At 30.9% G+C, this 57,671-nt stretch carries 50 protein-coding genes and 1 pseudogene (1 of these 51 running past the window's edge); 23 read left to right on the top strand and 28 right to left on the bottom strand.

Annotated elements, in window-relative coordinates; genetic code table 11:
- From crcB to uvrA, 11 genes and pseudogenes are all read right to left on the bottom strand, one after another.
- Positions 1-124: the 5' portion of a fluoride efflux transporter CrcB gene (gene crcB / locus UEQ13_RS03045; protein WP_329804931.1), read on the bottom strand. 248 nt of this gene lie to the left of the window's left edge; only the first 124 of its 372 coding nucleotides appear in the window; it begins with the start codon at positions 122-124; its stop codon lies beyond the left edge, outside the window.
- Positions 121-2,109 (bottom strand): T9SS type B sorting domain-containing protein, encoded by a 1,989-nt coding sequence (locus tag UEQ13_RS03040; protein ID WP_329804930.1) that lies wholly within the window; start codon positions 2,107-2,109, stop codon positions 121-123. Before UEQ13_RS03040 ends, crcB begins: the two co-directional genes overlap by 4 nt.
- 16 nt (positions 2,110-2,125) lie before the next feature.
- Entirely contained in the window at positions 2,126-2,974 is an 849-nt protein-coding gene (locus tag UEQ13_RS03035) for an ABC transporter permease (RefSeq protein WP_329804929.1), read from the bottom strand.
- Positions 2,975-3,060: 86 nt separating this feature from the next.
- On the bottom strand, positions 3,061-3,957 hold the full coding sequence (locus UEQ13_RS03030; RefSeq protein ID WP_329804928.1) for an ABC transporter ATP-binding protein: 897 nt from the start codon (positions 3,955-3,957) through the stop codon (positions 3,061-3,063).
- Between the two features lie 58 nt (positions 3,958-4,015).
- Positions 4,016-4,471, bottom strand: coding sequence for a DMP19 family protein (locus UEQ13_RS03025; RefSeq protein ID WP_329804927.1), 456 nt, complete (start codon positions 4,469-4,471; stop codon positions 4,016-4,018).
- 86 nt (positions 4,472-4,557) lie between these two features.
- Positions 4,558-4,908, bottom strand: a pseudogene (locus UEQ13_RS03020) (DUF2200 domain-containing protein).
- A 612-nt stretch (positions 4,909-5,520) separates the two neighbouring features.
- The gene (locus UEQ13_RS03015) at positions 5,521-6,312 is read right to left on the bottom strand and encodes an NYN domain-containing protein (RefSeq protein ID WP_329804926.1); all 792 of its coding nucleotides are present in this window, start codon (positions 6,310-6,312) and stop codon (positions 5,521-5,523) included.
- Positions 6,313-6,377: 65 nt separating this feature from the next.
- Entirely contained in the window at positions 6,378-8,366 is a 1,989-nt protein-coding gene (uvrB, locus tag UEQ13_RS03010) for an excinuclease ABC subunit UvrB (protein WP_329804925.1), read from the bottom strand.
- Positions 8,367-8,516: 150 nt separating this feature from the next.
- Positions 8,517-9,728 (bottom strand): acyloxyacyl hydrolase, encoded by a 1,212-nt coding sequence (locus UEQ13_RS03005; RefSeq protein WP_329804923.1) that lies wholly within the window; start codon positions 9,726-9,728, stop codon positions 8,517-8,519.
- Positions 9,729-9,736: 8 nt separating this feature from the next.
- Entirely contained in the window at positions 9,737-9,880 is a 144-nt protein-coding gene (locus UEQ13_RS03000) for a hypothetical protein (RefSeq protein WP_329804922.1), read from the bottom strand.
- 21 nt (positions 9,881-9,901) lie between these two features.
- Positions 9,902-12,712: an excinuclease ABC subunit UvrA gene (uvrA, locus tag UEQ13_RS02995; RefSeq protein ID WP_329804921.1), complete on the bottom strand. Its 2,811-nt coding sequence runs from the start codon at positions 12,710-12,712 to the stop codon at positions 9,902-9,904.
- Positions 12,713-12,968: 256 nt separating this feature from the next.
- Here uvrA and UEQ13_RS02990 point away from each other — a divergent pair, with 256 nt between their 5' ends.
- Positions 12,969-13,556, top strand: a complete 588-nt coding sequence (locus UEQ13_RS02990) for an RNA polymerase sigma factor (RefSeq protein ID WP_329804920.1) — start codon at positions 12,969-12,971, stop codon at positions 13,554-13,556.
- A gap of 381 nt (positions 13,557-13,937) precedes the next feature.
- Here the strand turns inward: UEQ13_RS02990 and UEQ13_RS02985 are convergent, their stop codons facing one another.
- Positions 13,938-14,600: an endonuclease III domain-containing protein gene (locus UEQ13_RS02985; RefSeq protein WP_329804919.1), complete on the bottom strand. Its 663-nt coding sequence runs from the start codon at positions 14,598-14,600 to the stop codon at positions 13,938-13,940.
- Between the two features lie 80 nt (positions 14,601-14,680).
- On the opposite strand from UEQ13_RS02985, the gene bcp reads away from it, so the two are divergent.
- Positions 14,681-15,130 carry a thioredoxin-dependent thiol peroxidase gene (gene bcp / locus UEQ13_RS02980; RefSeq protein ID WP_329804918.1) on the top strand — a complete coding sequence of 150 codons (450 nt, stop codon included), beginning with the start codon at positions 14,681-14,683 and terminating at the stop codon, positions 15,128-15,130.
- A gap of 48 nt (positions 15,131-15,178) precedes the next feature.
- On the opposite strand, the gene UEQ13_RS02975 is transcribed toward bcp, so the two are convergent.
- The 6 genes from UEQ13_RS02975 to UEQ13_RS02950 all read right to left on the bottom strand — a co-directional run bounded on the left by UEQ13_RS02975 (position 15,179) and on the right by UEQ13_RS02950 (position 21,462).
- Positions 15,179-16,339, bottom strand: a complete 1,161-nt coding sequence (locus UEQ13_RS02975; RefSeq protein WP_329804917.1) for a hypothetical protein — start codon at positions 16,337-16,339, stop codon at positions 15,179-15,181.
- Positions 16,323-17,318, bottom strand: coding sequence for a DUF2157 domain-containing protein (locus tag UEQ13_RS02970; RefSeq protein ID WP_329804916.1), 996 nt, complete (start codon positions 17,316-17,318; stop codon positions 16,323-16,325). The genes UEQ13_RS02975 and UEQ13_RS02970 overlap by 17 nt, the downstream gene beginning before the upstream one ends.
- A gap of 101 nt (positions 17,319-17,419) precedes the next feature.
- On the bottom strand, positions 17,420-18,739 hold the full coding sequence (gene sufD / locus UEQ13_RS02965; protein ID WP_329804915.1) for a Fe-S cluster assembly protein SufD: 1,320 nt from the start codon (positions 18,737-18,739) through the stop codon (positions 17,420-17,422).
- A gap of 69 nt (positions 18,740-18,808) precedes the next feature.
- On the bottom strand, positions 18,809-19,558 hold the full coding sequence (gene sufC, locus UEQ13_RS02960) for a Fe-S cluster assembly ATPase SufC (protein WP_329804914.1): 750 nt from the start codon (positions 19,556-19,558) through the stop codon (positions 18,809-18,811).
- Positions 19,559-19,595: 37 nt separating this feature from the next.
- Positions 19,596-21,044: a Fe-S cluster assembly protein SufB gene (sufB, locus tag UEQ13_RS02955; protein ID WP_329804913.1), complete on the bottom strand. Its 1,449-nt coding sequence runs from the start codon at positions 21,042-21,044 to the stop codon at positions 19,596-19,598.
- An 88-nt stretch (positions 21,045-21,132) separates the two neighbouring features.
- Positions 21,133-21,462: a HesB/IscA family protein gene (locus UEQ13_RS02950; protein WP_329804912.1), complete on the bottom strand. Its 330-nt coding sequence runs from the start codon at positions 21,460-21,462 to the stop codon at positions 21,133-21,135.
- A gap of 221 nt (positions 21,463-21,683) precedes the next feature.
- Between UEQ13_RS02950 and UEQ13_RS02945 the strand changes: the two genes are divergently transcribed.
- The 9 genes from UEQ13_RS02945 to UEQ13_RS02905 all read left to right on the top strand — a co-directional run bounded on the left by UEQ13_RS02945 (position 21,684) and on the right by UEQ13_RS02905 (position 29,004).
- A complete protein-coding gene (locus UEQ13_RS02945; RefSeq protein WP_329804911.1) occupies positions 21,684-22,541 on the top strand; it encodes an MBL fold metallo-hydrolase in 858 nt (285 codons plus the stop codon).
- Positions 22,542-22,618: 77 nt separating this feature from the next.
- A complete protein-coding gene (locus tag UEQ13_RS02940) occupies positions 22,619-24,214 on the top strand; it encodes a S8 family peptidase (RefSeq protein ID WP_329804910.1) in 1,596 nt (531 codons plus the stop codon).
- A gap of 84 nt (positions 24,215-24,298) precedes the next feature.
- Complete coding sequence (locus tag UEQ13_RS02935; RefSeq protein WP_329804909.1) at positions 24,299-26,170, top strand: M1 family metallopeptidase; 1,872 nt, start codon at positions 24,299-24,301, stop codon at positions 26,168-26,170.
- A 59-nt stretch (positions 26,171-26,229) separates the two neighbouring features.
- Entirely contained in the window at positions 26,230-27,588 is a 1,359-nt protein-coding gene (rimK, locus tag UEQ13_RS02930; protein ID WP_329804908.1) for a 30S ribosomal protein S6--L-glutamate ligase, read from the top strand.
- A gap of 6 nt (positions 27,589-27,594) precedes the next feature.
- Positions 27,595-27,774 (top strand): GldL-related protein, encoded by a 180-nt coding sequence (locus tag UEQ13_RS02925; protein WP_329804907.1) that lies wholly within the window; start codon positions 27,595-27,597, stop codon positions 27,772-27,774.
- Positions 27,775-28,275, top strand: coding sequence for a DUF421 domain-containing protein (locus UEQ13_RS02920; protein WP_329804906.1), 501 nt, complete (start codon positions 27,775-27,777; stop codon positions 28,273-28,275).
- Entirely contained in the window at positions 28,275-28,460 is a 186-nt protein-coding gene (locus tag UEQ13_RS02915; protein ID WP_329804905.1) for a GldL-related protein, read from the top strand. The genes UEQ13_RS02920 and UEQ13_RS02915 overlap by 1 nt, the downstream gene beginning before the upstream one ends.
- Complete coding sequence (locus UEQ13_RS02910) at positions 28,460-28,642, top strand: DUF1272 domain-containing protein (RefSeq protein ID WP_329804904.1); 183 nt, start codon at positions 28,460-28,462, stop codon at positions 28,640-28,642. The genes UEQ13_RS02915 and UEQ13_RS02910 overlap by 1 nt, the downstream gene beginning before the upstream one ends.
- Positions 28,642-29,004 (top strand): DUF1304 domain-containing protein, encoded by a 363-nt coding sequence (locus UEQ13_RS02905; protein ID WP_329804903.1) that lies wholly within the window; start codon positions 28,642-28,644, stop codon positions 29,002-29,004. The genes UEQ13_RS02910 and UEQ13_RS02905 overlap by 1 nt, the downstream gene beginning before the upstream one ends.
- A gap of 154 nt (positions 29,005-29,158) precedes the next feature.
- On the opposite strand, the gene hutH is transcribed toward UEQ13_RS02905, so the two are convergent.
- Positions 29,159-30,646 carry a histidine ammonia-lyase gene (gene hutH, locus UEQ13_RS02900; RefSeq protein WP_329804902.1) on the bottom strand — a complete coding sequence of 496 codons (1,488 nt, stop codon included), beginning with the start codon at positions 30,644-30,646 and terminating at the stop codon, positions 29,159-29,161.
- Positions 30,647-30,912: 266 nt separating this feature from the next.
- Between hutH and UEQ13_RS02895 the strand changes: the two genes are divergently transcribed.
- Both UEQ13_RS02895 and gcvT read left to right on the top strand, forming a co-directional pair.
- Positions 30,913-34,998 (top strand): DUF7619 domain-containing protein, encoded by a 4,086-nt coding sequence (locus UEQ13_RS02895; protein WP_329804901.1) that lies wholly within the window; start codon positions 30,913-30,915, stop codon positions 34,996-34,998.
- Positions 34,999-35,049: 51 nt separating this feature from the next.
- Complete coding sequence (gene gcvT / locus UEQ13_RS02890) at positions 35,050-36,132, top strand: glycine cleavage system aminomethyltransferase GcvT (RefSeq protein WP_329804900.1); 1,083 nt, start codon at positions 35,050-35,052, stop codon at positions 36,130-36,132.
- 31 nt (positions 36,133-36,163) lie between these two features.
- On the opposite strand, the gene UEQ13_RS02885 is transcribed toward gcvT, so the two are convergent.
- The gene (locus tag UEQ13_RS02885) at positions 36,164-38,713 is read right to left on the bottom strand and encodes an ATP-dependent Clp protease ATP-binding subunit (RefSeq protein WP_329804899.1); all 2,550 of its coding nucleotides are present in this window, start codon (positions 38,711-38,713) and stop codon (positions 36,164-36,166) included.
- Between the two features lie 245 nt (positions 38,714-38,958).
- Here UEQ13_RS02885 and gyrA point away from each other — a divergent pair, with 245 nt between their 5' ends.
- Complete coding sequence (gene gyrA / locus UEQ13_RS02880; RefSeq protein WP_329804898.1) at positions 38,959-41,547, top strand: DNA gyrase subunit A; 2,589 nt, start codon at positions 38,959-38,961, stop codon at positions 41,545-41,547.
- Between the two features lie 57 nt (positions 41,548-41,604).
- Positions 41,605-42,693: a tetratricopeptide repeat protein gene (locus tag UEQ13_RS02875; protein ID WP_329804897.1), complete on the top strand. Its 1,089-nt coding sequence runs from the start codon at positions 41,605-41,607 to the stop codon at positions 42,691-42,693.
- A 54-nt stretch (positions 42,694-42,747) separates the two neighbouring features.
- Here UEQ13_RS02875 and UEQ13_RS02870 read toward each other — a convergent pair whose 3' ends face one another.
- The 6 genes from UEQ13_RS02870 to UEQ13_RS02845 all read right to left on the bottom strand — a co-directional run bounded on the left by UEQ13_RS02870 (position 42,748) and on the right by UEQ13_RS02845 (position 49,446).
- Positions 42,748-43,932, bottom strand: a complete 1,185-nt coding sequence (locus tag UEQ13_RS02870; protein WP_329804896.1) for a hypothetical protein — start codon at positions 43,930-43,932, stop codon at positions 42,748-42,750.
- A gap of 15 nt (positions 43,933-43,947) precedes the next feature.
- On the bottom strand, positions 43,948-46,119 hold the full coding sequence (locus UEQ13_RS02865; protein WP_329804895.1) for a YfbK domain-containing protein: 2,172 nt from the start codon (positions 46,117-46,119) through the stop codon (positions 43,948-43,950).
- 27 nt (positions 46,120-46,146) lie between these two features.
- Positions 46,147-47,148 carry a hypothetical protein gene (locus tag UEQ13_RS02860; RefSeq protein ID WP_329804894.1) on the bottom strand — a complete coding sequence of 334 codons (1,002 nt, stop codon included), beginning with the start codon at positions 47,146-47,148 and terminating at the stop codon, positions 46,147-46,149.
- A gap of 66 nt (positions 47,149-47,214) precedes the next feature.
- On the bottom strand, positions 47,215-47,751 hold the full coding sequence (locus tag UEQ13_RS02855) for an RNA polymerase sigma factor (RefSeq protein WP_329804893.1): 537 nt from the start codon (positions 47,749-47,751) through the stop codon (positions 47,215-47,217).
- A 139-nt stretch (positions 47,752-47,890) separates the two neighbouring features.
- Positions 47,891-48,517 (bottom strand): hypothetical protein, encoded by a 627-nt coding sequence (locus UEQ13_RS02850; RefSeq protein ID WP_329804892.1) that lies wholly within the window; start codon positions 48,515-48,517, stop codon positions 47,891-47,893.
- Between the two features lie 104 nt (positions 48,518-48,621).
- Complete coding sequence (locus UEQ13_RS02845; protein ID WP_329804891.1) at positions 48,622-49,446, bottom strand: DUF6929 family protein; 825 nt, start codon at positions 49,444-49,446, stop codon at positions 48,622-48,624.
- 167 nt (positions 49,447-49,613) lie between these two features.
- Between UEQ13_RS02845 and UEQ13_RS02840 the strand changes: the two genes are divergently transcribed.
- Positions 49,614-50,483 (top strand): PPK2 family polyphosphate kinase, encoded by an 870-nt coding sequence (locus tag UEQ13_RS02840; protein ID WP_329804890.1) that lies wholly within the window; start codon positions 49,614-49,616, stop codon positions 50,481-50,483.
- Between the two features lie 68 nt (positions 50,484-50,551).
- Here UEQ13_RS02840 and UEQ13_RS02835 read toward each other — a convergent pair whose 3' ends face one another.
- Both UEQ13_RS02835 and UEQ13_RS02830 read right to left on the bottom strand, forming a co-directional pair.
- Entirely contained in the window at positions 50,552-51,802 is a 1,251-nt protein-coding gene (locus tag UEQ13_RS02835; RefSeq protein WP_329804889.1) for a DUF3570 domain-containing protein, read from the bottom strand.
- Positions 51,803-52,218: 416 nt separating this feature from the next.
- The gene (locus UEQ13_RS02830; RefSeq protein WP_329804888.1) at positions 52,219-52,902 is read right to left on the bottom strand and encodes a S24 family peptidase; all 684 of its coding nucleotides are present in this window, start codon (positions 52,900-52,902) and stop codon (positions 52,219-52,221) included.
- 91 nt (positions 52,903-52,993) lie between these two features.
- On the opposite strand from UEQ13_RS02830, the gene UEQ13_RS02825 reads away from it, so the two are divergent.
- From UEQ13_RS02825 to UEQ13_RS02795, 7 genes are all read left to right on the top strand, one after another.
- On the top strand, positions 52,994-53,194 hold the full coding sequence (locus tag UEQ13_RS02825) for a hypothetical protein (protein WP_329804887.1): 201 nt from the start codon (positions 52,994-52,996) through the stop codon (positions 53,192-53,194).
- Between the two features lie 183 nt (positions 53,195-53,377).
- Positions 53,378-55,414, top strand: a complete 2,037-nt coding sequence (locus tag UEQ13_RS02820) for a hypothetical protein (protein WP_329804886.1) — start codon at positions 53,378-53,380, stop codon at positions 55,412-55,414.
- 10 nt (positions 55,415-55,424) lie between these two features.
- Entirely contained in the window at positions 55,425-56,309 is an 885-nt protein-coding gene (locus tag UEQ13_RS02815; RefSeq protein ID WP_329804885.1) for an ATP-binding protein, read from the top strand.
- Positions 56,310-56,936, top strand: a complete 627-nt coding sequence (locus UEQ13_RS02810; RefSeq protein ID WP_329804884.1) for a hypothetical protein — start codon at positions 56,310-56,312, stop codon at positions 56,934-56,936.
- Between the two features lie 11 nt (positions 56,937-56,947).
- On the top strand, positions 56,948-57,319 hold the full coding sequence (locus UEQ13_RS02805) for a hypothetical protein (RefSeq protein WP_329804883.1): 372 nt from the start codon (positions 56,948-56,950) through the stop codon (positions 57,317-57,319).
- Positions 57,309-57,476, top strand: a complete 168-nt coding sequence (locus UEQ13_RS02800) for a hypothetical protein (RefSeq protein ID WP_329804882.1) — start codon at positions 57,309-57,311, stop codon at positions 57,474-57,476. The genes UEQ13_RS02805 and UEQ13_RS02800 overlap by 11 nt, the downstream gene beginning before the upstream one ends.
- Positions 57,466-57,671, top strand: a 206-nt coding sequence (locus UEQ13_RS02795; RefSeq protein WP_329804881.1) for a hypothetical protein, incomplete at its 3' end; no start/stop codon positions are given. The genes UEQ13_RS02800 and UEQ13_RS02795, both read left to right, overlap by 11 nt.

The raw sequence follows: 57,671 nt of genomic DNA, 5'->3' as shown, positions 1-57,671 counted from the left end.
TTGCTATAAATGTTGCCCAAGGAAAATTTGAAGTATTATTTTTAGTAAAGAAATAACTCAATAAATATCTAGCAACGCTACCGAATCCGCCACCTAACAATACTAAAAGCAGGTTTTTAATCATCGTTTTAAACTAAAATGTCCTTTTACGGTTTTCCCGTTGGTTAATTCTAAAACAAACCAATAATCTGATGAGGAGAGTTGGTTTCCGTTAAAAGTTCCGTTCCAGCCGGTTCCTTCTCCATTAATTTGTGTTAACAATTTTCCGTATCTGTCAAAAATATATATATTACTTTTTTCTAAACCTTTTTTCTCTAAGTTTTTAATTTGCCAAGTATCGTTATAATTGTCTCCATTTGGTGTGAAGAACTTTGGATAGCTTAAAGCATAAAATGTTTCGAAAACTATTCCACAATTGTTTTTATCATTCACATAAACTGTATATTCTCCAGAATCTGATAAATTGAAAACAGGATAGTTTTGAAAAGTTATTCCGTCTAATGAATATTCGTAATTTCCATTTCCTGTTACAGAAATTGTTGCTACTAAATCTTCATTAAAATCGGTAACATCAATATTTGTAATTGTTGCAATTTGAGAATTTATAACCGTGAAGGTTTTTGTTTTAGAACAACCATCAGAGTTGGTAATCGTTACGGTGAAAGTTCCAGCATTTGAAACGGTAATAGTTTGCGAAGTTTGTATTGGCGAAGTGTTCCAACTGTAACTTGCATACCCACTTGGTGCGCTAATATTTGTTGGCGTGTTGTTACATATTCCAATTGTTTTATTTGCGAATATTTCAGGAAATATATTTGTTTTTAATGTAATTGGAATATTTCCGTAACAGTTTTGAATATTTGTAATACGTGCATAAATTACTTGTTGAAAAGCAACTGTAGTTGTGAAATTTGAAGGTAATGGAGTTGTTGACGTGGTAGAGTCAAAAAAAGCAACAGTAAAACTTGCAGGTAAATTACTAAAAATTTGTGTTTGAATAGTTGCTAAATCAAATGAAGCCTTTCCGTCAATATCTGTATCACAAACTTTAAAAGTATCTTTTATAATATTTAAATTTGGAGCGTATTCTATTTTAATTGAACCAGTTAAAGTACAGCTTGTAGTAATGTCAATTTCTACAGAGTACGTTCCTGCTGAAGTGACAATATAAGTAGGGCTATTTGTGCCTACAGGATTTCCATTTTTAAACCATTGGTAACCAGTTGCTCCGGTTTGTGTAGCATTTAAAGTTAAGTTTTCTAAACTGCATAGTGGATTTCCAGTAGCAATTAATCTATCCACACCTAAATCTTTTTCAGAAATAAAACTTCCTGCTCTTAAAAATATACCAGAATCGAAACGTCCATTTCCTTCATCTGCAATGACTAGTTTAATGTGATATAAAGTTCCTGGTGTTACTACAGATTGTGCCGTTAAAACTTTAGTTTGCCCGTCATAACTTGTTGGATAGTTACCGGTATTAAAAGTATCAAAATAGGCTTCATTTGCAGAAGGACAAATGGTTCCGCTTCCACGAACTGTGTTAACACGAACTGGAATTGTTGTATTTGGAATTAAAGCTAAATTTTGATACGTAGTGGCAGAAGCTTCTTTCAATAAAAAAGCAAAACCGTCTGTAAAATTGCATTGTCCAGCAGAAGGGCTTAGTAAATATTGTTCTGAAGAAAATATATATTCAAAACTAATATTGGCAGCATTTGGTACGAAATCAAATTCTAAAGTTGTGGCATTAAACGTATTTGATAGTCCTAATGCAGTGTTTAAATCGCCATCACCTGTCCAACCAGTATTGTTTCCATCATCTGAGAAATTGGAATTTGGTCCCACAGCAGAAGTTACTTTACCAGTAGAAAGAATAATTCCTTCTTGAAAGGGAAAAGCCGAACCATTCGCATTAAAATAGCCATAGCTTAATTCACCAGAACCAAAATTTCCGCCACTAGCTGAAAAGTTATTAATTGTAACACAACCACTATTTACAAGTTTTTCAACTAATTCTTGAGGGGTAAAAGTTTCATTTACAGTTATATTTTGTGAAAAACTAACTGAAAATGAAAAACTTAAAAGTATAAATATTATTTTTTTCATAGCATCTGCAAAGATACTATAAATCTCGTTTTTTAAGAATTTTATATGATAAAAACATAAAAATAAATGTCCAAACTAATACCACAATGATATTTGAAAAATGAACTGAATAATCTTTAGTGAAATTTGCTCCCATAGTATTTCCTACAGACTTAATAAAACTTAATCGTGTAAAGGGTTCTATTATTAAATTTGACATGGATTCTAAAGGGAAATATTGTTTTATTGTATCAAAAATTGTTTCATCACTATATTTATATCCAAAAATTTTATGTTTTAAAATTCCAATAAATACATTTTCAAAAATCCACCAAATGAATAAAAATCCTAAGGCAAAAGCAGAACGTTTGATCAATACACCTAAAAATAAACAAAACGAAAAGAATCCTATAAGTTTAACAAAATACGCAGCAAAGTATTCTAAATCAGATGTTATGATGCTAAATTCAGTATAGGATGAAAAATTTAATCCTAAAACTAAACTGGTTATAAATAAAAATAATGTTGAAATGAATGCGAAAAAAATTATGGTGTAAAATTTAGACAGAATAAATTCTTTTTTACTTAAACCATCAATTAAATTTTGTTTTAATGTACCATAACTATATTCATTGGCTATCATGGAAACAATTACTACAGCTAAAAATAATTTTAACCAAGAAGCAAAATAAGTGCTCATATGCCAAATGTATGGGAAATTAAAAATACCACTTTTAGCGGCTTCAAATTTAATTGGACCTAATTCAAATTCAATAGATCCTATTAAAGCAATTAATGTCAATGTTAAAAAATAGGTAATAGTTAAAATTCTACTAGCTCTATTTTGCCATGTTTTTTGTAATTCTATAGAAAGTAATCGTATCATTTTTTTAGTTTAAAAGTTTGTAATGTTTAAAAGTTTAAAAGGCGTCGTGAAATTTTTTTTTTTGACATTGCCCTTGAATTTTGAAATTAAGATTGTTTCGTTAATTCTAAAAATTGTTCTTCTAAACTGTGTTTACGTTTTACCAAATGGGTTAATGTGATATTTTGTTGGAATAAATACGTGTTTAATTCGGCAGGTTCTAAATTATCTTTTAAGTAGACCAATAATTTATTTTCCTCTTTTTCTATTTTTTCAATTTGAGAAAAGTGTTGTAAAGCCGATTTCAATTGCTCTAAATTTTCCGATTCTAATTCGAAGAATCCTTCATTAGCAGTAATTCCATCAACAGTTCCTTGGTACAATGTTATACCATTTCTAATTACAATAACATGCGAACATACTTTTTCTACTTCATCTAATAAGTGAGAAGCTAACAAAATTGTAGTTCCTTGATTGGCAATAATTCGGATTAAATCTCTAATTTGTCTGATTCCTTGCGGATCTAAACCGTTGGTTGGTTCGTCTAAAATTAGAATTTCTGGATCGTTTAATAGGGCAGAAGCGATGGCTAAACGTTGTTTCATACCTAAAGAAAATGTTTTGAATTTGCTGTCTTTTCTTTCTAAAAGACCAACTAATTCAAGTTTTTCAAAAACTTTAGTATAGGGAATATTTTTTATTTTGCAGACCAATTTTAAATTGTCTTCTGCAGTCATGTAGGGATAAAAGTTTGGTCGCTCAATAATTGCGCCTACTTTTTTTAAAGCATCGTGAGTCGAATATTTTCCATCAAACCATTCGAATTCTCCTGAAGTTTTGTTTACAACATTCAAAACAATTCCTAATGTTGTTGATTTTCCAGAACCGTTTGGTCCTAAAATCCCGTAAACATTTCCTTTTTTAATTTCAACTGAAACGTTGTTTACCGCATGAACTTTGCGGTATTTTTTATGTAGATTGGTGATTTTTAATATAGTTTCCAAAGTGATTTCGTATTAAATTTAATAGTAAGACGATGGAAATCAAAACTTGTTACACCAATTAGTTCATAAACTTCGTTTTATTTTTTCGGATGAATTCTACAACCAGATTGACTACATCTTCCTCTTCTTCTGTGAAGAAAATTTCATCTAAATCTTCCCAACCTGAGATGATTTTTTCGTCCATTTTTTCAATTACTTTTTTTCTATCTTCAGTATTTGTAGTGTATTTAACTGTAAATAATTGATAAGCTTTAGTAAGTAACGTAGCTGTTTTAGTCGCATTAATATCTTTATATGCTTGAATGATTTCAGCTGCAAAATCGCCACTTTCATTATTGAAAAAGTAGTGTAAACCACCTTCATTCATTGCCGCTTCAAAAATATCAACATAAACGAAAGTTAATTCAGATTTATTTAAATCCGTTTTTTCTTTTTTATCCCAAATGTGAGTCCCAACGGCTTCAATGATGGCAATATCGTCTTCTGATTTTAATATAGTTTCAATGTTTTGCATGATAGTGGTTTTATTTTTGGCAAAAGTAGCTTATTGGCGACGAATTTTTGAATTTTTCGAATTTTTTTTTAATTTCTAAACATTAATTATTCTCTTAAAATCTTTTCCATTTTTTTGCCTTTGGCTAATTCGTCAACCAATTTATCTAAATAACGAACTTGTTGTACGATTTTATCCTCAATGTCTTCCACACGATAGCCGCAAATTACACCAGTAATTTTAGATGCATTTGGATGTATTTGTGGAGCTTCTGTGAAAAAGGTTTCAAAGTCATTCTTCAAATCAATTTGTTGTTGTAGGGTTTGTTCGTTGTAACCTGTTAGTCAATAAATAATGGTGTTTAATTCTTCTACAGTACGACCTTTTTTTTCTACTTTTTGAATGTATAATGGGTAGACACTTGAAAAAAGTAGTCGATATATTCTGTTGTTGTCCATATTTTAATTGAATTAAACGAATTGCTAATCCAAACAAAGTTATGAAATTTTATTTTTCAATACACAACAAGATGTACGTTCCAAGGTGTTTAGATACTTGTGATTTTTTTTTAAAAATTTTAAAAAGGACACATATTTTGTGACTTTTTTTGATTTTATTTTTTTTAATCACAAAAAACGTGTCCTTTTTTTATTTTATTTTTTTTGACACAAGATTTGTAACATTTTTATTTTTTTAAATTTTTTGTTACACTTTTTGTAACAAATTTTTTATTTTGAAAATTTTGTTACCATTTTTGTAACATTTTTTTGATTTTAATTTTTTTGTTACAAGGTTTTAATTTGTAGATATAAAAAAAGCACGGATGGTTGTCCGTGCTTTCTTGCTTGAATATTTTATGCTGTGCAAAGTCTCCCGACTTTGAACCTTTTATTTTGTGTTTTTATTTTATAGCTCAAAGTCAGAAGACTTTGTGCATCGGGTGTTTGTTTGTTATAGCCCTCTTTAGGTCAGCACGAGCAAGATGCTCACGCTAGCGTGGGACAAACGTTGTGTATAGATTTATTTGGCACGGATTGCAAATCCGCGCTATCGGGGAGAGCTATCGACGGTTATTTTAATTTGACTAGTGGATGATTTAATCCATTTACAACATTTTTGACAATTTCGTATTTGTCAATACTCTCAAAAAGTTGCGTTAGATTTCTGAAACCATATGTTCTAGGGTCAAAACTAGGGTCGATTTTTCTTAAAGATGAACCAACATTAGCAATGTAAGCTTCGTCTTCTTCGTTAATTGAAATTTCAAAGGCTTTATCAATCATATTTAAATAAGATTCAACTTTTACTTTTAAAATTTTAGCTATTGGTTTATTATTGACTTTTTTCTCATCTTTAGATGAAGATTTTACTTTTTTTATGGATTGTTCTTTCCCCGCTTCTTCTGAGATAACAGATAATGTTTTCGGTGTTAGATTTTCACAGAATGTGAAAATTTCACAAGATTGAACAAATGCAATAGGAGTTTTTCTTTGACCTATCCCCATTACAAAAAGACCTTCTTCTCTGATTCGTTTTGCAAGTCCTGTATAATCACTATCACTGGAAACAATACAAAATCCGTCAATATTATTGCTGTGGAGTATGTCCATAGCATCAATTATTAACGAGCTATCTGTTGAATTTTTTCCTGTTGTATAAGAGAATTTTTGAATTGGATTAATTGAATATTGATTTATTAATTCCTTCCAGCTATTCATTTGAGGAATTGTCCAATCTCCATATATTCTTCGAATTGTAGCTTTTCCGTATTTTGAAACTTCTTCAAGAATTTCTTTAATTAATTTTGCTTGAGCATTGTCTCCATCTATTAGAACGGCAATATTAAATTTGTTTGTATCCATTAATGTTTCATTTCTATTTTATAATTACAACTGTAAACTAACACTTCCTAAAATATAAAAATTCCCTACAACTTCTCCTGCAATTCCTTAATCTCATCTCTGAACTTGGCGGCTTGCATGAAGTCTAATTCTTTAGCTGCTTTTTCCATAAGTTTGCGTTTGTCGCGTATTTTCTTTTCAATTTCGGGTTTGCTTAAATATTCGCTTTCGGGTTCAGCGGCTTTGTAGGCTTGGTTTTCGTAATATTGTGTAGAAACAGAATTGGCATTAAACGCGTTTCCTAAACTTTTATTTAAAGATTGCGGTACTTTTCCGTGTAAGGTATTGTAAGCCGTTTGTTTTTCGCGTCGGTAAATGGTTTCGTCAATGGTGTGTTGCATACTTGCCGTAATTTTATCGGCATACATAATAGCTTTTCCATTGATGTTTCTTGCCGCTCTACCAACTGTTTGTGTTAAAGAACGTTTACTACGCAAAAATCCTTCTTTGTCGGCATCCAAAATGGCTACTAGCGACACTTCGGGTAAATCTAAACCTTCACGTAATAAGTTGACACCAATTAACACATCAAAAACACCTTTACGTAAATCTTGCATGATTTCCACACGCTCCAAAGTATCTACATCCGAGTGAATATAACGACAACGGATAGAAACTTTGGTTAAGTATTTTGATAGTTCTTCCGCCATACGTTTGGTTAACGTCGTAACTAAAACACGTTCGTCGGCTTCGCAACGCAATTGGATTTCTTCAATTAAATCGTCAATTTGATTCGCACTTGGACGAATTTCTATAATTGGGTCTAGAAGTCCAGTTGGACGAATAATTTGCTCCACAAAAATTCCTTCCGATTTTTGCATTTCATAATCGGCTGGCGTTGCTGAAACATAAACCACCTGATTTTGCAAGGCTTCAAACTCTTCAAATTTTAAAGGTCGGTTGTCCATAGCAGCTGGTAATCGGAAACCGTATTCTACTAGATTTTCTTTTCTACTTCTGTCGCCTCCATACATTGCATGAACTTGCGAAATGGTTACGTGACTTTCATCGACAACCATTAAATAATCGTCTGGAAAATAATCTAATAAACAGAAAGGTCGCGTTCCAGGTTCACGACCATCAAGGTAACGGGAATAATTTTCAATTCCAGAACAATAGCCTAATTCACGAATCATTTCTAAGTCGAAATTAGTACGTTCTTCTAGTCGTTTGGCTTCTAAATGTTTTCCAATTTCTCGGAAATATTCCACTTGTTTCACCATGTCTTGTTGAATTTCCCAAATGGCTTTTTGTAGTACATCTTGAGAAGTCACAAACATATTCGCTGGATAAATGCTTAGCTTTTCGTATTTTTCTAACACTTGAGAAGTTCGGGCATCGAAAGCTTCAATTTCTTCAATTTTATCTCCGAAAAAGTGAATTCGGAACGGTTCATCGCCATAACTTGGGAAAATTTCCACGGTGTCGCCTTTGATTCTAAAGGTTCCTGGTGTGAATTCCATTTCTGTTCTGGCATATAAACTTTGTACTAAAAGATGTAATAATTTGGTTCGAGAAATGGCTTGACCGCTTTCGATATTAATTACATTTTTCTGAAATTCTACTGGATTTCCAATTCCATATAAACACGAAACGGAGGAAATCACAATGATATCTCTACGACCTGAAAGTAGGGCAGAAGTCGTACTTAAACGAAGTTTTTCTAATTCTTCGTTAATAGATAAATCTTTTTCTATATAAGTTCCAGTAACTGGAATAAAGGCTTCTGGTTGGTAATAATCGTAATAGGAAACAAAATATTGTACGGAATTATTCGGAAAAAATTGCTTGAATTCCGAATACAATTGCGCCGCTAAGGTTTTGTTATGTGCTAAAACTAAGGTTGGTTTTTGAACTTCTTGAACCACATTCGCAACAGTAAATGTTTTTCCTGAACCCGTAACTCCTAATAAAGTTTGGTATTTTTCGCCCGCGAGAATTCCTGCAGCTAATTTTTTAATTGCTTGAGGTTGATCGCCGGTTGGCTTATAATCGGATACTACTTGGAATTTCATTTATGTGTAGAAATGTTTGAAACGCGAAGTTAGTAAAACCCTTTCAGGTAACAAACGTTGTGGTGAGTTTTTACCGCAAAGCGCACAAGGATTTACGCAAAGTTCGCAAAGTTTTTTATTGTTCGGCAATTCCCGTAAAAAAAGGGGAAATTAAAAGCTATGAATATAACCCAAAGCCAATTCACTATAATCTGCTTGTCCTAAAACAGAAACAATGTGACCACCTAAATAGATATTATTTTTTGGTGCTTTGTTCGTATTGAAAAGGTAATATTTTAAACCTAATTTTCCTGAAACAAAACGTTTTAAGGTGTATTCCGTTCCTTCAGCTTTTCCGTTTTCATAAAGCCCAGTTTGTTTGTTTATTAAAGTGGCGTTTAACCTGTATTCGGTTTCAAAAAATGGTCGGTATAAAGTTAAACCCAATTCTGTTTCAATGGAAACGTGTTGCATTAAGAATTCGTAATTTAAAGCGATTCCCATACTACTTGAATTTAGAAATGGATTTTTTTGAAGTTCTGGATATTCTTCAGAAACTAAGTTGTTGCCTTCTTTGATATATTTATAGTTATTGGTATATTGTCTCATGTAAACACCTATACCCACTTTATGTATTTTGTTATATATTTTTCCATACATGAAATCGAATGAATACACATTTCTTCTAAAATTATAAAAGCGATATAAAGCATGTTCTCCAATTCCGGTTTGCAGGGAAAAGAAAGATTGCTTACTTTTTTTAATGTCTTTATTAGAAATTACTTTTTCAGTTGAAATTGTGTTTTTATTCAAACCGTTATAAGTAATGTTTAAACCAAGTGCGAGTGTATTGATTCCGTTATTTGGCCATTGAATATGACCGTTTGAGTAATGTAAGTAATTTAAATTTATTCTAGAATCTAATTGCGAATTTGCCCAAATTGTATAATATAATCCCATTCGGAAGGCATAAGTGAAATCGGTGGAAATGGCTTTGTTTTGCCAATTTTCAACAAAATCGTATTTTTTGGTATGGTAAGCAACACCAAGTCCGGCAAGAAATTTTAACTTTTCATTTTTTAAAATGATTGGCTTTTCAATGTAAGGAAGCAGTGAAATGCTATGTCCGATTTTTTCCACATTTCCATGATTGCTCACTTGAAGAATAAAACCAGTATATGGATTTCGTAATTGTTTGACCCAATTTAAAGAATCGTTATGTTGAATTCCGTAACCAAAACCAAAAGTTTGACTCGCTTTTAAATCGATAAAAGTATTATCTGCTGATGAAGTTTCACCGATTGAATATTCGGCGAAAAGTTGTTTTTTTTGAGCGAAAACACTTGTAATTCCCAATAAGAAAAAGAAGAAAATTTTATTCATTTTGGGACTTAATTGTTTGAACTGCTTTTGATTTTCCATTCCTCGATTTTTGATTTAACATCTTGATGAGAAATGATATTACTGTTTTTTATATCTTCTTCTGCTTTTAAAATATCTGAATTATATTCTTCAGCTAATTCTAACATATTCATGATTTTGGAGTTTTATCGAAATTACAATTTTTCTGCTAAATACTTACCTGTCAACGATTTTTTATTTTTTGCGACTTCTTCCGGCGTTCCGAAAGCGACTAATTGTCCGCCATTTTCTCCACCTTCTGGACCAATGTCAATAATATAATCGGCACATTTTATTAATTCTAAATTGTGTTCAATTACGATGATAGAATGCCCTTTTTCAATTAAGGCTTCGAATGATTTTAATAATTTTTTTATGTCGTGAAAATGCAATCCTGTGGTAGGTTCATCAAAAACGAACAACATTTTTTCTTTTGTCGCACCTTTAACTAAAAATGAAGCCAATTTAATACGTTGTGCTTCACCACCTGAAAGTGTTGAAGACGATTGTCCTAACTGAACATATCCTAAACCAACATCTTTTAGCGGTTGTAATTTTTGTGTGATTTTTGCTTGACCATTTGTTTCGAAGAAAGTTACTGCTTCATCGATGGTCATTTTTAATAAATCGTCGATGTTTTTGCCTTCGAAATTGACTTCTAACACTTCTTTTTTGAAGCGTTTTCCGTTACAGGTTTCGCATTCTAAATGCACATCGGCCATAAATTGCATTTCAATCGTAACTTCTCCATCACCTTTACAGGTTTCGCATCGACCGCCATCAACGTTGAATGAGAAATGTTTTGCTTGATAATTTCTTAATTTGGATGTGGTTTGTTTGGCGTATAATTCTCTAATATCGTCATACGCTTTGATATACGTAACAGGATTCGAACGTGAACTTCTTCCAATTGGATTTTGATCTACGTATTCGATGTTTTTAATGTGCGAAAAACTTCCCTCTAAATCAGTAAATTGTCCAGCTTTTTCTCCTAAACCAGTTAGCTTTTTTTGCATGGCTGGAAACAAAATTTTCTTCACCAACGTACTTTTTCCACTTCCAGAAACTCCTGTAATTACGGTTAAGCAATCTAAAGGAAACGTGACATTTATGTTTTTTAAATTGTTTTCACGAGCGCCAATCACATCAATATGATTTTTGAATTTTCTTCTTGTTTTTGGAACTGATATTTCTGCTGTTCCATTCAAATATTGCGCAGTTAACGAATCCGATTTTAGAATTTCTTCATAGGTTCCCTGTGCGACTAAATGGCCACCCAAAGTTCCAGCTTCAGGTCCGATATCTATAATCATATCGGCAGCTTTCATGATGTCTTCGTCGTGTTCTACGATGATAACGGTGTTGCCTAATTTCTTTAAATTCAGTAAAACTTCGATTAATTTTTCAGTGTCTTTTGGATGTAATCCGATACTTGGTTCATCTAAAATATACATGGAACCTACTAATGAACTTCCTAATGAAGTCGCCAAGTTAATACGTTGTGATTCGCCACCAGAAAGTGTAGCTGATTGTCGGTTTAAACTCAAATAATTCAATCCAACATTATCTAAAAAGTCTAATCTATTTTTAATTTCTAATAACAAACGTTTGGCAACTTTTAAATCATATTCTGATAATTCAATCGTATTAAAAAACGGAATTAACTTAATAATTGGTAAATCGACTAAGTCAGAAATGGTTTTTCCAGCGACTTTTATATTGTTGGTTTCTGGACGTAAACGTTTTCCATTACACGTATGACATTTTGTTTTTCCTCTGTAACGAGAAAGCATCACACGATTTTGTATTTTATAATTATTCGATTCTAAATCGGTAAAAAAGTCGTTTAAACCAGTGAAATATTTATTTCCTGTCCAAATTAGAGCTTTTTGCTCGTCCGATAATTCGAAATATGGTTTATGAATTGGGAAATCAAAATGATGTGAATTGTTTACCAATTGATCACGATACCAACCCATGCTTTCGCCACGCCAAGGAAAAATTGCATTTTCATAAACAGAAAGTGCGGTGTTGGGTACGACTAATTCGACATCAATTCCAATTACACTTCCGTAGCCTTCGCAAGTTGGACAAGCGCCGTATGGATTGTTGAAACTAAATAAATGTATATTTGGCTCTAAGAAATCTAATCCATCTAATTGGAAATTAGAATTAAATATTGAGCGGTGCGAATTGTCTGGTTCTTGTAAATATAATTCGCCTTTTCCTTCATAAAATGCAATTTGTAAGGCATCGGCAATTCGGTTTAAGAATTCTTCATCTTCTTTGACAACAATACGGTCAATGACTAACAAAATTTCTTTGTCGGACATGGTGTTTTCGTCAATCATTTCTAAAGTGGAAACAAAATCGTCCAAACGAACTGTTTGATTATCGACTAAAACACGAGCGAAACCTTGCTGTAATAAAACTTTTAGTTTATCATGTAATTTTCTACCTTCTTCTAAATGAATAGGAGCCAATAATAACCATTTCGAATCTAATTCTAAAGATTGAATGTGTTTGACCACATCTGAAACCGTATTTTTTTTAACTTCTTCGCCAGAAATTGGAGAATAGGTTCTACCAATTCGGGCATATAATAATTTTAAATAATCGTAAATTTCTGTTGAGGTTCCAACTGTTGAACGTGCATTTGTAGTGTTTACTTTTTGTTCAATGGCTATTGCTGGAGCTATTCCTTTAATGTATTCTACTTTTGGTTTGTCTAATTTTCCTAAGAATTGACGGGCGTAAGAAGATAAACTCTCGACATAACGACGTTGTCCTTCAGCATATAAAGTGTCAAAGGCTAAACTTGATTTTCCAGAACCAGAAAGTCCAGTAATCACAACCATTTGATTTCTCGGAATGGCCACATCTATATTTTTTAAGTTGTGCAATTGTGCACCTTTAATTAATATAAATTTTTTAGGTTCTAGTGTTGTAATGTCTTTTGGTATCATACAAAAAATCGAATTTTTGCAAAGATACAAATAATAACTACCATTTTTTGAATTAACAAAACCCAAATTCAATAAAAATGAATCCCATTTAATTTGGATTTATTGTGTAAAAAGTGTTAAAATTTTAGAATAAATTTGTAATTATGAAATATTTAACATTATATTTGTTCTTACTAATCTCAAAAACCAATTTGCGTATAACATAAAAATACTCTTTTTTAGAAACGAAAGTCCCAATAATCTAAAAGGTATAATTATGGCAAATAAGGTACAAACTCCAGATGCAATTTTATTACATGACTACATAAGTGGTGATGAATTAGCGCTTCAGATTTTAATTGATAGACATCAATCTAAAATTTACGGATTTATTTATTCCAAAATTCCGGATCGTTCCGTTTGTGATGATATTTTTCAAGATACTTTCATTAAAGTTATCAAAACTTTAAGAACAAAAGGCTATAATGAAGAAGGTAAATTTTTGCCTTGGGTGATGCGTATTGCTTCTAATTTAGTGATTGATTATTTTCGTCACAACAAAAAAATGCCTTTTCAGAGAGAAACGGACGAATATAGTATTTTTAATTTCATGACCGATTCAACATTGTCTATTGAAAATCAATTAATTGAAGAGCAAGTAGAATTAGATGTTAGAAAATTAGTGGAACAATTACCAGAAGACCAAAGAGAAGTAATAAAAATGCGCTTTTACGAAGATTTAAGCTTTAAAGAAATTTCTGAAATAACAGGAGTTAGTATTAATACGGCGTTGGGAAGAATGCGATATGCGGTTATCAATTTGAGAAAGATTATTGAAAAAAACAGCATTATTTTGACAAATTAAATAATGTAACACAATAATAGAGAAGTTTTTACGTTTTAGTTTAATAAACAATTAAATTAATAGATGGCAAAACTCTACTCTAAAAAAAGAAAATCAATTGAAGAAATGAAACCCAGTAAAAAAACAGTTAGTTTTATTTTGAGTTATTCGCAGGCAATGAAAATAGTAAAAGTTGGGAATCTGACTTTTGAAAACATTGTAAATTGATAAAAATGCTTCGGAATGATTTCGAAGCATTTTTTATTTTGTATCTTTTTTGTTTGCCACGAATTCACGAATTATTTGTTTTGGGAATAAATATTAAATCGACTTTGTCGATAAATAATTCGAATTAGTTATTGCTTTTATTTTTTAATTCGATAATTCGTGGCAAAAAAAACTTTATTTCGAGATGTTTTTTTTATCGTATTCTTTCAGAACCGATTTTCTTCCAATCGTTTTGGTGATAATGTCTTTTTCTAAATCCCAACCACGTGCTGGAGAATATTCTCTTCCATACCAAATGATTTGTAAGTGTAAATCGTTCCAAGTTTCTTCTGGGAAAATATTTTTAGCATCTTTCTCTGTTTCTACTACATTTTTTCCTGAAGTTAAATTCCATCGATACATTAATCTGTGAATGTGTGTATCGACAGGAAATGCTGGAACACCAAAAGCCTGACTCATCACCACACTCGCCGTTTTATGTCCGACAGCAGGAAAACTTTCTAATGCTTCAAAACTTTGTGGTACTTCGCCATTGTATTTGTCAATTAAAATATGAGACAAACCGTGGATTCCTTTGGATTTCATGGGTGATAAACCACATGGGCGAATGATTTCTTTAATTTCTTCCACACTCATTTTAATCATATCGTACGGATTATCTGCTTTTGCAAATAAAAGTGGTGTAATTTGATTGACGCGAACATCTGTGCATTGTGCCGAAAGTAAAACCGCAATCAATAAAGTATAAGGGTCTTTATGATCTAAAGGAATGGGAATTTCAGGATATAATTCGTTTAACGTATTTATAACAAATGTTGCACGTTCTTTTTTAGTCATTTTAGTATATTTGAATATAATTTCACTTCAAAAATAACTTGAAACTTGAAACAAAAAAAACTTTAAACCAAAAATATAATATGACACATTTAAAAATAGGAGATAAAGCCCCAAATTTTTCAGGAACAGATCAAAACGGAAAAGCTCATTCATTAGCAGATTATAAAGGAAAGAAGTTGGTTGTGTTTTTTTATCCAAAAGCAAATACGCCAGGATGTACAGCTGAAGCATGTGATTTAAGAGATAATTACGAGCGTTTTCAAGCGAATAATTATGAATTGCTAGGCGTAAGTGCTGATAGTGCTAAAGCACAAAAAAAGTTTGAAGAAAAATACAGTTTTCCTTTTGCTTTATTAGCGGATGAAGATAAATCTGTGATTGAAGCTTTCGGTGTTTGGGGACCAAAAAAATTCATGGGAAAAGAATATGATGGTATACACAGAACCACTTTCGTAATTGATGAAAACGGAGTTATTACTGATGTAATTGATAAAGTAAAAACAAAAGAACACGCGAGTCAGATTTTGTAAAAAAAATATAACCCTAAAAAATTAAAGCTTTTTTAGGGTTATTGAATTTTAATAATTTCCATTTGCGCCACCACCACTAAATCCGCCACCGCCAAATTCCATATCACTTTGTGGTATTTCGCTTTGAGAAGAACTAGTTTGAGAATTGATTATTAGAGCTTGAGCATTTAGAAAAATACTTTTTTCGGAATTTCTGTCTTCTTGAAAAGTAATTCCAGTTTCTTTGTTTTTTAAAAATCGTATTGTAAAATAAGAAAGTAAGAATAGAATAATTCCTCCAATTGTTAAAGCAATTTCAATCGGTAAAATAGAATAATAATATCTTATTGTAAAAATAGAAAACACAAGAGTTAAAATACTGATATAAAATAATATTCGATCTTTGTTTTTTAAAGCGAAATAAAAATATAAAACAGGTATTAAAAAAGTTAAAATGTAAAAGACAAAAGCAAACGGAATATCATTATTTTTAGTAACAACAATATGTAAAAGTTCTTGAGATAGTTCTCTTACTACCAAATAGTTTAATGAAAAATAAGCTAATAAATAACTGAATATTTCTACTATTTGTATGGCGTTTTTGTAAATATAAAATTCTGAATTTTTACTTAGTTTTTTACAAATTAAAAACAAAAGAGCAGCTATTAGTAATCCGAAAAACGGTAAATATAACGCATCAATTATTTTATATTCTACAACAGAATAAAACACCGTTAAAACGATACCAATACAAGAAGAAAGAGCAGAAATGGTATGTATGTATCTTATTGCGCAAGCTATTCCAATGAAAATCATTGTAATAAATGAGTACAAAAACGTTTCGGTATTAATGCCAATTGCGACACAAATTGAGATTTGTAAACCTAAAATAAAAGCATCTTCTAAACCGTGTCGAAAATAAGTTTGTTTGGTTATTATTTCTGCACCAACACTCCCAATTATAAAATATATAAATGGAATAATTTTATAGTTACTTTCAAAAGCTGACATTAAAAAAAATGAAATTGAGCCTAATATGGATGAGTATAATAAACAGCCAAGCAAGAAAAAAGCAAGTCGAATAAACCCATTTTCTGAAGTTTTAAAAGCATCTAATTGATTTGAAATATTTTTTTGTTTTTCTTTTGAGATAAATTTAGTGTTTAACAACAATTTTGCTTCTTGGCTTAATAAGTTGTTTTCTAAATCGGATTTATTGTAAGCTATCATTTTTTTCTTTGTTAAAGGCGATTACTAATTTGAAGAACATCATTATTGAACCTATAAAATAAAAAGGAATTAGTATGAAAAATAAACTTAAAAATTCTGAAAAATCAATTTGATCAAATAGTCTAAATAAGATAAAATTAAAAGCAATGTAACTATAAACTACGCAAAATATAAAAATTGAAATTGCCATTTGTTTTTTACTCAAAAGATAAAAATAATAGGTAAAGCCAACTAAAAACGGTACAATAACGAACCATATGTTGGTTAATAATCCAGAAAGGATGCAAATACCAATTAAATGTAAAGCAAATGTTATAAACACAAATTCGAAATGTTTTTTCAAGTTATGTTGCTCGCAATACTTATTCCAAAGAAGTATAATAATTCCTAAAGCTAAACCAGAAAATGTTAAATATAAATTATTGTAAATTTCATTTACAAATAATGTTTTAGGAGTTAAAGTGATTCCGATAAAAGAGGTAAGAGCTGTCAATGCAATGGATAAGACGGTTTTGTTGTCGAAATAATAAGCAATACAAAAACAAAAAAATGCTGAAATTAAGGAAACAAATTTATAATCGCTACCAAATATTGCATATTGAAATTGTATATATCCAATAAATATAGTGGCTAAAATACTTCCTAAAAGTACAATATAATCATATAAAGGATTATCAAATAGCACTTCATTTTTATTCCAAGGTTTTACTTTTTTATAACTAAAATAAAAACAAATAATTATGATAATAAAGTTAATTGCCAGAATTGCCAGGTGTCCAATACTATCAATATTTTTATATATTAAAATCCCAATACCAGAAGTGAATAGAAGTATTGAAATGTATAAAAAAGACAATAGTTCATTGTGTAATGAAAAAATGCCTTGTTTTCTATAACTTACAATTTCTTTATGTTCTTCATCTGAAATTAGATTATTTTCTGCTAATTTTTTCGATAAAAATTCGTTTATGTTTATCATTTGTATTTTGAAGTTTATCAAATATAAAATATTTGAACGTATAAAATAAAAAAACCGTCAAAATTGACGGTTTTCATAACTATTATTTTTTTTAAGAATTCTTACAAATCAAATCCCATATTTACGCCTAATTTATCGGCAATAATACGAGCAATTTTTCCTTTTAATTCTGGGATTTTTACACTATTTGTGACTTCACTTGTGAACGCATACATCAATAAAGCCTTAGCTTCTTTTTTACCAATTCCACGTTGTTGCATGTAAAACATAGCATTTTCGTCTAATTGTCCAATCGTACAACCGTGAGAACATTTTACATCATCTGCAAAAATTTCTAACTGAGGTTTGGCATTTACAGTAGCTTTATCGCTTAATAAAATATTATTGTTTTGCTGAAAAGCATTCGTTTTTTGCGCTTCTTTTTCTACGTAAATCTTACCATTGAAAACACCAGTTGAACTATCATTTAAAATGGTTTTATAATTTTGGTGACTTTCGCAATTTGGTGTCGCGTGTTGCACTAAAGTATAATGGTCAACGTGTTGTTTGTCGCCAATAATTGTAATTCCTTTTAAAGTCGAATCAATATGTTCTCCTTGATGATAGAAATTTAAATTGTTTCTCGTAATATTTCCTCCAAAAGAGAAAGTATGCACTGAAGCATGACTGTCTTGTTTTTGAGCAATGTACGTATTGTCAATTAAATTCGCAGTTTGTAAATCATTCTGAATTTTATAATAATCCACAATGGCGCGTTTTTGAGCAAAAATTTCAGTAACCGAATTCGTTAAAACCGGATTGCTATTTAAACTCTGATGACGTTCTACAATTTGCACATGTGCATTTTCACCCACAATAATTAAGTTACGCGGTTGTGTCATTAATGCAGCTTCAGAACCTGTTGAAAAATATAAAATTTCAATAGGTTTGTCAACCACTTTGCTTTTCGGAACATTTACATAAGCACCTTCTTGAGAAAAAGCAGTGTTTAATGAAGTTAAACTATCTTCCGTATTCGCAATTTTGTTGAAATATTCATCAATATACATTTTGTATTTAGGTTTGGTTAAAGCCGAAGACATTAAACAAACATCCAAACCATCGTGCGTAGTTGAAGATAAGTATGAACTGAATTTCCCGTCAATAAATACAACTTTATAAGTATCAACTTCATTTAAGAAGTATTTTTTTACATCAGCAAATTCTATTGTATTTTCTTTTTTTGCAAATACACTAAAATCATTTTTTAAAATAGCATTTAGGGATGTGTATTTCCATGCTTCCTCTTTTTTAGTTGGGAAACCTTTATTTTCGAAGTTTTTTATAGCTGAAGTTCTAATGTCGTGTAAATCAGAGTTTACATCAGCAATTTTTTCTTCAAACGCCATAAAAGACGATAGTATTTTTTCTTTTAATTCCATTTTTCGTGTTTATGGTTTATGGTTTTTAGTTTATAGTTACGAGAACAATAAACAATAAACTACAAACAATTATACCAATTCGTTTTTAATCCAATCGTACCCTTTTTCTTCTAATTCTAAGGCTAAAGAAGCATCGCCAGATTTAACGATTTTTCCGTCCATTAATACGTGTACAAAATCAGGAACAATATAATCTAATAAACGTTGGTAGTGTGTGATAACTAAAACTGCGTTGTTTTCATTTTTCAATTTGTTGACACCATTGGCAACAATACGTAATGCATCGATATCTAAACCAGAATCTGTTTCATCCAAAATAGCTAATTTTGGTTCTAACATGGCCATTTGAAAAATTTCGTTACGTTTTTTCTCCCCACCTGAAAACCCTTCGTTTAAAGAACGAGATAAGAATTTTCTATCCATTTCTAATAATTCCGATTTTTCACGAATTAGCTTTAGCATTTCGTTAGCAGGCATATCTTCTTGTCCGCGTGCTTTACGAGATTCGTTGATAGCTGTTTTGATAAAGTTAGTAACAGAAACACCTGGAATTTCTACCGGATATTGGAACGATAAGAAAACACCTTTGTGTGCTCTTTCTTCTGGAGCTAATTCAGAAATATCTTCACCTTCTAAAAGGATTTCACCTTCAGAAACTTCATAATTTTCGTTTCCAGCAATGATAGAAGAAAGTGTACTTTTTCCAGCACCATTTGGTCCCATAATAGCATGAACTTCTCCAGCTTTGATTTCTAAATTAATTCCTTTTAATATTTCCTTATCTTCAACTGAAGCGTGTAAATTTTTTATTGATAACATTGTATGAATGTGTTTTTTTATTCTGATTTATATTTGATTAACCTACTGAACCTTCTAAACTAATTTCCAATAATTTCTGAGCTTCAACTGCAAATTCCATTGGTAATTTGTTTAATACTTCTTTACTGAAACCGTTTACAATTAAAGCAATCGCTTTTTCAGTTGGAATTCCACGTTGGTTGCAATAAAACACTTGGTCTTCTCCAATTTTTGAAGTCGTTGCTTCGTGTTCAATTTTGGCACTTGTGTTTTTACTTTCGATATATGGAAACGTGTGTGCTCCACAATTATTACCCATTAATAGACTATCACATTGTGAAAAGTTACGAGCATTATCAGCGTTTTTACTAATTTGAACTAATCCACGGTAACTGTTTTGTGATTTACCTGCTGAAATTCCTTTAGAAATAATAGTTGATCTCGTGTTTTTACCTAAGTGAATCATTTTTGTTCCTGTATCCGCTTGTTGGTAATTGTTTGTCACCGCGATAGAGTAGAACTCACCAATTGAATTGTCACCTTTTAATACACAAGATGGATATTTCCAAGTTACTGCTGAACCAGTTTCCACTTGTGTCCAAGATATTTTCGCGTTTTTCTCGCATAAACCTCTTTTCGTTACGAAGTTGAAAACACCACCTTTTCCTTCTTTATTTCCAGGATACCAGTTTTGAACGGTTGAATATTTGATTTCAGCATCGTCTAAAGCAATTAATTCTACTACTGCGGCGTGTAATTGATTTTCATCACGACTTGGAGCCGTACAACCTTCTAGGTAAGATACATAACTTCCTTCGTCAGCGATTACTAAAGTTCTTTCAAATTGTCCCGTTCCACCTTGATTGATACGGAAATATGTTGATAGTTCCATTGGACAACGAACGCCTTTTGGAATATAACAGAAACTTCCATCAGAGAAAACGGCCGAATTTAAAGCGGCATAAAAATTATCTTTTTGAGGCACAATCGTACCTAAATATTTTTTAACTAATTCTGGATGTTCTTGAATGGCTTCAGAAATTGGACAGAAAATAATTCCTTTTTCTCCTAAAGTCTTTTTGAATGTTGTAGCAACAGAAACAGAATCTACCACAATATCCATTGCGATATTGTTCATTTTTTTCTGTTCATCAAGAGAAATACCCAATTTCTTGTACATTTCTAATAATTCTGCATCCACATCATCTAATGTTTTGTTTGGATCCGATTTTTTTGGAGCTGAATAATAAGCAATAGCTTGAAAATCTGGTTTTGTATAGTTTACATTAGCCCATTCTGGTTCTAACATTTCTTTCCAAGCAGCAAATGCTTCCAAACGCCAATCTGTCATCCATTGTGGTTCGTTTTTCTTTTTAGAAATCGCACGCACAATATCTTCATTTAAACCAATAGGAAACGTTTCCGATTCTAATTCTGTGTAAAATCCGTATTCGTATTCTTTATTTTCTAATTCGACCTTTAAGTCGTCTTCTGTGTATTTTGACATTTTATTTTTTTTGTAAACATTAAGAGATTGTGGTTAATTAAGATTTCGACTTAATGACACTTAATTTCTAAATGGTTTAAATTTTTAATTATAACGAAAAACTTTCCCCACATCCACAAGTTCTTTGTGCATTCGGATTATTGAAAACAAATCCTTTTCCGTTTAAACCGCCAGAAAATTCTAAAACCGTTCCTGCTAAATACAAAAATGATTTTTTTTCAACGGCAATTTTTACATTATTGTCTTCAAAAACTTTATCGTTTTCACCAATTTCTTTATCGAACTTTAACTCGTAAGAAAGACCAGAGCAACCACCACTTTTTACGCCTACTCGAACGTAATCGTTAGTAGCATCAAATCCTTCTTCGGTCATCATATTGACAATTCTTTTACTTGCCGATTCAGATACTTTTATCATAACTTGGTTATTTTTATGTGTCATGTAATTCGAAGAAAAAAACCTCATAATTCTTGAGATTTATTACTTAGATAAGTACATTGTTATTTTGATTTTGTCTAAATTAACTGCAAATATAAGTCATAAATTGCTTTTTACAAGGTTTGATAACATTTTTATAACTTATATAAGGATAGTTTCAATTTATTGAAAATTTTGTAATTTGGCTAAAAATTATAAAAATGAAATTATATCCAATAGAAGCAGGAAATTTTAAGTTAGATGGAGGCGCTATGTTTGGCGTTGTCCCGAAAACAATTTGGAATAAAACCAATCCCGCAGACGAAAATAATTTAATAGATATTGCCGCAAGATGTTTATTAATTGAAGACGGAATTAAACTGACTTTAATCGATAACGGAATGGGAAACAAACAATCCGATAAGTTTTTTGGTTATTATTCGATTTGGGGCGATGAAAGTTTAGATAAGTCATTAGCCAAACTTGGATTTCATAAAGATGATATTACAGATGTATTTATGACACATTTGCACTTTGATCATTGTGGTGGTTCGGTAGTTTGGAATAAAGACAGAACGGGGTATGAAGTGGCGTTTAAAAATGCTAATTTCTGGACCAACGAAAACCATTGGGAATGGGCAACGAAACCCAATTCTCGTGAAAAGGCTTCTTTTCTGCATGAAAATATTATTCCGATGCAAGAAAGTGGACAATTGAAATTTATTAATCGACCTAATGGAGATTTCTTAGAAAAATCTGAACTTGGTTTTGATATTTTCTTCGCTGATGGTCATACCGAAAAACAAATGTTACCTCATATTAATTATAAAGGAAAAACAATTGTTTTTTGCGCCGATTTATTAGCAACAGCCGGACATATTCCAATCCCTTATGTTATGGGTTATGATACACGTCCGTTATTAACATTAGACGAAAAAGCAAAGTTTATGAATGCCGCAGCAGATAATAATTATTACTTGTTTTTAGAGCACGATGCGCACAATCAAATCATTACCGTTGAAAGAACTGAAAAAGGAGTAAGACTAAAAGAAGTTTTTACTTGCGAAGATATTTTTTAAAAAAATGCACTAAAGTGTAACAGAATACAAGTTATGCCTACTAATATCAAACAATTTGAATAATTAAATTAATATATATGAAAATACAATTTAAACCTTTGTTTTTATCTGCAGCTATTGCGTTAGCATTAACAGGTTGTGGATCAGCTAAAATGGTTTCAGCCCCAGTTGAAAGTATTGATAAAATGCCTTTAAAAACAACTCCTTTAGCGGAAAAAGATTTGCAACGTTGGAGTCATTTGGATTTAGTAAAAGATACGGTTCCTGGAATGAGTGTGGATAAAGCTTACGCTGAATTACTTAAAGGAAAAAAAGGAACTAAAGTTATTGTTGGAATTGTAGATTCTGGTGTAGATATTAATCACGAAGATTTAAAAGCTGTAATTTGGACGAACCCAAAAGAAATCGCAGGAAACAAAATTGATGACGATAAAAACGGATATGTAGATGATATTCATGGTTGGAATTTCTTAGGAAATGCTGTTCATGAGCAATTGGAAATGACGCGTATTGTAAAAAAAGGACCAAGTACTCCAGAATATGCTAAAGCTAAAGCAAAATTAGACGAAGAAATTCAAGGTTTACAAGGTAATAAGCAACAGTTAGATATGATTTTAAATGCTGAAAAAGCAATTAAAACACATTTGAAAAAAGATAATTTTACTTTAGAAGAAGTTAAAAAAATTGAAACAACTGATCAAAGTTTATTGCAAGCTAAAATGATGTTCTCTCAAATTTTAGCTCAAACTCCAAAAGCAGAATTCGATAAACAAATTGAGGAATTTAAAGATTATGTTTACGGTCAATTAAACTACAATTTGAATGTAGATTTTGATGGTAGAAAAATCGTTGGAGATAATCCAAATGACCTTACTGATACAAAATACGGTAACAATAATGTTGTAGGTCCAGAACCAAAAGAAGCAAAACATGGAACGCACGTTGCTGGAATTGTTGCTCAAGTTAGAGGTAACAAAAAAGGTGGAGATGGTGTAGCGAGTACAGTAGCAATTATGGCTGTTCGTGCGGTGCCAAATGGTGATGAATACGATAAAGATATTGCTTTAGGAATTCGTTATGCTGTAGATAATGGTGCGAAAGTAATTAACGGTTCTTTCGGAAAATATTTTTCTCAAAATAAAGAATGGGTTATCGATGCTATCAAATATGCAGAGTCTAAAGATGTACTTTTAGTTATCGCAGCTGGAAATGAATCTTTTGATTTAGATGTTACAAATAAATATCCAAATGATACGTATGATAATTCTCCTGAGTTTGCTAAAAATGTATTAATAATTGGTGCTCTTTCTCCAGAATATGGTTCGAAAATGGTGGCAGGTTTTTCTAATTACGGGAAAAATAATGTAGATATTTTCTCTCCTGGAGACAAAATTTATGCAACAACACCTTTAAATACTTACGAATATTTACAAGGAACTTCAATGGCTTCGCCAAATGTTGCTGGTGTTGCTGCATTGGTTCGTTCTTACTATCCAAGTTTAACTGCAGTTCAAGTAAAACAAGTAATTATGGAAAGTGGAACTTCATTGACAAATACTGTTTCTATTGGAGAAGACAAACATAAAGCAGGTTTTGCAGAGGTTTCTAAATCTGGTAAAATTGTGAATGCATATAATGCGTTACTTTTAGCTGAAAAAATGGCTAAAAAATAATTCTTATAAAATCGTTAAAAAACCACAAAGTTTAAACTTCGCGTTTATCTTTGTGGTTTTCTTATTTATACCAAAATATTACTTATGAAGAATTTAATTACTACTATGTTTGTCCTTGTTGTAGGATTTTCGTTTGCACAAAACAATCCAAATTCTGGCTATTGGCAACAACACGTTGATTATAAAATGAACGTAAATATTGATGTCAAAAAATACCAATACAAAGGAAATCAAGAATTGGTATACACAAATAATTCCCTTGATACTTTAAGAAAGGTGTATTATCATTTATATCCAAATGCTTTTCAACCAGGAAGTGCTATGGATATGCGTTTGCAAACTATCTCAGATCCAGACAAGCGTATGGTTCGAAAATTCACAAAAGAAAATAAAGAAGTAAAAGAAAGTAGAATTAGTACGTTGAAACCAAACGAAATTGGCTATTTAAATGTTACTAATTTCAAACAAAACGGAGTTGCAGCCCAAACTAGAGTAGTAGGAACTGTTTTAGAAGTGACTTTACCAAAAGCTATTTTACCAAAATCATCTTCTAATTTTACTTTGGATTTTGATGGACAAGTTCCTTTACAAATTCGTCGTTCAGGAAGAAATTCAGAAGAAAATGTAGCGCTTTCTATGACGCAATGGTTTCCAAAAATGGCAGAATATGACTTTGAAGGTTGGCATGCGGATACGTATATCGCTAGAGAATTTCACGGTGTTTGGGGAAATTTTGATGTAAAAATTACAATCGATAAAAACTATACAATTGGTTCTACAGGATATCTTCAAAATAAAAATGAAATTGGAAAAGGGTATGAAGATGCTGGAGTTGTAGTAACTTATCCTAAAAAAGCTAAAACCTTAACTTGGCATTTTGTAGCCCCTAATGTGCACGATTTTGCTTGGGGAGCAGATCCAGAATACATCCACGATAAAATTATGGGTGAAAACGAAACAGAATTGCACTTTTTCTATAAAAATAAAAAAGAGAATTTAGAAAATTGGAAAAAAATGCAACCAAAAACAGCAGAATTATTGGCCTATTTCAATAAAAATGTGGGGCAATATCCATACAAACAATATTCAGTAATTCAAGGTGGAGATGGTGGAATGGAATACGCTATGTGTACATTAATTACTGGAAACAGAAGTTATGGAAGTCTAGTTGGTGTTACCGCTCACGAATTTGCACACAGTTGGTTTCAACATATTTTAGCTACAAACGAATCGAAACATTGTTGGATGGACGAAGGTTTTACATCTTATATTTCAAATTTAGCAATGGACAAAATTTTACCTCCAAAAGAACCAGAAAGTCCCTTTGCAGATTCGTATAAAAATTATGTTTATTTGGCCAATTCAGGGAAAGAACAACCTTTAACAACTCACGCCGACAGATACGATTTAAATCAAACATACGGAATTGGTGCTTACAGTAAAGGTGAAGTTTTCTTGGCGCAATTGGGTTATATTATTGGCATGGAAAATCTTCAAAAAACCATTAAAAAATATTACTCAGATTATAAATTCACACATCCAACGCCAAACGATATTAAAAGAACAGCAGAAAAAGTTTCTGGTGCGAATTTAGATTGGTATTTAAACGAGTGGACGCAAACTACAAACACCATCGATTACGCTATTAAATCTGTGGAAAGTAATAAAATTGTTTTAGAAAGAAAAGGTAGAATGCCAATGCCAATCGATTTAATTGTTGAGTTCGAAAATGGTAAAAAAGAATATTTTTACATTCCGAATACATTAATGCGTTGGGAAAAACAAAATCCATATACGACTTTAACAAGAAACGTATTAGCAGGATGGGATTGGGCAATACCAACTTATTCTATTGAAATAGCGAAAGAAAAAGGTGCAATTAAATCTGTAATTATTGATCCAAGTGATTTAATGGCGGATGTAAAAAAAGAAGATAATGTGTTTCCGAAAAAATAACAGAAACAACAACATATTCTAAAAAAATAATATTAAATTAGATTTCAAATTACTTACAGATGCAAGATAAAACATTAATTGGTAGTGAAGAATGGTGCTCGTTTCCGCAATTAGGAATTCCAGCAATTAAAGCACGTGTCGATTCTGGAGCAAAAACTTCAGCGTTACACGCTATCAATATCAAGATTTTTGAAAAGAATGGTGCCGAATGGTTAAAATTCGATATCAATCCAATCCAAAATAATTCGAAATCAATTATTCATTGTGAAGCACAATTAGTGGATCAAAGAATTGTAAAAAGCTCTAACGGAACGCGAGAAAAAAGATACGTTATCCGAACTGATGTTGAACTTGGTGAACATAATTGGATAGTTGAGGTGACGTTAACTAACAGAGATTCCATGGGATTCAGAATGTTGTTAGGTAGAGAAGCTATGGTGGGAAGATTAATCGTCGACCCAGAAAAAAAGTTCGAATTAGGACAACCTTCAACAGAAAGTTTAAAAGAATATTATTATAATGAACCTAGTAAAAAAGGATTGAAAATTGGACTTTTAGCCAGTAATCCTGAATTATATAGTAATAGAAGAATTATTGAAGCTGGTGAAATGCGTGGACACGAAATGCATTTCTTAAACTTGAAATATTGTTACATGAAATTGAGTGCTTCGAATCCAGAAATCCATTATCGTGGCGGTTTGGTTTTGAACGATTTCGATGCGATTATCCCACGTATTCGTCCAAGTATGACCTATTACGGTTGTGCGTTAACGCGTCAGTTTGAAGCTTTAAAAGTTTTTGCTTTGAATAATGCTGCTGCAATTACACAATCCAGAGATAAATTATTTTCGTTACAATTATTATTAAATAGTGGTGTAGATATTCCTACAACAGGTTTTGCGAATTCACCATTAGATACAGATGATTTAATTAAAATGGTTGGTGGTTCGCCATTAATCGTAAAATTATTAGAAGGAACTCAAGGTAAAGGTGTGGTTTTAGCCGAAACGAAAAAAGCTGCTGAGTCTGTAATCAATGCTTTCAAAAGTTTAAATGCAAATATTTTAGTGCAAGAATTCATCAAAGAAGCGAACGGAAAAGATTTACGTTTGTTTGTGGTGGATGGAAAAGTGGTTGCGGCTATGCAACGTGAAGCGGCTCCTGGTGAATTCCGTGCTAATATCCATTTAGGAGGAACGGCTTCTGTTGTGAAAGTCACAGCAGATGAGAAAAAAATTGCAATAAAAGCAGCTAAAGCCATGAATTTAAAAGTCGCTGGAGTAGATATTATTCGTTCTAGTAAAGGTCCGTTGTTGTTAGAAGTAAATTCTTCTCCAGGATTAGAAGGAATTGAAGGCGCAACTCAAAAAGACATTGCTGGCGAAATGATTAAAGCCATCGAGAAAAATTTTAAATAAAATTATATGAAAAGTCAGTACAAAATTCCGTTAGTTTTATTTCTTTTGGGAATGTTATTAACTATTGTTGGAGCGCTTTTTAAAATAATGCATTGGCCATTTGCAAGTATGCTTTTAATTTCTGGAACACTAAGTGAAGCCATTGCAATTATTTCTATTATTGTAATCGTATTAAAAAAAAATTAAATGAATCCATATATAGACATTGTTATAAGATGCATTTGTGTTTACTTTTTTATGGTAATTGCTTTGCGCATTTTCGGTAAAAAAGAATTATCGCAATTAAATGCTTCAGACATTGTCTTGATTTTATTGATTAGCAACGCCGTTCAAAACGCCATGGTGGGAAGTGATATTTCATTAGAAGGTGGAATTATAGCAGCATTTTCTCTGTTTTTAGTCAATTTTATATTTAAAAAAACGATTAATAGATCTGCTTTTTTAAGTCAATTGGTACAAAGTAAACCTGAGATTTTAATTCATGACGGAATAATTGATTTTAAAGCATTATCAAAATTAGACATTACTTCTGATGAATTAGATGAAGTTATTAGAGAACATGGTTTGGAAAATTATAAGCATGTAAAATTAGCTATGTTTGAGATAAACGGAAGCATAAGTGTGATTTCAGGAAATGACAATTTAATACAAACCAAACATAAAAGAATTCATAAATCGCTAAGTTAATGGACGATAAATTTAAAAAATTATTACTCATAATTATTGGTTGCAGTTTTATTGTAGCTTTTGGTGCTTTATTTAAAATTATGGAATGGCCAGGCGCGACTCTAATTTTCAATGTTGGTGTAGTTTTAGAAATCATTTTCGGAGCTACAATTATGGTTTATCTTTTGAAAAATAAAAACAAGTAATGGCTTTAGAATTTAAAACAGTTTGCGAAAAATGTTCTGCTGCTTTAAACATGCAATCAGAAGCGTGTATTTGTAGCTATGAATGTACTTTTTGTGAAACTTGTTCAAACGAGATGGGATTTGTTTGTCCAAATTGCACAGGCGAATTAGTTAAAAGACCCAAACGTAAAAAAGAAGCCTAATGGAAATTCTATCAAAAATTAGCATCGTAATTGTAGCTTTTCTTCACCTTTATTTTTTATGGTTAGAAATGTTTGTTTGGACAACAACAGGTAAAAAAGTATTTAAAACTTTACCCGAACATTTATTTGAACCCACTAAAACATTAGCCGCCAATCAAGGTTTGTATAACGGATTTTTAGCTGCTGGTTTACTTTGGTCTTTGTTTATTTCCGATGTTAGTTGGAGTAAAAATATCGCTTTTTTCTTTTTAGGATGTGTTTTAGTTGCCGCCTTATATGGTTGGTATTCGGTTTCTAAAAAGATCTTTTTCGTACAAGGAATTCCAGCTATAATAGGAATTGTATTGGTGTTTTTGAGATAGTTTAGAAGAGCTAAGTAAAAAGAGCCAAGTAAAAAATCAGAATAAAAGAAAAAGGCAAAAGTTTCGAATAATTCAACTTTTGCCTTTTTCAATATGTTTTAGTCAATTCAAACCGCTTTACTTGGCTCTTTTTACTTTTTACTTTTGCCTTAATTTACGCTTCTACTTGAAAACTTTTCAAAAAATGAATGGACTTTTCAATATCGTAATGTAAAATTCTATCTTCTGTAACCAAAGGCACATCTTCTCTGTAAGTTTTTACAAACATTTCAATAAAATCACTTGATTTTAAAGGTCTTCTGAATTCAATAGCTTGTGAAGCGTTGAATAATTCGATAGCTAAAATGCGTTCTAAATTCTCTACAATTTTTAAGGTTTTTGTCGCCGCATTCGCACCCATACTCACGTGATCTTCTTGTCCGTTACTCGAAACAATACTATCAATACTTGCTGGTGTTGCTAATTGTTTATTCTGACTCACAATACTCGCCGCTGTATATTGTGGAATCATAAATCCAGAATTCAATCCTGGATTGCTGACTAAAAACGCAGGCAATTCTCTTAAACCAGAAATCAATTGATACGTTCTTCTTTCTGAAATACTTCCTAATTCTGCCAAAGCAATTCCTAAATAATCTAACGACATCGCTAAAGGTTGTCCGTGGAAATTTCCTCCTGAAATAATTTCATCTTCACCCACAAAAATATTTGGATTGTCCGTCACCGAATTAATTTCCGTAGTGAATACTTTTTTCACGTGGTCAATCACATCTTTAGAAGCACCGTGAACTTGTGGAATACATCTGAAAGAATACGGATCTTGTACGTGTTTTTTAGGTTGTGCGATAATTTCGCTATCTTCTAACAACTCTAACATATGAGCTGCAGTAGATAATTGTCCTTTATGTGGTCGAACCAAATGAATCAATTCATTGAATGGTTCTTTTCTTCCATCAAAACCTTCTAAAGAAACTGCAGCTACGATATTTGCTAATTGTGATAATTTATCTGCTTGAATTAAATTATAAACGCCATAAGCACTCATAAACTGCGTTCCGTTTAATAAGGCTAAACCTTCTTTCGATTTTAAAGTAATAGGAGCTAAGTTTAACTTTTCTAAAACTTTATGTGCTGGTTGACGAAAACCATCGTAATATACTTCTCCTTCGTTAATTAAAGGCAAACATAAATGGGCTAAAGGCGATAAATCTCCACTTGCTCCTAATGAACCTTGTGTATAGACAACTGGTAAAATATCGTTATTGTAAAAATCGATTAAACGAGTAACAGTTGCTAATTGCACACCTGAATGTCCGTAACTTAACGATTGGATTTTTAATAACAACATGATTTTTACAATCTCGTGTGGTACTTCGTCACCAGTTCCACAAGCGTGAGATTTCATTAAGTTTTCTTGAAGTTTGGTTAAGTTTTCGGTCGAAATTTTAATATTGTATAACGAACCAAAACCGGTATTAATTCCATAAATAGCTTTGTCGTTTGAAGCCATTTTTTCATCTAAATAAGTTCTGCATCTTTCAATTTTTGAAGTTGCTTCTTCTGAAAGTCCTAGTTTTTTGCCTTCGAAAACAATTTCTCTAACTTTATCTATGGTAAGTAATGATGAATCTATATAATGCATTTGTTTTTATTTTAGATGCCAAAATTCCATAAACAATTCTAAAATTCCAACAATTATTAATAATAATTACTGATTTTTATTAAAATGATAATTTATTCCTCAATTTGGTTTCTTTTTTTAGGAATTTTCAATACTTTAGCAACTTAAAATTTTATAACTACATATAATGAAAAATACTGCATTAACAGCTATTCACGAAAGTTTAGGAGCGAATGTTTTAGTTTTAAATATTTTTTTTATACAATTTCATCAACAAATCTAAAACTATGAAAAAACAGTACCTTGCTTTCTTTCTATTTGTTAACTTTCTAGTACATTCTCAAATAGTTGATTTACCGAATACTCAATTTAAAAACATTTTAACTTTTACAAATTGTGTAGATACTGATTTTGATGGTATTCCTGATGCTGATGCGGATACGAATAATGATAATGATATAGATTACAATGAAGTTTATGCTGTTTATGATTTGTTCATTGATGGTAATTTAACATCATTAGAAGGAATTGAAAACTTTACCCATATTTCCACATTAAGTATTAAAAACACCTTGATGACTTCAATCGATCTATGTTGTTTTAATAGTCTTGAGTCTTTTAAAGTAAATAATAATTCAAATTTAAAAAGATTATCAATAATATATTTTAATAATTTAAGCTCGTTGGATTGCTCTAATAATCAACTGATTTCATTGCAAATTAATGAAACTACTAATATTGAAAGTATAATTTGCAGCAATAATAATTTTAGTTTATTATATTTATCGCACTTGAATTATTTAAAAAATTTAAATTGTTCTAACAATATATTAAATTCAATTTATGTAAACAGAAATAACTATTTCAATACTTTAGAATTTAATAACAACCAAAACCTAAGTTATATTTGTTGTAATGAAAGTGATACATCACTATTTCAAACAAAATTGAATAACTACAGTATGACTGGCGTTACATTAACTGATCAATGTAATACTACACCTCCTTGTATTAATGGTGCAATTTGTTTTGTAGATTCTCGATTGAAAAATAGAATTTTAACAAATACTCCAAATATTGACAATAACTATGATGGAGAAATACAATTTTCAGAAGCACCTTTATTGACATCATTACGAGTTTATAATTCAACTTCTTTAGATGATGTTGCACATTTTACGAATTTGCAAAATTTAGAAATTGAAAATTCTAACTTAACTTTAGATACTGATTTAGATTTAACATCTTTAAATCAATTACGAGAGGTATACATTAAAGATGTAACGAGTTTATTGAGTGTAAATTTGAATAATTTAAGTAATTTAACAAATCTTACATTAAATAATTTAAATAATTTATCAAATTTAAATTGCGATGGATTAACCAATTTAATAACTTTTGATATTATAGAAAATAACTGGTTAAATAATTTTACTATAAATAACGCCACTAGTCTAACAAAATTAAATACAAACAACAATTTTTTATCAACAATTACTATTCAAAATTGTAATAATTTAGTGGAATTAAATTGTAGTAATAATAATTTATCTGCAATTAATTTAACACCCTTAACTAATTTAGAAACATTAAACGTTAGTAGTAATAAAATTGGAAATCTAGTTTTAAATGGTTTGTCTAATTTGAGGTTTTTAAATTGTAATTCAAATTTGTTAACTTTTTTAGATGTAACTCCATTACTTAGTTTGCAAGATTTAAATTGTGGTGGCAACAATTTAATGTCAATATTTATGAAAAAGAATAATTCTACTCCAATATTGACAAATTTTTACGCTAGCTACAATCCAAATCTTTCTCATATTTGTGCTGACCCTGTTGATTTTACCGTAATTCAAAGTTATTCACTACCTTCTGCAATGCTATTAGATTCTAATTGTGATTATGCTAGTCCTTGTGGAAATGGTATTGTATGTATTGGTGATATAAATTTCAAAAACAAATTAAGAGCTCTAGGGGTCGATACTAATAATGATAACAAAATACAGGTAAGCGAGGCGCTCTTAATTACAAACTTAAATATATCTACTTCAGAAACGAATACAACAAATGATATAGTTAATCTAATTGGAATTGAGGCTTTTACAAACTTACAAACACTTAATTGTAGTGGTAATAGTATTTCTGTATTAAACATTTCATCGTTGTCTAATTTAGTTAATTTGAATTGTAATTATAATAAAATTAAGACTTTGAATTTAAGTGGACTTTCAAATTTAGTAACCGTACAGTGTATTAATAATAAAATTGAAAACATTAATTTAACACAACTAACATCATTAAAAAATTTGAATTGTAATAATAATGAACTAGTAACTGTTAATTTATCAAACTTGTTAAATTTAGAAGTTTTAAGTTGCTATAATAATCTTCTAACTTCTTTAGATTGTGTTAGTTTACCAAGATTAAAATCACTGAATTGTGGAAATAATTATCTTACGAGTTTAAATGTTTCCAATTTGGTTGCAATAGAATATATTTATTGTGCTTCTATAAATAACCAGCATATTTCAATTTTAGATTTTTCTAATTTAACTACTTTAAAAACACTTTTAATTGTAGATATCTATTCAAATGCTAATTATAGTTATAATATTACTTATGATCAATTAAAATTAGTTGGACTGATAAACTTAGAAATATTACATTATCAAGGAAAAAATGGGATAACACAGGATTTAACTCAAATGATTAAACTTAGAGAACTAAGAGGTTCTTATAATGTTAATACTTCAGGGCTACAAAGATTAGAAAAAGTTCGATTTAGCATTGCTGAAGAATTGGATTTAAGTACAACTTTAGTGTTAAGCGAACTTATTGTGGGCAATATAAATCATTTGAATATTAAAAATGGATTATTTACACCTATAACTCTTGGACCAATGAGTACAATGGGTACAATTTGTTTGGACGAATCAGAAAGAGCTTATATTTCAAGTAATTATGGAAATGCGCAATGGGTTTTTGAAGGCTATAATAGTTATTGTACCTATGAGCCAGGAGGTAATTTTAAAACTATTACGGGTAATTTAATTTTTGACTATAATAATAATGGTTGTGATATTAACGATGGTAAATTAAGTTATTCAAAAATTAAAACAAATATTAATTCAGGATTCAACTATACTTATACAAATAATCAAGGAAGTTACGTAATAAATACAACCCAAAACAATGTAGTTGTGACACCTGTTTTTCAGAATAATTTTTTTACAGCTTCACCTACTTCAAGAACAATAGATTTTACAAACTCTAATAATCAAATTGCTGATTTTTGTATTTCCCCTAATGGAATGCATTATGATTTAGAAATCATCCCGATTTTTATTAATTCTCCTATACCTGGATTTGAAAACAAACTAAAATTAGTTTACAGAAATAATGGAAATATGGCTCAATCTGGAAATGTAGAATTAAGATTTGAAGAAAATTTAATGGATTTAATTTCGTCAAGCCCTAATATTAGTTCAACTTCAACAAATACATTAATTTGGAATTTCTCAAATTTAATGCCTTTTGAAACCAGAGAAATAGTAATTAAATTCGGAATTAATAGACCAACCGATATTTTTCCTGTAAATAATGGAGATATTTTCCATTATACTGCTAAAGTTTTATCTAATCAAACAGATAGCAATCCATTAGATAACATAAAAGATTTTAACCGAATTGTTATTGGTTCATTCGATCCAAACGATAAAAATGTTTTACAAGGTGAAAGCATTGAAATAGCTAAGATTAATGAATATCTTAATTATGTTGTAAGGTTTCAAAATACTGGAACTGCTCCTGCTAGAAATGTTGTTATAAGAGATATTCTTGGTTCAAGTTTCGACTTGAATACACTTGAATTCACCTCAAGTAGTCATCCATGTTACGTTGATTTAACTGCTACAAACAAATTAGAATTTTATTTTGGAAATATAAATTTACCAGACGCTACTAGTAACGAACCTGATAGTCATGGATATGTTGCTTTTAAAATTAAACCAATTCAAAGTTTAGTAGTTAATGACCAAATAACGAATAGTGCTAATATTTATTTTGATTATAACTTTCCAATAGTAACAAATACAGCAACTACAACAATTGTAAGTTTATTAAACACTACTGATTTTGAATTTAATGATGAATTTAAATTATATCCTATTCCAACTAATACCACTTTAAATATTCAACAAATAAATTCAGTTAATATAAATTCAATTGAAATATATAATGCATTTGGACAATTAGTTTTAGTTAGCCATAATTTTGGTTCAAGTATTAATGTTTCCCAACTACAAGCTGGAAACTATTTCATTAAATTGCACACTGAAAAAGGGACTACTGTCTCTAAATTTATTAAAATATAATTCAAAAAAAAACTAATTTAATCGTTTAAAAAAAAACAAAGTTAATTAAATATGAAAAATACAGCATTAACAGCTATTCACGAAAGTTTAGGAGCAAAAATGGTTCCGTTTGCAGGTTACAATATGCCTGTTCAATATGAAGGAGTAAACGCAGAACACGAAACCGTTAGAACAGGCGTTGGAGTTTTTGATGTTTCTCACATGGGTGAATTCTTCTTAAAAGGAGAAAACGCTTTAGCTTTAATTCAGAAAGTAACGTCAAATGATGCGTCTAAATTAGTAGATGGAAAAGCACAATATTCATGTTTGCCAAATAATGACGGTGGAATTGTTGATGATTTAATCGTATATAAAATTGCAGATAATCATTATATGTTAGTGGTAAATGCTTCTAATATTGAGAAAGATTGGAATTGGATTTCTTCTCACAACGATTTAGGAGTTGACATGCAAAATCTTTCTGATGGCTATTCTTTATTAGCGATTCAAGGTCCTAAAGCAGCTGATGCTATGCAAAGTTTAACTTCAATTGATTTAGTGAATATGCCTTATTATTCTTTCCAAATTGGCGATTTTGCTGGTAAACAAGATGTAATTGTTTCGGCAACTGGTTATACAGGATCAGGTGGATTTGAAATTTATTTTAAAAACGAAGATGCGGTTACGATTTGGGCAAAAGTTTTTGAAGCGGGAGCGCCTTTCGGAATTAAGCCAATTGGCTTAGCTGCTCGTGATACCTTACGTTTAGAAATGGGATTCTGTTTATATGGAAACGATATTAATGATACGACTTCGCCTTTAGAAGCAGGATTAGGTTGGATTACGAAGTTCGATAAAGAATTTACGAATTCTGAAAACTTGAAAAAACAGAAAGAAGCGGGTGTTTCTAAGAAATTAGTTGGTTTTGAAATGGTGGACAGAGGAATTCCTCGTCATGATTATGAAATTGCAGATGCCAACGGAAATATTGTTGGAATTGTAACTTCTGGAACGCAATCACCATCATTAGGAATTGCAATTGGTATGGGCTATGTTCCAACAGAATTGGCAACTCCAGATTCTGAAATTTATATTAGAATTAGAAATAAAGATATTAAAGCAAAAGTGGTTAAAATGCCGTTTTTGAAGAAATAAGATTTTTAGTTTACAAATAAAAAAAAACCTGCTAATTAGCAGGTTTTTCTGTTTTTTCTATTGTGATATTGAGTTCTAAAGCTTCGTCAGCTAAATCCATAAAGATGATATCGCCTTCATGAATTTTAGAAGTAATAATTTCTTCTGCTAAAGCATCTTCCACATATTTTTGAATGGCTCTTTTTAAAGGACGCGCTCCAAATTGTTTGTCGAAACCTTTTTCAGCAATGAAATCTTTGGCTTTTTCTGAAACGTTTAACGTGTAGCCTAAATCTTTAACTCTTAAAATAAGTTTTTCCATTTCAATATCGATAATTTTATCAATATCGTGTTTTTCTAAACTGTTGAACACAATTACATCATCAATTCTGTTTAAGAATTCTGGAGCAAAGGCTTTTTTCAAAGCATTTTCAATTACTGATTTGTTGTGGTCATCTGCTGAAGCCACTTTTGCTGCAGTTCCGAAACCAACACCTTGACCGAAATCTTTCAATTGGCGTGCACCAATATTAGAAGTCATAATAATAATAGTATTTCTAAAATCGATTTTTCTTCCTAAACTATCAGTCAAGAATCCGTCATCTAAAACTTGTAGCATCATGTTGAACACATCTGGATGCGCTTTTTCAATTTCATCAAGTAAAACAACAGCGTAAGGTTTTCTTCTGATTTTCTCCGTTAATTGTCCGCCTTCTTCGTAACCAACATATCCTGGAGGTGCTCCCACTAAACGAGAAATAGCAAATTTCTCCATGTATTCACTCATGTCGATACGTACTAACGCATCTTCAGAATCAAACAATTCTTTTGCTAATACTTTTGCTAATTGTGTTTTTCCAACACCAGTTGAACCTAAAAAGATAAATGAACCAATTGGTTTGTTTGGGTCTTTTAATCCCGCTCTATTTCGTTGTATTGATTTGGCAATTTTTTGCACCGCATCATCTTGTCCGATTACTTTTCCTTTAATAAGTTCAGGTAAATGGGCTAATTTGTTACTTTCAGTTTGAGCAATTCTGTTAACAGGAATTCCGGTCATCATAGACACTACATCGGCAACATTATCTTCTGAAACTTCAACTCGGTTAGTTTTTGAATCTTCTTCCCATTTCTCTTGAGCAATGGCTAAATCTTTTTCAATTTTCTTTTCGTCGTCACGTAATTTCGCAGCTTCTTCAAATTTTTGTTTTTTAACAACTGAATTTTTCAATTCACGAACTTCTTCTAATTGTTTTTCTAATTCTAAAATTTGTTTTGGCACATCAATATTTGTGATATGTACTCGAGAACCTGCTTCATCTAAGGCATCAATTGCTTTGTCTGGTAAAAAACGATCGGTCATATAGCGACTTGTCAATTTCACACAAGCTTCAATGGCTTCTGGTGTATAAGTGACGTTATGATGGTCTTCATATTTACCTTTAATGTTATTTAAAATAATAATCGTTTCATCCACCGTAGTTGGTTCTACAATTACTTTTTGAAAACGACGTTCTAAGGCACCATCTTTTTCAATATACTGTCTGTATTCATCTAAAGTCGTTGCGCCTACACATTGAATCTCTCCACGTGCTAAAGCGGGTTTAAACATGTTACTTGCATCAAGTGAACCTGTTGCGCCACCTGCACCAACAATAGTGTGAATTTCGTCAATGAAAAGAATAATATCGTCGTTTTTCTCTAGTTCGTTCATTACCGCTTTCATGCGTTCTTCAAACTGACCACGATATTTCGTACCAGCTACTAAAGAAGCTAAATCTAACGTAACAACTCGCTTATTGAATAAAATACGAGAAACTTTTTTCTTCACAATCATTAAGGCTAAACCTTCCGCAATGGCAGATTTTCCCACACCTGGTTCCCCAATTAAAAGTGGATTATTTTTCTTTCTTCGACTTAAAATTTGCGAAACACGTTCAATTTCTTTTTCACGCCCAACAACTGGATCTAATTTTCCTTCTTCAGCCATTTCAGTTAAATCTCTTCCGAAATTATCTAATACAGGAGTTTTAGATTTTTTAGTTGTTTTACTTCCGCTATTACTTGGCGGAGTTGGACCGCTGTCTTTAAAATTATCATCGCCAGAATCGTCAAAGTTTTCTGCTCTTGGCGAATTTTTTAAAATATTGTCATCTTCACTGTTGTTCAGGCTCATATAAATATCTTTTACGTTATCATAATTAATTTTCAACTTGTTTAATAACTTAGTTGTGGGATCATTATCATTTTTTAATACACATAATAGTAATAAAGCTGTGCTTATCGATGTTGTATTAAAAACTTTAGCTTCTAAAAAAGTATATTTTAAAGCTCTCTCTGCCTGTCTAGTTAAGTGTAGGTTTTTTTTGTCGTTGTTAGTCACTCCACTTGGGTTGGCTGGACTCAATACTTCTACTTTTTTTCTTAAGATATCAAAATTGATATTTAGAAAGTTTAAAATATCAATCGCACTTCCATTCCCATCTCTTAGTATACCTAAAAGTAAATGCTCTGTACCAATAAAATCGTGACCTAAACGTAAGGCTTCTTCTTTACTGAACTGAATCACATCTTTTACTCTTGGTGAAAAATTATCTTCCATAAATTATTTAAATCTATTGTAAAAATACAAAATATTAAAGTACGAGTTAAACTTGGTACTATAATATTGCTAATTGACAAAAAAAAAACGAGAAATAAAAACGAAAAGTGTTATTATTTGTTAAAAATTTCATCGATTATTGTTGATAAGTATTTAGATTTTGTTGGAAATTTTGCTTTCAAAAAACGCAAAAAATCGTATATTGGCACGTTTAAAAAAAATGAGTAAAAATTAAATAAATACCTATGTCTGACGGAGAAAAGTTAATTCCTATTAATATTGAAGATGAAATGAAGTCAGCCTACATCGATTATTCGATGTCGGTTATTGTATCTAGAGCATTACCAGATGTGCGAGATGGTTTAAAACCAGTTCACAGAAGGGTGTTGTTCGGAATGTATGAGTTAGGAGTTTTTTCTAATAGAGCCCATAAAAAGTCTGCCAGAATTGTTGGAGAAGTTTTGGGTAAATATCACCCACACGGAGATACTTCAGTTTATGATGCGATGGTTCGTATGGCGCAAGAATGGAGTTTACGTTATTTAATGGTTGACGGTCAAGGTAACTTTGGTTCGGTTGATGGTGATAGTCCAGCAGCAATGCGTTACACAGAGGCTAGAATGAGAAAGATATCTGAAGAAATGTTAGCAGATATCGACAAAGAGACAGTTGATTTTCAATTAAACTTCGATGATACTTTAGAAGAGCCTAAAGTTTTACCAACAAAAGTGCCAACTTTATTAATTAATGGTGCTTCTGGTATTGCGGTGGGAATGGCAACAAATATGGCGCCTCACAATTTATCTGAAGTTATTGATGGAACCTTAGCGTACATTGACAATACAGATATTGAAATTGACGAATTAATTAAATATATAAAAGCACCAGATTTTCCTACGGGAGGAACTATCTACGGATATGAAGGTGTGAAAGAAGCTTTTAAAACAGGTAGAGGTCGTATTGTAATGCGCGCTAAAACGATGTTTGAAGAAGTGAACGGTAAAGAATCAATCATCGTAACTGAGATTCCTTACCAAGTTAACAAAGCCGATATGATTAAGAAAACGGCGGATTTAGTTAACGAGAAAAAAATTGAAGGTATTTCTACAATTCGTGATGAATCGGACAGAACTGGTATGCGTATCGTTTACGAATTAAAACGTGATGCTGTACCAAATGTGGTTTTAAATACACTTTATAAATATACACAATTACAATCTTCTTTCAGTGTAAACAATATTGCTTTAGTAAAAGGAAGACCACAAATGTTAAATCTAAAAGATTTAATTCACCATTTTGTGGAACACCGTCATGAAGTTGTGGTTAGAAGAGCACAATACGAATTAAGAAAAGCAGAAGAAAGAGCCCATATTTTAGAAGGTTTAATTATCGCATCAGATAATATTGATGAAGTAATTAAAATCATTAGAGGTTCGAAAGATGGAGAAGAAGCAAGAGGTAGATTAATTGAAAGATTTAAATTATCTGAATTACAAGCTCGTGCTATCGTTGAAATGCGTTTACGTCAATTAACAGGTCTGGAACAAGATAAATTAAGAGCTGAGTTTGACGAAATAATGAAATTAATTACTGGTTTAAAAGAATTATTAGCTAGTAAAGAATTAAGAATGCAATTGATTAAAGACGAATTAGCTGAAATCAAAGAAAAATATGGTGATGCACGTCGTTCAGTAATTGAATATTCTGGTGGCGATGTAAGTATTGAAGATTTAATTGCTGATGAAAATGTAGTTGTTACGATTTCACATGCTGGTTACATCAAACGTACTTCATTATCAGAATATAAAACGCAAAATAGAGGTGGAGTAGGTCAAAAATCTGCAGGAACAAGAGATCAAGATTTCTTAGAGCATTTATTTGTCGCAACTAATCACCAATATTTATTATTCTTTACTCAAAAAGGAAAATGTTTCTGGATGCGTGTTTACGAAATTCCGGAAGGAACAAAAGCAAGTAAAGGTCGTGCTATTCAAAATATCATAAATATTGAACCAGACGATAAAGTTGCCGCATACATTTGTACGCAAGACTTAAAAGACCAAGATTACATTAAGAGTCATAATTTAATTATGGTTACGAAACAAGGTCAGGTTAAGAAAACATCTTTAGAGAAATATTCAAAACCTCGTATAAACGGAGTAGCAGCTATTACAATTAAAGAAGGTGACGAATTATTAGGAGCTAAATTAACTAACGGAGAAAGCCAAGTTTTAATTGCTGGAAAATCAGGTAAAATGGTTCGTTTTGAAGAAGCTAAAACACGTCCAATGGGTCGTACTGCATCTGGAGTTAGAGGAATTACTTTAAAAGACGAAGCAGATGAAGTGATTGGAATTGTAACGGTTAATAAAGATGATGTTAACGATACTCAAATCTTAGTAGTAACTGAAAATGGATACGGTAAACGTACCAAATTAGTGGAAGAAGATGGAGAAGATGTATACAGAATTACAAACCGTGGTGGTAAAGGTGTGAAAACATTAAATATCACAGAAAAAACAGGTTCATTAATTGCTATTAATAACGTAACAGATGATGATGATTTAATGATTATCAACAAATCTGGATTAACGATTCGTATGATGGTTTCTGATTTAAGAGTTATGGGTCGTGCCACTCAAGGTGTTCGATTAATTAATATTAAAGGAAACGATTCTATCGCGGCGGTAACTAAAGTATTACGTGAAGACGAAGAAATAGTAGACTTAGATGAAGATGGCAATCCGATAGTAACATCGGAAAGTGAAACTTCAGAAGACGATGCTACAGAAAACGATGGCACGGATATTGAAAGTGACAACACAGAAGAATAGGAATAATTTTAAAAGCCCAATTCGTTGGGCTTTTTTTTAAACTTAAAAATGATAAAAATGAAAAATTTAGTATTAGGAATTTCACTTTTAGTAGCCACAACTACTTTTGCTCAAAAAGACGAATTAAAAGCATTAAAGAAAATCTACGAAAAAGAAGATCAAGTTACTGCGGAAGAGTTTGCTAAGTACAAAACAACACTTGCGAAATTAGAAAGTGTGGTAACTACCGAAGATGATAAAGTAGCTTCAAATTTTTATAAAGCAATGACGCCATTAGTGGAAATGTCAACTTTAGATCAAAATACACCACCAAATCCAATGCAAATTGCTAAAATGTTGAATCCAGATGCGTTTTCAACAATGGTTGACGCAATGCGTTCAACTTTAGATTATGAAACGAAAACAGGTAAAAAAGTTTTCACATCGGATATTAATGAAACGGTTGTAAATTTCAAACCAATTTTTTCACAAATGGCTTTAGCATATAATAATGCTAAAAAATATAAAGAAGCCTCAAGAGTTTTTTATAACACTTATAAATTAGATCCTAAAGATGTTTCTAATTTAGAAAATGCAGCCATTACAGCTTTACAAGCATCTGATTATGTAGATTCTGATAAGTATTATAGAGAAATAAATACTGTTGGTTTTAAAGGAACAGGAATTGGAAAATTTCAAAGTAAAGAAATTGAAGTGGCCAAAACTTTAGCTGCAATATCTTTTGAAACTAAAAATTATGCACAAGCTAAAATTGATTATATAAGAGTAATACAGTTAGATCCAGATGATATTCAAGCTCAAATAAATGAAGCTTCTTGTTATTATCAAACTAATGATTTAGTTACTTATAAAAATAAAATTGAAGCAATTTTGCAAAAAGAACCAAATAATGCTCAATTGCAATATAATATTGGATTTTTAACTTTATCTGAAGACGGAAAATTAGTTGATGAAATTAATGCTAATTTAAAAAATCCAAAAAAATATGAGGAGTTAATGTCTAAACGCAAAGCTATGTTTAACAATGCTTTACCTTATTTTGAAAAAGCATATCAATTAGATGTTACAAATGATGACACCAAAACTATTCTAAAATTAACCTATGAAACATTAGGTATGAAAGATAAAGCAGCATCTGTGAAATAATAAAAAAATGCCCTAATGAAAATTAGGGCATTTTTTTTGAGTATTATTTTATGTTTAAAAGTTTAACTGTTGCATGTTACTAACGTCTGATCCACCCCATTCCACTAATGTAAAACCATTTCTTTTAGTTGATGGTAATTGTTGAGGTGCAATTGAAATACATTCATCTACTCCAAAAAATTCCATCATAACTCTTATTGAAGTATCAGGTTTTGGGTTGACATTATTTGTTGAAAACACACCATAAGCATCATTAACTAAAAAGTGAATAAAAGTATAGTTGTTTTTTTCTAAAATAGGCAACCAGTATTGTATAAAATCGTTTGTTTCAGTAGTGTTTAATCCCATAAATTCTAATTTCTCAATTAAAAAAGAAGTCAAGTTTTCTTTTTCAACCACAAATCCAGTTTTATACTGATAGTGCGAAGCTGGAAAAGAAATTTCTCCATCCCAAAATAAAGAATTATAAAAGCGATTGGTTTTTTTATCGAAAATTTGCCCGTTTTCATAAGCTGTGACTTTCCAAGACTTTTCTAATTTTGGAAAAGTAGTCAGTAGTTTGCCTTCAAAATTAATACTCAATTCTATGTCTGTTTTTTCTTTCGGATACAAATAAATTACGGGCTTTTTTAGAATTATTTTATTATTTCTTGGAATAACTTTTAATGAGATGTTAATCTTTTTTTGTTTAATAAATTGAATACGTTGCGATTGATAGTTTTGATTTGAATAGGAAAGAATATCATTTTTACGAACATCGATTGTATATTTTCCTAAACTATCAGTAAAAGTGCTTTTTTTTGTATTTAAATTTTGAACAAGAATATTTGATAAAGGAACATTTTCACAGTCGGTTATTTCTCCCGAAATTATTTTAACTTTTTGCTTCAAATTCAAGTCAAAAGTAATTGGATATAGCTTATATAAGTTTTTAAGGTCAACTTCAGAAATCTCTTTTGTTTGAATTAAAATAACGCCATTTTTGCCAAGTTCACCATAACTCGAAGTTGCTTTTTCATCTTTTAAAACTTCCAAACTTTCAATATTATTTGTTGGAATTTTTTCCATTACTACTTTGTCTAAAATAATTCCGTTTACTACAAATAAAGCACTTTGATTATTTGTTAAAATATTTTTATGACTAATATTCCAACCCGTTTTTAAAGGTTTTTTTTCTTCTTGCGAAAAGCTATAATTCATTAAGAATAGAACACAGATTATATATTTAATTTTATTCATTTTTTTGAAATTTAATTAATTCACACTTTCAACTAATCTAATAAATTCACTTCGATAGCCCTCAATATCTTTAGCTTTTGACTTCGTTGCTAATTCCAAAATAGCGCTTTTGTTTTTGTTAGTTACTAATTTAGAATCTCTAAGTTTTAAGCCAAACCAAGCTACAGCGGAACAAAATTTAAAGTCTTCACTACAGTTTTCTAGGTTTACCACATTGTTTTCAATAGTTTGAATGATTTCAATGCTTTTGTTTCCATCTGGTTTTTTATATCTAAATTTTATCGTCGCTAATTCGTTAGTTAAAGCAGTGTTTTCTGTTTTTGTATTTGAGTATTTTAGATCAATTGGTGCAATAGAAAAATCACTTTTAACACCAATTGGAATTATTTCGTATAAAGCTGTAACGGTATGTCCGCTTCCTAATTCACCAGCATCAATAGCATCATTTGTAAAATCTTCATTGCGTAATTTTCTATTTTCGTAGCCAATTAAACGATAGTTTTGAACGTGTTTCGGATTAAATTCAATTTGAATTTTCACATCTTTTGCAATCGCAAACATGCTTCCTTTAAATTCTTTTACTAAAAAACGATTCGCTTCTTGCATGTTGTCAATATAAGCATAATTTCCATTTCCTTTATCGGCTAATTTTTCTAATTTCGAATCTTTATAATTGCCCATACCATAACCTAAACAAGTTAAAAACACGTCAGATTTTCTTTTTTCTTCAATTAGAGAAATCATATCATTGTCTGATGATGCACCCACATTAAAATCGCCATCAGTAGCAATAATCACTTGATTATTTCCTCCTTTTATAAAATTTTCTTCCGCAATTTTATAAGCTAATTTAATACCTTCTCCACCAGCCGTACTTCCGCCAGCTTCTAATTTTTCTAACGCTGCAATTATTTTTTCTTTATCGTTTCCTGATGTGGCTGGTAAAACTAAACCTGCCGCGCCAGCATATACCACAATACTAATTTTGTCTTCTTTTCGCAATTGTTTAGTTAAAATTTTTAGTGATTCAATAACTAATGGCAACTTGTTTTCTCCACTCATAGAGCCAGAAACATCAATTAAAAATACAAAATTCGAATTGGGTAAATTATCTGTTGGAATTTCTTTTCCTTGCAAACCAATTTTAACTAGTTTGTGATTCGTATTCCAAGGACAATCTCCATACTCTGTATGTATTGAAAACGGATCATCGTTTTTAGGTTTCGCATAAGAATATTTGAAGAAATTCATCATTTCTTCCACTCGAACCGCATCTTTAGGAACAGTTTGTCCGTTATTTATAAATTTTCTAATGTTGGTATAAGAAGCATTATCTACATCAATTGAAAAGGTAGAAAGCGGATTAGCTACCGAATTTTCAAAAGGATTTTCTACAAATGAATCGTATTCGTCTGTATCAATTTCAATTGGTTTAATTTCAATTTTTTTCTTTAGTTTTAAATCGCCATAGTCGTCTCTTGTATTAACTATTACCACTCCGTTTTCTCCTTGCTCACCAAATAACGCAGCTCCTTGAGCGCCTTTGACAACGTTTACATCTTGAATAGAAGTTGGTGGAATTTTAGCTAATATTTCACTTGATGAAATTTGACCATCAATTACAATTAAAGCATTATTGTCTCCTGATACACTTCTGTTTCCTCTTAAAATGATTTTACTACTACTGGGTGCAGAATTAACCTGTAAACCTGAAACTTTTCCAGTTAAAGCTACGACATTTGGATTAGAAGCTTGTCTTAATTCTCTTCCTTTAATTCTTACTTGGGATGAAGTTACAGAATTTTTTCTTTTCTTAATTCCTAATGCTCCAACAATTTGAACGGTTTCAATAGTATTACTTGAAGTTGCTAAAACAACATTAATTACATTTCCAGCTCCAACTGTAACCACTTTTGTAGCCTTCCCTAAAAAAGAAAATTCTAAAACATCACCTTGTTTGGCTTTTAAACTGTATTTTCCTTTTTCATCAGTTTGAGTTCCTTGTTGCGTTCCAGCAATTGATATTGTAGCACCTGGTAATGGTACTCCATCAGAAGTTACCGTTCCATTGATTGTTTTCTCTTGAAAAGCATAAAAACTTAATGTTTTTGTTGGCACTTCTTCACTGTAAGAAGTGTAATTAATAAGCATAGCGATGCCTAATGAAATAATTTTTAAATTTTTCATATTGTAAAGTTTAGTATGTTAGTTGGTTTATTTTTCCGCCGGTTTCCCGTCTTTTGTAGTAATAATCACTATCCCTTTTTCCCCTTTTTTACCATAAATTTTTGTAGCATTTGCAGGTTCTAAAATATTGGTTGAGGTTATTCTTTGTTTGTTTAAAGGCGCATAAGGACTCGTAGGATTTTTTCCAAATAAGGATTCTTCCGAATATTCAATTCCATTAATTATGTACAATGGATTTGGTAAAACAGTAGTTTCAAAGTCATCCGCGTTTAATTTAGCTAATTCTTTTTCAGTATTGTAGCTTTTGTCCATTGCCACACCATCAATTACTACTAAGTCTTTATTTTGTTGAACTGGTGTTTTTGCTGCTTTAAACTTAGGCGCTTTATATTTTGATTTTACTTCTTTAATTGGTGCCTCATATTTTTTACCTTGAGAAAGATAACCATTGTTACTACTTGAAGAATTTAATGAGCTATTTCTTAAACTAACTTCATTATCAATACTGTTGTTTTTATTAAGTTCAGTTGTAATGATGTTTTTTTCTTCAAAAGGCAATGTGTTAAAATCATATTTAATTTTTACAGCTGAATCTGATATAATAGAAGCAGTTGGAGCAAATGATGTTGCCCAAGGATTACTTTCAATTTTTGTAGGATCAAATTTAGATTCTGGTGAAATTTGTGCTTCTTTTTTAATAGAATTATCATTTTCCACTACAATTTCTTTTGCTTCGTCAATAATTTTCTTTACAGAATCATTAGAAACAATAATAGGATTTGCCTCATTGTTTTTGATTTTACCTTTGAAAGTTTCCTCGTTACCAATAAACTGGTAAATGATAGAAAAACTTAACAATACAGTTGCTGCAATAGCCAATTTTTGCCAAGTATTTTTCTTTTGAACGACAATAGTGTTGTCCAGTTTCTCTTCCACACGATTCCAAACTTTATCCATTCCTGGAAAGTCTTTTTCGCCTTTGTGGGAAGCGTTTTTTATTTTGTTATATATTTTATCTTCTGAGTTCATTTTATATTTATTTAAACATTTAAGTTTATTTTTTTTGCGAATCACTTTTTACTAATCACTAATTACTCATTTCGCTTTTTGATAATAAAACGTATTTACCAAATCTTTTAATTTTGTTTTTGCTACGTTGAGTTGCGATTTTGAGGTGCCTTCCGAAATTTGAAGTTTCTCCGCAATATCTTTATGTGAAAAACCTTCTATCACAAACAAACTGAAAACTGTTTTGCAACCATCAGGCAAATAATGGAGTAAATTGAGCAAATCTTCTTCCTCTAATTCGCACATTTCATCTGTTAAAGGTTGGTTTTTTAGACTCACATCTTCCAAATACAAATTGAAATTGACATTCTTTTTCAATTGCATCAAACACTGATTCACCGCAATTTTTTTGGCCCAACCTTCAAAAGCTAATTCTTCTTTCAATTGGTCAATTTTGGTGAAAATGATGTAGAAAGCATCGGCCATGGCTTCTTCAATTTCTTCTTCTTTTTTTAAATAACGCGAACACGTATAGTACAATTTGCGTGCGAGCAATTCGTACACTTGCCGTTGGGCATCGCGTTGCTGTTTTTTACAGGCTTGTATGAGTTGTATGTTAATCATTTATTTTGTTTCAGGTTTTAAATTTTTGGTTTCAAGTTTCAGGTTTCAGGTTTCAAGTTTCGAAATTCAAAATTCGTTGTTCAATGGTTGTTTCTTATATAGATGACTTTTTTTATCAAAAGGTTGGGACGACTTTAAATTATTTTATAAATATTATTTTTTCTTTTTCATTTGTAATTGAAATTATTCTTGGCTGATTATCAGTTTTAATTATTAAACGATTTTTGCCTTTTCTAATTTGATTGTTTTTCAATTCTGAATTACTATTATTTACAAGTAATTCTTTAGAAATCATCACTTCTGTTTTAATCAAACTTTTTAGTTTTAATATTGTTTTCTGTTTCTTTTTTTTGATTCCCAGAATTTCAATATTTTGAGTTTCATTTATTATTGGTTTTGATAAAATTAGAATAATTACAATACCATAACATTTTTCGTTTTTATCGTTAAAAGTATAAGATTGATTACTCAATAAAACAAAATGTTTTTCATCAATTTTATGAATTAGACTTTTTGTTGACGCAGAAAGTTTATCATAATAATAAATTTGATTTTCAATTACTATTGGTAATAAACTATAATTTGCTTCAATTTTTTTAAAAATTTCATTTTTTTTATCAATATCTGGTAATCGTCTTGCTTTTTCAATCCATTCTTCAGATTCATTATAATTTTTGAAGCTAATTGAATCTTTTTGTGAGAAACCTATTGAAGTAATCAATAAAACGATAAACGTAATTCCCTTTTTTATTTTTAAAATTGCCATTGCTTTTTGAAATTGCCATTGTATACTTATATAGATGTCATTTTTAATCAAAAGGTTGGGACGACTTTGAATTATTTTCAAAAAAAAATCATAAACGGTTAAATTTATGATTTTTGAATTGATAATTTATAAATATTTAATTCTAATACTTCAGTATCGGTGTCTTCACAAAGTAAGAATTTTATTTCATCTTCATCGTTTTGATATAAAGTAATTCCTTCAAATTTATGAGAAATGGAAATGATTTGTGTTTCAATAACTTCGAAAGTTTCGGCATTCATTTTTCCGATAATCGAACCTAAAACTTCGCCGTCTTCATAAGTCGAAACGGTATCTTCAGCAGAAGCTAAGAAATATATGTAATTATCAACTAAAATCGCATCTGTAAAAGTCGTTTCTACGTTAGAAATTTCTGGAAGTTTTACGGCGACAAAACCTTGTGGTTGTTCTGGATTATCTGGTACAATGAAAATTCCGTTTTTGCCAGTTGCTCCATTTCCTCTTTGAAAAAGCAACATGGTTTTATTGACACAAATCGCACCTTCAATATTCAATTCATCCTCGTTTAAAGTAGCTAAATTTCTTAAATGTTGGTATAATTGTGATAAATCGTTTTTATGTAATCCATCATTTTCTAAATTTAAAGAAAACATCGTATTGCGTTGCGAAGTCGAACCCGATCCAAAAATAAAAATTTGATTGCCATAACTCGTTATCGCTTCTAAATCTAATTTGTCTTTCTTTGCAATGTTTTCTTGCGGATTCTCCACTAATGGAAATTTCAAAACCACATCTTTATCAATGACATATTGATATAAAAAAGTACTGTTGTCTGAAATAATAAAAAGTACATCTTGATAATAAATTAAACCTGAAGCGGAACCAATTCCTTTAATGTGACAGAATTCTGTTAATTGAAAATTTTGCATATATTTATGTTTTGAAAACGAAAGTCTAGCCCTGATAGTAGCGGCATCCTTTTTATTTTAAGTTGCTTGAATTGTCACACTGAGCGGAGTCGAAGTGTTGAAGGTAACTTAAAATTAAAAGATATAGCGGATAGCAGGATAAAGCTTCAAATTAATGGTATAAAAATATGGAAAATTTTAATTTAGAAGATTATAAAGTTACAAAACCTATACAATTATCGGATTATAAAACAGAATTGGATACTTTTTGGGATGATGACGAGAAGGAAAAAGGTTTAGATAAACTTCGAAACAAGTTGAGCGAATGGCAAGACATTATGTATGCGCATAATAGATATGGTGTTTTAGTTGGTTTACAAGGCATGGATACGAGTGGAAAAGACAGTTTGATTCGGGAAGTTTTTAAAGAATTTAATCCTCGTGGAGTTGTGGTTCATAGTTTTAAAACACCAAATAGTACGGAATTGGAGCATGATTATTTATGGCGACATTATTTAGCTTTGCCAGAAAAAGGAAAGTTTGCGGTTTTTAATAGAACGCATTACGAGAATTTATTAGTCACTCGCGTGCATCCTGAATATATTTTGAATGAAAAAATTCCTGGTATAGAAAAAGTAGAAGACATCCAACCTGAATTTTGGGAAAACCGATTTGAGCAAATCAATAATTTTGAAAAACACATTTCTCAAAATGGAACAATTTTGATGAAGTTTTTCTTTTACATGAGTAAAGACGAACAAAAGAAACGCTTATTAAAACGTTTGGAAGATGAAGACCATCAATGGAAATTTTCTTCAGGTGATTTAAAAGAAAGAGGATTTTGGGATGATTATATGAAGTATTACGAAGAAATTTTAAATAAGAGTTCAAAAGAAAACGCACCTTGGTATATCATTCCAGCGGATGATAAAGATATGGCACGTTATTTAGTGGCGAAAATTATGTGGGAAGAATTACAGCAATATCCTGTTAATGAACCCGTTTTATCAGAAAAAGATAAAGCAAATTTCGCAATGTATAAAGAACAGCTTCGCTAAATAAGAGCCAAGTAAAAAGAGCCAAGTAAAAAGTAAGGCGATTTCAATTAGAAATCGCCTTTTGTTTTTTATTTGAACTTCATGGCTAAAGTCAGAATATGTGAAGCTAAGCCATTATTTCTATGGTAATAGCCATATCGTAATTCTAAACTATTGAAATGTTTCGCCTTAAACAGTCCTTTGTTAGAATCGGTGATTTTATAACCTAAACCAATCATATTACTTGAAAATGCTGATAAATCGTAATCACTTGTGAAGAATTCTTCAGCAGTTTGATGTTGGAAAATCGGTTTGAAATATTTCGCAGAATTTTGCATATAATATCTATATGGAATAGAAAGAGATGAAAACGCGGATAATTTAATCGTAGGTTCAAAACTAAACGTATGCGATTTGATATCCCAATTGTCGAAATAATATCTGTAAAATCCTCTTAAAATGATGTTATCGCCTAAAAAGTAACTGGTTCGCATTCCGATTGGTAATTTGAAACGAGTATCAGGTAAATTTTCCGATTTTACACTAGCATTGTCAAAATACACGCGATTAAATTTTGTGGCTAATAAACCTTGTTGATAACCAGCATCGACTAAAAACGCCATTTGGAAATTCTTATTTACAATTTGCGAAAATGTAAGTCCTAAATTGTATGAAGTTCTTGGTTTGCTATCGCCTTGTTTGTAATTTGGGTCTGGATTATTTCTTAATTCAATTGGTAAAATCACTTTCCAAGTATCAAAAAATGCCATTGCTTTTACAGATAATTCTCTGTTTTTATCTTTTGAAAGTTTTGTAAAACCAATATTTCCACCAAGTGAAAAGTAATCAAATTCAGCTGACGCAGAAATTCCTGTACTAAAAATTTGTCCTTTTGCTTCATTTTCAACTGTGTAGTTTAAGGATGGATATACACGAATATCTTGATAAGAAGCTCCAGTAACTGTACTTGGGTCAATATTATCTGACGATGCAGAAGAATAGGAATCGACTCCTAATTCAAATCCATACGTTTGTTTGTGTTGATTTTTATTATAACGAGAAACTTTAATATCTAAAGTTGTTGCAATATCTGTTAATTTTTCTGTTCCAACACCACCAGTTACGGCAGAATTGTTTCCATCTTGTGAATAATAACTGGATATAAAGTTGACTTCTTCAATTTTTAATTTTTGCTTTTTGTAAGCGGTTGATATAGCCCTTAAAACAGAATGTAATAAACCAATACAATAAAAAAAGGTCGAAAAAACCAATAAAAACAAGGGTTTGCAACGAAAAAGGTTTAAAAACTGAATAAATTGAAATGTACATTTTACTACCATTAACTACTATTTAATTACCATTTAAAACATCATTAATTACCACTTTAAGCAACTAACTACTATAAAACAGTACAAATACTGACTTTACTACCATTTACGACACATAAAGCCATATTTAAAACAAACAAACCGCCCTAAAAAGTGGTTTTTTTCATGCCTTTTTGCTACATACAAAAAAAACTAACAAAACATGTTTTTTATAGTTGGGTGGACAGTTGGGTGGACAGTTGGGTGGACAAAAGTATGTTTAAAAACATACAACTCACGGCATATAAATACATAAAAAAGTATTTTTTTGCTGAATATTGCCAAACTCACAGCACTTAATAACATTTATATTGTTTTTAAAATAAATGTAAGTATTTAAAAATCAATAAATTAAGTCATTTTTAGTGAAAATGTATTTAAAAAAGATACTATTCTAACCTAATAACACCTAAAACAATTGCTATTGCATTAATCTCTGACTTATGTAGTTGAAATGGCTTATATTTTTCATTATCACTTACAATTAATATATGTTCATCATCCTTACCTATATCTAATCTTTTTATCAAGGCACCTTGTACTGTATCTAAGACATAAACTTTGTTCCATTGAAAGAAAACATCTGTTAATGAAAGATTTTTACAAGCAACAATATCTCCACTATTATATTTTGGATACATAGAGGATCCTTTTACTTGAATCAAATAATCAGCACCATTAAAGGTAGGAACTATAAACTTTTCGCAATCTAATTCCAAAACAGAGGTTTCACCTGTCCCATATCCAGCCATAGCCTCTACTGGTATCAGAGGAATTCCATATGTCTCTATTGCCCATTCTTCATTCGGATATTTTTCTTTAGTTTCAGAAAATTGAAAATCTTTTGACATTTTCCCTTCCCCTTTTATTAACCAATCAAGATTTAAAAAAGAAAATAATTTTACAGTACTCTGTATTGGTTTTATTCCAACATTAGACCTTCCTTTTAATATCTCATTCATTAAAGAGCTACTAATTTGAATTTTATCAGCAAAATCTGATGCGTTTTTTACTTTTTTTATGTCTAACAAATAGTTGTAAACATCAATAAATCTTATAGTTATATCTTTCATAGTGAATTATTTTACAGAATAATGTATTTTTTATTTGATTATTACAGAATACTGTATATATTTGCTTTAACAATTTGAAACAAATTTAACAATGGACAAAAGTAATCAAAAAAAGAAATATAGCCAGCATAACGCTCTGGTTATAAAAAGGCTAAAAGCCAAATATGGTTTATCTACTCAATATATTCATCAATCGTTGCGTGGAGACAGAACAAGCGAAACTTCAACAAAAATTTGTGAAGATTATAAGTTAATGGCAAATGAATTAGACAAAGCACTTAAAAAAATATAGTTATGATTTTTAAAACCATTCATCACATCAATCGTGATTGTACACATGAAGTAATTGAAAAACTAATAGTTGTTTTTGGCTATGTAGTAAAAAGAAGTTTGACAACTAAATTAATTTAAAAAAAATCCCGATTGGCAAACTCTCAGTTTCGAGTACTGAGCGGGAGCAAATAAAAAAATAATTATGCCATATTTATTTTCAAATAATAAAGTTGCTGTAGAACAGGAAGAATTGGTACCAAGGTTTTGGAAACAATTAGGCAGTTTGCAAAAAGAAATGCAACGCTACAAAAATAAACCATTCGGAATTAAACGTTTGCAATTAGGTGGTAATGGTCGCAAAATGTTAATCGATTTCGATACACTTCATGCTAACATACAAGAAGCATTAGGCGACCCCAGAAAAACTAACAATCCGTTAGAAGATTTCTTTGTTTTTGATGCGGATGCAGTAAGATACTATAACAAATTTAAACGTAACGGAACTACAATTGATACTGATGAACAAGAACGTTATGTAATTAACGCATCAGTTATGCAAGCGGTTATTCAATTAGAGGTAGCTCGCACACAAGAGCGTATAAAAATGAGAATGTCGCTAAAAGGTATTACAGAAAGTTTACGTTTAGATGTTATTCATTTTCAAAACTCATTAAAAGTGTTGCATAATGTAGAGCATACTTTACCAACCTCACAACGGTTTAAAGATTGTTTAAAAGCTTTTAAAACGGAAGATAAATATTACACATTAATCAAGGACCCAGAAGGAACTGGTAAACAAAACGCTCGTAAAGTTGATGATCGTACAGAAATGTTATTGAACGCTTTATTTAAAAATCAAAAACATAAACCAACCCCAACAGAAGTATCTCGTAATTACGATGCTTTTTTAAATGACTATGCAGAAGTTTATAATGAAGATACTGGCGAACTATACAACCCTAAAGAGTTTAAATCTCTTTCAAAAGCATCGGTTATTAACTACATAAACAAGTGGGAAAACAAATTAGCAACTCATAAAGCTCGTAGTGGAGACAGACAGGTGTATATGGGTAATTTCAAACCACATCATCAAATGGATTTACCAACATTAGCAGGTTCTATAATTTCTATTGATGACAGACAACCACCATTTGTGTACAACACAAAAAACGATAGAGTTTGGTTTTATTTGGGTGTGGATATTGCAAGTCAAGCAGTAACTACTGTAGTATTTGGTAAAACTAAAGAAGGTATTATTGTTGATTTCTATCGCCAAATGGTACGTAATTATACTGAATTAGGCTTTTGCTTGCCGTATGAGTTGGAATGTGAAAGCTCATTAAATAGTAGCTTTAAAGACACGCTACTTCGTCCGGGCAATATGTTCCAAGAAGTAAAAATTGAAGCCAACAACGCAAGAGGTAAATATATTGAGCGTATCAATGAAAAGTTTCGTTACGAAATTGAAAAAAGTGCAGCAGGTTGGTTGGCACGTCCTACTGCAAAATCCGAAGCTAATCAATTGAGTGCGGCAAAAAAACAAATCATTCCTTATGAAATTTTAGTAAATGAAAGGCTATTAGAAATTGAAAAATTCAACAATATGCCTCACCCAATTAAAAAAGACATGAGTCGTTGGGATTATTTCGAAAAAAATCAAAACCCAAATTTAAAACCTACCAATTGGGAAGCAATTTTACCTGTTATAGGTTACAAAACGCCAACATCTTGTAATGCTGGATATATTAAACTACAAGGAAAAAAACGTGCCATTGCACAAGATGGGAAAATATTAACTGGCGAAAGTTTAATACACCAAATGCAACAAATTGAAGGTAAAGAATTCGATGTGTATTGGTTAGATGGTAACGATGGAATGGTTTTAAAAGCGTTTGTGTTTTTAAAAAACCGATTAATCTGCGAAGTAATGGAAATGCCACGTTACAATCGTGCTATTGCTGAAAGAACTGACAAATGTGAAGAGGCTATAAAACTACAAAGCGCATACGTTGCATCTGTAGATGCTTTTGAAAAACGCCAACGTAATAAAATAGAAAACATTCAAATTATTGACAATACACCTAAAACAATTTCTTCAAGTTTCAGAATGCCAAACTTAAAACGCTACGAAGCTCCAGAACACGAAACACATGTTTTCGAAGACGAAGAATCGGACGAATTAGTTTACATACCAAATCAAAATAACGCCACTGGCTGGAAAAAACAATTTGCAATCTAAAAACAACAATATGAACTTAACTAACGACTTCAAACAAAAAGTAAGAATAGCAATTTTAGAAAAACGCGAAAACTATGGCGGTTCGGATGCCGAATTTTCTAAAAGTTTAGGTATTAATAATGCCGTTTATAGCCGATTAAAATCGGGAGAAACTGAAAAAATAATGTCCGATACTGTTTGGATCACATTAGGTAGAGAATTACAAGTAAAATTATTCGAAGACAATTGGAAAGTAGCACGTACATCGGTTTATGCAGAAATTGAAGACAACTTAATTTTTTGTAAAGAATATAGTCGCTCTATGGTTTTAGTTGACGATTGCGGGATTGGTAAAACATTTTGTACTAAGCACATCATAAAAAATATGCGTAATACTTTTTATATCGATTGTTCACAAGCTAAATCGAAACAATTGTTTATTCGTTTACTGGCTAAAACTATCGGAATTGACAACCAAGGAAAGTATTACGATGTGTTGGCTAACTTAAAATATTATCTAACCACATTAGCTACCGAAAAACCTTTGATTGTTTTAGATGAAGCGGGTGATTTGGAATACACAGCGTTTTTAGAACTAAAAGGAATCTGGAACAATACCGATGGCATGTGCGGTTGGTATATGATGGGTGCCGATGGTTTACGTGATAAAATTGACAGAGGTATAAAAAATAAAAAGGTTGGTTTTGCTGAAATATTTAGTCGCTTTTCTGATGAATTTATAAAATTAGTTCCAAACGGAAAAGAAGATAGACAGGCTTTTTACACCAACTTAATTGGTGATGTTGCATCCGCTAATTTAAACGACAAAAGCAAAGTAAAACCATTAATTAACAAATGCATTAGCAAAGAAACAACGCTTCGTTATTTAGAAACATTAATCAAAATTGGTGCATAAATGGCAAGAGCAATATCAACAAAAACCTTGCTCGGAAAAGTATATGATATTTTCAATTTTGATGGAATTTGGTTCAAAGTATTTGGTAAAATTTCTAAAGGTGGAATTTGGATTATTTACGGAGACGAAAAAAACGGAAAAACAACAGTCGCATTAAAGTTGGCTGAATATTTAAGCAATTTCGAAAACGTTTGGTACATATCAGCTGAGGAAGGTACAGGATTTGAATTTCAACAAACCGCAAAAAGACTAAATATTGATCCTAATAATCCAAAAATAAAATGGCAAGATTATATAGAAGTAATCGAAGTAATTGAAAAATTAAAAAAGAGACAAGCGTCCAAAATAGTATTTATTGACAATGCAACTGTTTATGTTGATGATTTGAAAAATGGAGTTTTAAGAAAATTATTAAAAGATTTCCCTAACACAACCTTCATATTATTAGCACACATGGAAAAGAACGAACCATATACGGCAACTGCAAAATTAGCTAAAAAATTAGCTAAAATAATTATTAGAGTAGAAGGATTAACGGCTTTTGTATCTGGTAGATGTCCGGGCGGTTCCATAATAATAGATGATAAAAAAGCCATGTTAATACATGGTAGTGAAATTAACAACTAAAAAGAAACACCATGAATAATAAAACAACAACTAAAAACCAAGTTATCGATTATTTACAATGGTCGGAAAATGAGTATGAAGAAAGATTGTTTTTAAGCATTTTAAGATGGTGCCAACATTACGGAGCCTATCCAAGCATCATACAGCAACTGTTGGCTAATGCGCAAGTAAACAAATGGTTCTTAAACGAATATAATAAAGCGGAATTACAATTTCTAAAAATAACAGAAGTTGTTCCTAACAACACTGAAGTATTAAGAGGACATTACAAGGCTTGCACGGCACAAGTAATGGCAATTTATCCAGCACCGCTAATAAACGACATTAAACGAAATAAGGAATTTTCTAACTCAATACTTGACACTGTTTATTATGCAAACTAACGATAAAAAAGCCGCAATAATTTATGAGATTCAATCACAAATATTGCAAATAAATTTAAAGTTACCCAAAATAGATGATGTAACCGAATATGTCAAATTACTAAGTGAAAAACGCCAGCTACAAGAACTTTTAAACCAAGAAACAAATGCAAAATGAAAACCATTTAGAAGCCATAAACAAGCGTTTAGAAATACTGCTTTTAGTTCTACAGTATGATAGCCAAGAAACAAATTATTTCAGCCCTTTGGAGCGAATGCAAATTAACCAGGAGCGAGCTTCAAAATTTGATTACATCAATTATTTATTTAAAAAAATAGAGCATTCAGAAGTTAGAATTTTTAGTGTATCAGA

It is taken from the genome of Flavobacterium facile (assembly GCF_036321945.1).
In the GTDB taxonomy this organism is placed as follows: Bacteria; Bacteroidota; Bacteroidia; order Flavobacteriales; family Flavobacteriaceae; genus Flavobacterium; species Flavobacterium facile.
This window is presented reverse-complemented; position numbering and strand designations above follow the sequence as displayed.

Bases quoted from the DNA above. Each gene is read 5' to 3' on its own strand.
- sufC (WP_329804914.1), bottom strand. From the start codon at position 19,558: ATGTTATCAATAAAAAATTTACACGCTTCAGTTGAAGATAAGGAAATA.
- UEQ13_RS02885 (WP_329804899.1), bottom strand. From the start codon at position 38,713: ATGGAAGATAATTTTTCACCAAGAGTAAAAGATGTGATTCAGTTCAGT.
- UEQ13_RS02815 (WP_329804885.1), top strand. From the start codon at position 55,425: ATGAACTTAACTAACGACTTCAAACAAAAAGTAAGAATAGCAATTTTA.
- bcp (WP_329804918.1), top strand. From the start codon at position 14,681: ATGACACATTTAAAAATAGGAGATAAAGCCCCAAATTTTTCAGGAACA.
- UEQ13_RS02865 (WP_329804895.1), bottom strand. From the start codon at position 46,119: ATGAAAAATTTAAAAATTATTTCATTAGGCATCGCTATGCTTATTAAT.
- uvrA (WP_329804921.1), bottom strand. From the start codon at position 12,712: ATGATACCAAAAGACATTACAACACTAGAACCTAAAAAATTTATATTA.
- UEQ13_RS03035 (WP_329804929.1), bottom strand. From the start codon at position 2,974: ATGATACGATTACTTTCTATAGAATTACAAAAAACATGGCAAAATAGA.
- UEQ13_RS02895 (WP_329804901.1), top strand. From the start codon at position 30,913: ATGAAAAAACAGTACCTTGCTTTCTTTCTATTTGTTAACTTTCTAGTA.
- sufD (WP_329804915.1), bottom strand. From the start codon at position 18,739: ATGGAATTAAAAGAAAAAATACTATCGTCTTTTATGGCGTTTGAAGAA.
- UEQ13_RS02850 (WP_329804892.1), bottom strand. From the start codon at position 48,517: ATGGCAATTTTAAAAATAAAAAAGGGAATTACGTTTATCGTTTTATTG.
- UEQ13_RS02970 (WP_329804916.1), bottom strand. From the start codon at position 17,318: ATGATAAACATAAACGAATTTTTATCGAAAAAATTAGCAGAAAATAAT.
- UEQ13_RS02940 (WP_329804910.1), top strand. From the start codon at position 22,619: ATGAAAATACAATTTAAACCTTTGTTTTTATCTGCAGCTATTGCGTTA.
- sufB (WP_329804913.1), bottom strand. From the start codon at position 21,044: ATGTCAAAATACACAGAAGACGACTTAAAGGTCGAATTAGAAAATAAA.
- UEQ13_RS02830 (WP_329804888.1), bottom strand. From the start codon at position 52,902: ATGAAAGATATAACTATAAGATTTATTGATGTTTACAACTATTTGTTA.
- UEQ13_RS02945 (WP_329804911.1), top strand. From the start codon at position 21,684: ATGAAATTATATCCAATAGAAGCAGGAAATTTTAAGTTAGATGGAGGC.
- UEQ13_RS02875 (WP_329804897.1), top strand. From the start codon at position 41,605: ATGAAAAATTTAGTATTAGGAATTTCACTTTTAGTAGCCACAACTACT.
- UEQ13_RS02820 (WP_329804886.1), top strand. From the start codon at position 53,378: ATGCCATATTTATTTTCAAATAATAAAGTTGCTGTAGAACAGGAAGAA.
- UEQ13_RS02990 (WP_329804920.1), top strand. From the start codon at position 12,969: ATGGCAAATAAGGTACAAACTCCAGATGCAATTTTATTACATGACTAC.
- gcvT (WP_329804900.1), top strand. From the start codon at position 35,050: ATGAAAAATACAGCATTAACAGCTATTCACGAAAGTTTAGGAGCAAAA.
- UEQ13_RS03040 (WP_329804930.1), bottom strand. From the start codon at position 2,109: ATGAAAAAAATAATATTTATACTTTTAAGTTTTTCATTTTCAGTTAGT.
- UEQ13_RS02855 (WP_329804893.1), bottom strand. From the start codon at position 47,751: ATGATTAACATACAACTCATACAAGCCTGTAAAAAACAGCAACGCGAT.
- UEQ13_RS02950 (WP_329804912.1), bottom strand. From the start codon at position 21,462: ATGATAAAAGTATCTGAATCGGCAAGTAAAAGAATTGTCAATATGATG.
- UEQ13_RS02845 (WP_329804891.1), bottom strand. From the start codon at position 49,446: ATGCAAAATTTTCAATTAACAGAATTCTGTCACATTAAAGGAATTGGT.
- UEQ13_RS02810 (WP_329804884.1), top strand. From the start codon at position 56,310: ATGGCAAGAGCAATATCAACAAAAACCTTGCTCGGAAAAGTATATGAT.
- UEQ13_RS02805 (WP_329804883.1), top strand. From the start codon at position 56,948: ATGAATAATAAAACAACAACTAAAAACCAAGTTATCGATTATTTACAA.
- UEQ13_RS03025 (WP_329804927.1), bottom strand. From the start codon at position 4,471: ATGCAAAACATTGAAACTATATTAAAATCAGAAGACGATATTGCCATC.
- UEQ13_RS02905 (WP_329804903.1), top strand. From the start codon at position 28,642: ATGGAAATTCTATCAAAAATTAGCATCGTAATTGTAGCTTTTCTTCAC.
- UEQ13_RS02975 (WP_329804917.1), bottom strand. From the start codon at position 16,339: ATGATAGCTTACAATAAATCCGATTTAGAAAACAACTTATTAAGCCAA.
- UEQ13_RS02800 (WP_329804882.1), top strand. From the start codon at position 57,309: ATGCAAACTAACGATAAAAAAGCCGCAATAATTTATGAGATTCAATCA.
- UEQ13_RS02985 (WP_329804919.1), bottom strand. From the start codon at position 14,600: ATGACTAAAAAAGAACGTGCAACATTTGTTATAAATACGTTAAACGAA.
- UEQ13_RS03015 (WP_329804926.1), bottom strand. From the start codon at position 6,312: ATGGATACAAACAAATTTAATATTGCCGTTCTAATAGATGGAGACAAT.
- UEQ13_RS02870 (WP_329804896.1), bottom strand. From the start codon at position 43,932: ATGAATAAAATTAAATATATAATCTGTGTTCTATTCTTAATGAATTAT.
- UEQ13_RS02835 (WP_329804889.1), bottom strand. From the start codon at position 51,802: ATGGTAGTAAAATGTACATTTCAATTTATTCAGTTTTTAAACCTTTTT.
- UEQ13_RS02825 (WP_329804887.1), top strand. From the start codon at position 52,994: ATGGACAAAAGTAATCAAAAAAAGAAATATAGCCAGCATAACGCTCTG.
- UEQ13_RS02910 (WP_329804904.1), top strand. From the start codon at position 28,460: ATGGCTTTAGAATTTAAAACAGTTTGCGAAAAATGTTCTGCTGCTTTA.
- UEQ13_RS02840 (WP_329804890.1), top strand. From the start codon at position 49,614: ATGGAAAATTTTAATTTAGAAGATTATAAAGTTACAAAACCTATACAA.
- gyrA (WP_329804898.1), top strand. From the start codon at position 38,959: ATGTCTGACGGAGAAAAGTTAATTCCTATTAATATTGAAGATGAAATG.
- UEQ13_RS02935 (WP_329804909.1), top strand. From the start codon at position 24,299: ATGAAGAATTTAATTACTACTATGTTTGTCCTTGTTGTAGGATTTTCG.
- UEQ13_RS02920 (WP_329804906.1), top strand. From the start codon at position 27,775: ATGAATCCATATATAGACATTGTTATAAGATGCATTTGTGTTTACTTT.
- hutH (WP_329804902.1), bottom strand. From the start codon at position 30,646: ATGCATTATATAGATTCATCATTACTTACCATAGATAAAGTTAGAGAA.
- uvrB (WP_329804925.1), bottom strand. From the start codon at position 8,366: ATGAAATTCCAAGTAGTATCCGATTATAAGCCAACCGGCGATCAACCT.
- UEQ13_RS02925 (WP_329804907.1), top strand. From the start codon at position 27,595: ATGAAAAGTCAGTACAAAATTCCGTTAGTTTTATTTCTTTTGGGAATG.
- UEQ13_RS03000 (WP_329804922.1), bottom strand. From the start codon at position 9,880: ATGAATATGTTAGAATTAGCTGAAGAATATAATTCAGATATTTTAAAA.
- UEQ13_RS02860 (WP_329804894.1), bottom strand. From the start codon at position 47,148: ATGAACTCAGAAGATAAAATATATAACAAAATAAAAAACGCTTCCCAC.
- UEQ13_RS02915 (WP_329804905.1), top strand. From the start codon at position 28,275: ATGGACGATAAATTTAAAAAATTATTACTCATAATTATTGGTTGCAGT.
- UEQ13_RS03005 (WP_329804923.1), bottom strand. From the start codon at position 9,728: ATGAATAAAATTTTCTTCTTTTTCTTATTGGGAATTACAAGTGTTTTC.
- rimK (WP_329804908.1), top strand. From the start codon at position 26,230: ATGCAAGATAAAACATTAATTGGTAGTGAAGAATGGTGCTCGTTTCCG.